Here is a 46,855-nt window from a genome sequence, read left to right on the forward strand (position 1 = left end):
GCGTATCCAGTGGCGGGGCCAGCGTCGCTTTCCTTGGCAGTGCTGTGGTCTCGAGCATGGGCAACCTTGATGTGGCCTGTTCGGGATTCGATGTCCGTCCGATGCTAGCAGCCTCTCGGGGGGAAACGACATAACTATGTATTGCACGGTACGTAGCCAGAGGTGATTGAATGACAAGATTACTGGCCGGGGCGGGATGTGAACGCCTAGACTTCGCCGATCTTCAGTTCAGGAATAGCCCGTGACCTCTATCTTCTGGTACGACTATGAAACCACTGGCATCAACCCCCGTTGCGACCGCCCGCTGCAGATGGCGGGGATTCGCACTGACTTCGATCTCAATGAAATAGACGAGCCAGTCAACCTTTACTGCCAGCCCAGTGAAGACATCCTGCCTCATCCGGCGGCCTGTGCGATCACCGGTATCACGCCCGGCCGACTGGCCGAGCAAGGCTTGAGCGAAGCCGATTTCATGACCCGGGTGCATGCCCAACTCGCGGCGCCCGGCACGTGCGGGGCGGGGTACAACACGTTGCGTTTCGATGACGAGATGACCCGTTACAGTCTTTACCGAAACTTTTTTGACCCTTATGCACGCGAGTGGCAGGGCGGTAATAGCCGCTGGGACCTGATCGATGTAGTGCGTGCAGCCTATGCCTTGCGCCCTGACGGCATCGTTTGGCCGACGGACGACGAGGGGCGGGTAACGCTCAAGCTCGAACGCCTGACCGCCGCCAATGGCATTGATCACGGAAATGCTCACGAAGCGCTGTCGGACGTTCGCGCCACCATCGCCCTGGCGCGTCTGATCCGGGAAAAGCAGCCGAAGTTGTATGACTGGTTGTTTCAGTTGCGCGGTAAACAAAAGGTGATGGATCAGATTCGTCTGTTGCAGCCGATGGTGCACATCTCCGGGCGCTTTTCAGCGGCGCGCAATTATATCGGTGTGGTGCTGCCCTTGGCCTGGCACCCGCGCAACAAGAACGCCTTGATTGTCTGTGATTTGCACCTGGACCCTCAGGGCTTGCTCGACCTTGATGCCGACACCTTGCGTCAACGGCTGTATACCCGCCGCGATGACTTGGCCGAGGGCGAGTTGCCGGTGCCGCTCAAACTTATCCACATCAATAAATGCCCGGTGGTGGCGCCGTTGTCGGTACTTCGCTCTGAAGATCAGCAACGTTTGGGGCTGGATATGTCGCTCTACCAAGAGCGCGCGCTGCGGCTAAGTGACGCACAAACAGTTTGGCTGGATAAAGTTCAGGCGATGTATGCCAGCGAAGCTTTCACCTCGAGCCAAGACCCTGAGCAACAGTTATACGATGGTTTTATCGGTGATCGGGATCGGCGTCTTTGTGAGCAAGTCAGGTCTGCCGACCCTGCTCAATTAGCGCAACAACAATGGCCCTTCGATGATGAACGATTGCCCGAATTATTGTTTCGATATCGCGCACGCAACTTCCCCGATACGTTGAATTTCGAAGAGCAAGAACGCTGGAGACTATTTTGTCAGCAACGTTTGTCAGCACCTGAGTGGGGGGCGCCAAATACGCTGGAAACTTTTGCAGAAGCCGCAGCCCAATGGAGTAATACGGCTACATCGTTTCAGCGAGAGGTGCTGAACGAATGGCAGAATTATGTCGAAGGATTACGCAAACGTTTGAATCTTTGAAATCGAAAATGTTCGGGGCTGAATACCGGGCATAAAAAAACGCCAGCAGATGCTGGCGTTCTTTTTTGTCGCGGATAAACCTGCGACAAGCGCTACGGCTTAGCCCAGCAGGGTAGCCCAGCCTTCAACCACGTCACCGCCCCACTTGGCTTTCCACTCTTTCAGCGTCTTGTGGTTGCCACCTTTGGTTTCGATGACTTCGCCGTTGTGCGGGTTTTTGTATTGTTTAACTTTGCGAGCACGCTTGGTGCCAGTAGTTTTTACTGCGCCGCCGCGTGGCGCTTTGGTTTTGGACTCTGGATCCAATAGCGCAATGATGTCACGCAGCGACTTGGAGTATTCGCCCATCAGGGTGCGCAGTTTGCCTTCGAATTCCAGCTCGGTTTGCAGTTTGTCGTCTTGGGACAGGTTCTTCAAACGGGCTTGCAGCTCTTTGATAGCTTCTTCGGTGGCGCGATATTCGTTGATCAAGGACATGAGGACTACCTTATGTTGGGACGCTGAATGGCAGGTGACAGTGCGGCAATAATAGTCAGGGTGTTTCATCAAGTAAACATATAACCGGAGTTTTATTTAAATTAGTTACGGTGAGTAGGCATAAATTACCGGTGTAGTTAAATAGTGTGATGCAGTCATCACGAATATTCACAATTGGGCACTTGAAGATGGGCAACAGGAACACCATCGCGCGGGTTGCAGGTGCTGCCAGAACCTGTGCCGCTTACCTTTGTGTCGGACCAACCGTCATCAATACTGCAGTTTTGCTGCGCAATCGCTAGAATGGCCGCCTTTGCGAAGTTCTGGAGTTTTACCCTCATGCGCACTTTTCGGCTGGTGATTGCTTGCCCGGACCGCGTCGGTATCGTTGCTAAAGTCAGTAACTTTCTGGCGTCACATAACGGCTGGATCACTGAAGCGAGCCATCACTCGGACAACCTCAGTGGCTGGTTCTTCATGCGTCACGAAATTCGTGCCGATTCGCTGCCCTTCGGTATCGATGCCTTTCGAGAAGCGTTTGCACCGATTGCCGAAGAGTTCTCGATGGACTGGCGCATCACCGATACCGAGCAGAAAAAGCGCGTGGTACTGATGGCCAGTCGCGAGTCTCACTGCCTCGCCGACTTGTTGCACCGCTGGCACAGTGATGAGCTGGATTGCGAAATTTCCTGCGTGATATCCAATCATGACGACTTGCGCAGCATGGTCGAGTGGCACGGGATTCCGTATTACCACGTACCGGTCAATCCGCAGGATAAAGAGCCGGCCTTCGCCGAAGTCTCGCGACTGGTCAAACAGCACGACGCCGAAGTGGTCGTACTGGCCCGCTACATGCAAATCCTGCCGCCTGAGTTGTGCCGCGAATACGCTCACAAGGTGATCAACATTCACCACAGCTTCCTGCCTTCGTTTGTCGGTGCCAAGCCGTATCACCAGGCATCGATGCGTGGCGTGAAGTTGATTGGTGCTACTTGCCACTACGTGACCGAAGAGCTGGATGCCGGTCCGATCATCGAACAGGACGTCGTTCGCGTCAGCCACAGTGACAGCATTGACGACATGGTGCGTTTCGGCCGGGACGTCGAGAAGATGGTATTGGCCCGTGGTCTGCGTTATCACCTGGAAGACCGGGTGCTGGTGCACGGCAACAAAACCGTCGTGTTCTGACAGCTTGCTGCTGATCGTTCCCACGCTCTGCGTGGGAATGCCTCTAGGGACGCCCCGCGTCCAGTGACGCGGAGCGTCACGGGCTGCATTCCCACGCAGAGCGTGGGAGCGATCTACAGAACGAGGACATGACCATGGCCGATCCACTGGACAAAGCCACATCCAAGGCTCCTGCCACGTTGGGCGAGGGGTGTTTGAGTCGTTACGACCCGGATGACATGAACCCCGAAGACGGCACGGAGTTTCCCGGTGCCGCCGAGTTGTGGGAACATTTGAATCCGGAGTCCGACGATTAAATCGCAGAGGCCTAAAAAGATCGTCCGAACGCGGCCCGAGCCTCCGGCAGCTCATGGATATTTTCGGTGAATGATCCACCGTCATCGCGAGCAGGCTCGCTCCCACATGGGTCCGATGCCACACCGAAGATCCCCTGTGGGAGCGAGCCTGCTCGCGATGAGGCCCGAATCGGCGCTGCAAATCTCCATGTAGGGGCTGCCGCGAGCTGCGATCTTTCAGGCTTGTTTGAATTTCATCAGTTTTTTGAGCAGCGGTCGCCCGAGCATCAGTAAAAACACCGGCCCGCCCACCAGCAAATAGAAGTAATAAGTCACCGCCCGCCAGATCAGAATCGCCGCCGCCGCGGTGGATTTTCCCACCATTGGCGCCAGCAGCGCCGCCGACGTCAACTCCGCCGCCCCGGCACCGCCCGGCAACAGGCTGAACTGCCCCGCGCTCAGCGAAAGCATCTGGATCAGAAAGCTCCAGGCCCACTGCAAATCCGCCCCAAGCCCACGCAATGCCAGATACAGCACGCTATAGCGCAAGATCCAATGCAGGCACGTCAGGGCAAACACTGTGATGAGCGTCTGAAAGGGCAGCTTCAGTGTGTCCGTGAACGCCGCCAGAAAGTGCAGGAGTTTTCGTGCCCAGCGCAGGCGTGTGGTGGTTTTGACATTCAGGCGAGCGAGCACCCGACCGCTCAAACGAATCAGCACGCGATGGTAGCGGGCGACCGCCACGCAACTGAACAACCCGCCGAACATCGAAATGGCGCTGACGGTCAGCAGCCATTCCATGCGTTGGCTGAGGTGCTGGAACAACGCATAAATCAGGATTGCGCTCAGCGCGCAGAGAAAGAACAGCAAATCGCTCAACTGATCCATGGCAAACACGGCGCTGCCCCTGGCCGGACGCACATCATGGCGCGCCAACAACGCCATGATCGTCAGCGGCCCGCCGCTGCCACCCGGTGTGGCGCAATAAGCGAACTCGGCGGCCATCACCACCCCAAGACTTCTGAACGGGCTCACCTTGTCGCGCTGATCCCCGAGCAACAGGCGCAAGCGCATCGTGTTCAGCACCCAGCACAGCAGGATCATGCCGAACATGATCAGTAACCATGTCAGCGGAAAGCTTTGCAGTCGAGACCAGGTTTCGGTACCGCCCAGCAGCGACGGAATCAGCACCGCAGCGAGCAGCGCGACGAGCAGCAGAATCCCGCGACTCATGCGGCGCGACCCATACGGTCGCTTTGCAGCGCCAGCCAGCGTGCCTTGGTCATCGGCACACGTCCCTCGTCGAGCAAGCGCTTGAGGGTTTGCAGCCAGTAAGTGCGCGAGAACTCGTGGCGCATATCCACCGGGTGCAGGCCAAGACGAATCACCGGTGCTTGCTGCCAGCGTTGTTCGCGTTGATCGCTGACGAGCTTCGACAGCCCTCGGCGCCAGGCACTGCGCGCACTCCAGACCAGTCCCGGCGCGTCGACCGCGGTGAAGTCCGGCAGGCGATACAGATGCTGCGAGTCGCTGGTGTAACTCAGGGGTAACTGGCGCAAGGCCTGGCGCGTCCCTTCGCTCATCAACCAGGCCGGGGCGACGAAGCCCTCCAGCGGCCAGTGATAACGGTGGAACATTTCGATGCCGGCGCGCAGGCGGGCGAGGGCGGCATCTTGAGACAGGCTGTAAAACTCGCCTTCGTGGGTGTAGATCCGGCGCATGAACCAGTCTCGTGGTGTAGTGGGAGTGGGCGCTTCATCGCAATGAAAGTAACCGTGCAATACCAGTTCGTCACCTCGGGCGATACGATGGGTGAGCAAACGTCGAAATCCCGGATGCTCCTCCAGATCGTTGTGTTTGTGGAAATTGGGCACCACCAACCAGGTCATCGGCACCTCGCCCAGGGCGTCGACGGCTTCGACAAAGGGTTGATAATCGGCCCAGGTTTGCGGTGCGACGTCGTGCAGCACGAGTAACAGGCTGGGCGGGTTCATGGGCTCAACCATTGGCCGTCAGCGGCCAGTGGCTGTCGAGCACGGCGTGATAATGCCCCAGCAGGCTGTCGACCACCGTGTCCCAAGAGTAATGCCGCTCGACATGGCAACGGGCCTGTTTGCCCAAAACCACGCTGCCCGAACTGAACAGCTCGCGGACCGCGTTGGCCATCGCCAATGGATTATTCGGCGGGCAGAGCAGGCCGCATTGATCGGTGATGATTTCCTGAAAGGCCCCGGCCGCCACGGCCACCACCGGAATGCCACTGGCCATGGCTTCAAGAACCACCAGGCCAAAGGTTTCCTGGTCGCCGGCGTGCAGCAGCGCATCGGCGCTGGCCATCAACCGCGCCACCTGTGCCGCCGGACAGAACTCATCGATCACGGTGACGTTGTCCGGTACCACGGCCGGCATCGACGAACCTACCAACAGCAGGTGATAGCGTCGACCCAGGCGTTTCATGCAGTCGAGCAGCACTGGCAGGTTTTTTTCCTTGGAGCCGCGCCCGGCGAAGATCAGTAAATGAGTGTTTTCATCAATGCCCAATTCGGCCCGCAGGCCCGAATCTCGTGCCGTGGGATTGAAAGTTTGCAAGTCGACGCCCAACGGTTGCACGAAAACGTTCTTGACCCCCAGCCCGATCAGTTTGTCGGCCATGACCTGGCTGGGGGCCAGAACCCGATCGAAGTTGCCATAGAGCTTGCTGACATAAGCTTCGACGTTGGTGGTGACCCAGTTGCCCATGCGATTGCTGACCAGCAGCGGCAAGTCCGAATGATAAAAGCCGATCACCGGGACATCGAGTTGCCGCCGGGCATCGAGGGCCGCCCATGCGGTGAGGTAGGGGTCGCCGACCTCGATCAGGTCGGGCTGCAAATCCTGCAGAACATTGCGCCATGGCGCGAGACGGAGAGGGAAGCGATAGCCTTTGCCAAAGGGCAGGGCGGGGGCCGGAACCGTGTAGACGCCATCTTGTTCACTGAAGTAAGCCCCAGGAATCAACAGACTGTGGCGAATGCCCGGCTTGATGCTCAGGCGACGGTGTTTTGCATCCAGATAAGTGCGCACGCCACCGCTGGCAGGGGCGTAGAACATGGTTATGTCAGCGATATGCACGATGAACATCCCTCCGGTCCGTTGTTCTCCCTTGGTTGACCTTTATGAAGGATAGATGTTCGGTTGGGGTTTTGTGGCGGGGCGTCGATCGTCCCCCTCACCCTAACCCTCTCCCCAGGGGGCGAGGGGACTGACCGAGCTGTTTGTTTGAGTTACATCGACCTGAGTTACCGAAGTGAACTCAGGTTTTGAAAAGCTTGAAGATCGGCTCCCTTTCCCCCTCTCCCCCGTGGGGAGAGGGCTGGGGTGAGGGGTGGATTTTGATGTTTAGATCCTGAAACTGCCCACCAATTGTTTAAGCCGCGCCGCCTGCTGCTCAAGATCCGCACACGCCCGCAACGTCGACTGCAGGTTTTCCACCCCTTCCTGATTCAGTGTGTTGATCTCGGTAATGTCCACATTGATCGACTCCACCACGGCAGTCTGCTCTTCGGTCGCCGTGGCCACCGACTGGTTCATCCCGTCAATCTCGCCTATACGTAACGTCACGCTGTTCAACCGCTCGCCGGCCAGGTTGGCGATTTCGACGCTGTCCTGGCTGTGGCGCTGGCTGTCGCTCATGGTGCTGACGGATTCGCGGGCGCCGATTTGCAGCTCCTCGATCATGGTCTGCACCTGTTGCGCCGATTCCTGAGTGCGGTGCGCCAGGTTGCGCACCTCATCGGCCACCACGGCAAAACCACGTCCGGCTTCACCGGCGCGCGCCGCTTCGATGGCCGCGTTCAGCGCCAGCAGGTTGGTTTGTTGGGAGATGCTGGTGATCACTTCGAGAATCTGCCCGATGTTCACGGTTTTGCTGTTCAGCGATTCGATGTTGGTGCTCGAGGCGCTGAGCATGCTCGACAGCTGATTCATCGCGACAATGCTGCGATCCACCACTTGCTGGCCATCTTCGGCCAGGCTGCGGGCATCGCTGGCCTGACTCGATGCTTGTGCGGCGTTACGGGCGATTTCCTGAGCCGCGGCGCCGAGCTGGTTGATTGCCGCGGCCACGCTGCTGGTGCGCGAAGCCTGTTGGTCGGAGTTGAACATCGACGAGTTCGAGGCGGCCACTACCCGCAGCGCCACTTCGTTGACTTGCCCTGTGGCCGACGACACTTCACGAATCGAACCGTGAATGCGTTCCACGAAGCGGTTGAACGCGGTACCGAGGACACCGAATTCGTCGTTGTTCACGATGGTCAGGCGTTTGGTCAGGTCGCCTTCGCCGTCGGCGATGTCTGCCATGGCGCGGGTCATCACGTGCAGCGGCTGAATCAGAATGCGGATCAGCATGCCCAGCAGCGCGATGATGATGGCCACGGCAATCACCGTCGCAACGAGCGCCGAGGCGCGGAATTCGCTGAGCTTGGAGAAGGCTTTGTCCTTGTCCACCGACAGACCGATGTACCAGTTGACTGAGGACAGCCCTTTGATCGGGGTAAAGGTCACGATGCGAGTCTTGCCGTCGACGTCGACTTCACTGAAGTCGCTGCTGATACGCGGGGTGTTTTTCGGGTACGCCTCGCTCAGGGACTTCATCACCAGCGCTTTGTCCGGGTGGACCAGGATTTTTCCGTCGGCGCCGACCAGAAAGGCATAACCCATGCCGTCGAAGTCCAGAGCGTTGAGACTGTCGGTGATCACCTGCAAGCTCAAATCACCGCCCACCACGCCGATGTTTTGACCGTCCTTGAGTACGCTGTTAACGATGGAAATCACCAACTGGCCAGAAGCCAGGTCGATGTAGGGCTCGGTCAGGGCAGAACCGCTGGTGCTTTGCGCGCTCTTGTACCAGGGGCGGGCACGAGGGTCATAACCGTCGGGCATCTTGCTGTCCGGACGAATGATGAAGGTGCCATCTTTGTTGCCCAGGTAGGCGCCCATAAAGGTCGACGACACGGCCTTCTGTTCCAGCAGGTTGGAAACATTGGCTGTATCTGCGTTCAAGGCAACGGTTTGCGACAGGTTTTCGATCAGCAGGCTGCGACCGGCCAGCCAGGTTTGAATGTTTTTTGCAGTGACGCTGCCCATTTCCTGCAAGTAGTTGTCCAGATCGCGGCGTATCGCATTGCGCTGCAAATAGTCGTTGTACAGCGTGAACGAGGCGAAGGCGGCAATGACGATGAGGGCGGCGGCCAGCAGGATTTTATGGCTGAAGCGCAGATTTTTGTTCATGGCTCGGGGTGTCCGCTAAGGTCTTATTGTTCGGGGCGCGTTGCTGCTGATGCGCGCAAAATGAGTGCGCAATGGAGCGAGTCGGTAATTCCTGCTCTCCATAGGGGAATGTCGGACCTTGCTTTCAATTGGGTCTCTCGCTTATTTCTATCGGCCGTGAAGGATCAAAGATTAACCATGGGTGACAAAATGCCTGACTCATTACAACTCGTTATCGGTGCTGACCTCGCCGGGCAGCCGATTGCCCAGGCCATGCGTCTGGCGAACCGTCATGGTTTGATCGCGGGCGCTACCGGGACGGGCAAAACGGTCACCTTGCAACGGATGGCCGAAGCCTTCAGCGATGCCGGCGTGGCGGTGTTCGCCGCCGATATCAAGGGTGACCTGTGCGGTCTGGGCGCCGCCGGCAACCCTCAAGGCAAAATCGCCGAGCGGATCGCCGGGATGCCCTGGCTGAACCACACGCCTCAAGCGTATCCGGTGACCCTGTGGGACATTCACGGTCAGTCCGGTCATCCGTTGCGCACAACCTTGAGTGAAATGGGGCCGTTATTGATTGGCAGCCTGCTGGAGCTGACCGACAGTCAACAGTCGGCGCTGTACGCCGCGTTCAAGGTGGCGGACCGTGAAGGGCTGTTGTTGCTGGACCTCAAGGACCTGAAGGCACTGCTCAATCACCTGCGTGACAACCCCGAATTGCTGGGTGACGACGCTGCGCTGATGACCACCGGTTCCAGTCAGGCACTGTTGCGGCGTCTGGCGACCCTTGAACAGCAGGGCGCCGAAGCGCTGTTCGGTGAGCCGGCGCTGCAACTCGAAGACATTCTGCAGCCGACCGCCGAGGGGCGTGGGCGCATTCACCTGCTTGATGCCAGCCGTCTGGTGCATGAAGCGCCGAAGGTCTACGCGACGTTCCTGTTGTGGTTGCTGGCGGAACTGTTCGAGCAATTGCCGGAGCGCGGGGATTCGGACAAACCGCTGCTGGCGTTGTTTTTCGACGAAGCGCATTTATTGTTCGCCGGTACGCCAAAGGCCTTGCAGGAACGTCTTGAGCAGGTGGTGCGGCTGATACGCTCGAAAGGCGTTGGTGTGTATTTCGTCACGCAATCTCCGGGCGACTTGCCGGATGACGTGCTGGCCCAGCTCGGTCTGCGCGTTCAGCATGGCCTGCGCGCGTTCACCGCCAAGGAACAGAAATCCTTGCGAGCGGTGGCCGAAGGCTTCCGGCCGAACCCGGCGTTCGATGCCTTGGCGGTACTGACCGAGCTTGGGATCGGTGAGGCGTTGGTCGGCACGTTGCAGGACAAGGGCACGCCGGAGATGGTCCAGCGGGTGTTGGTGGCACCGCCGCAATCGCGGATCGGGCCGCTGAGCGAGACTGAACGCACGGTGCTGATCGCCGGTTCGCCGTTTAAGGGGCGGTATGACAAACCCATCGATCGTGAATCGGCTTATGAAGTGTTGATGGGGCGCAAAGGGTTGGCGCCAGAACCTGACGCTGTTCCGGGGAAACCGACAGCCGAAGAGCCAAGCTTCACCGACAAGGCCGGGGAATTCCTCGGCACCGCGGCGGGGCAGGCACTGAAATCAGCGATGCGCCAGGCGGCCAATCAATTGGGCCGACAGTTGGTACGCGGTCTGATGGGCTCGTTGCTCGGCAGCAGCAAACGCCGCTGATTCATTGATCGTTCCCACGCTCTGCGTGGGAATGCAGCCAGGGACGCTCCGCGTCCCAAAGCGTGACGCAGAGCGTCACAAGAGGCATTCCCACGCAGAGCGTGGGAACGATCGGTAAGAAGGAGTCAGGTCTTGGGTTTGGCGTGCGCCGCCAGCCGTTCCAGCGCCGCCCGAAGATTCGGATCGCTGATCCCGTCGGCCGTGGCCTGAATGGTCGCGCCTGCATCGGTCGACAAGCTGATGGTATGGCCAGCCGCCCCTTGCTGAACCGTAGGAGGCTGAACCTTGAACAGAATCCGCGTCAAACTGGCGAATTCGTCGAACATCTGTAATTGCCGTTGCAGACGCTTTTGCTGATAACGCAGGCGGGTCGCCCAATGACCGTCGGTCACTATCAGCAACAAACTGCCTTCGCGCCACGACGCCACATGGCAATGCTCGCGGGCGGCGGGTTGCAATTGGCTTTCCAGCAGACGTTGTAAATGACCCAGGCGTTGAGCGTGGCCGAAGATGGCTTTCAGCGGTTTGGCTTCGCGAAGCAGGACGGCGGGTGCTCTGGCCGTAAGAGGGCGAAATGCCATGATCAGACACCTGAAGTAACAGAGCGGCCATGGTAGCAGAAAGCACCGGATGCACCCGAGCCATTGCTTTGCGAGCGCTTTACCCATTAAATCAACAAGTAACTTCTGCCGTGAATGGCTTGAAGTTCAGCAAAAAGCCCTTATTTTAAGTGAGCCCCGTCACAGCGCTGAGCCAGCATCGTGGAATAACGCCACTTTCCTCACCACCGTTTCCGGGTAGAATGCTCGTTCGCATGCGGCCATGAGGGCTGCTCGGGCGACTCACGGGGCCGCCCTCCATCCCTTTAGTGTGGAAGATCCTGCCGATATGTTTGCGCCTTTGTTAAAGAAACTTTTTGGAAGCAAGAACGAGCGTGAAGTCAAACGCATGCTCAAGACGGTGCAACTCGTCAATGCCTTCGAAGAGCAAATGGTGGCCCTTTCGGACGATCAATTGCGTGCCAAGACAGACGAGTTCAAGGCCCGCATCGCCAAAGGGGAAACCCTCGACAAGCTGCTGCCAGAAGCCTTTGCGGTCGCCCGCGAAGCCGGTAAGCGCGTCATGGGTATGCGCCACTTCGACGTCCAGTTGATCGGCGGCATGACCTTGCATGAAGGCCAGATCGCAGAAATGCGTACCGGTGAAGGCAAGACCCTGGTGGCAACACTGGGCGTTTACCTCAACGCACTGTCCGGCAAGGGCGTGCACGTTGTGACGGTGAACGACTACCTGGCCCGTCGTGACGCCAACTGGATGCGTCCGCTCTACGAATTCCTCGGCATGACGGTCGGCGTGGTCACACCATTCCAGCCGCCGGAAGAGAAGCGCGCTGCTTACGCCGCCGACATTACCTACGGCACCAACAACGAATTCGGTTTCGACTACCTGCGCGACAACATGGCGTTCAGCATGGAAGAAAAATTCCAGCGCGAACTCAATTTTGCCGTGATCGACGAAGTCGACTCCATCCTCATCGACGAAGCCCGTACCCCGCTGATCATTTCCGGTCAGGCCGAGGACAGCTCCAAGCTGTACATCGAGATCAACAAACTGATCCCGCAGCTTGAGTTGCACATCGAAGAAGTTGAAGGCGAAGTCACCAAGGCCGGCCACTACACCGTCGACGAGAAGACCCGTCAGGTCGAGCTCAACGAAGCCGGTCACCAGTTCATCGAAGACATGCTGACCCGCGTTGGCCTGCTGGCTGAAGGCGAGAGCCTGTACTCGGCGCACAACCTCGGTCTGCTGACTCACGTTTATGCCGGTCTGCGCGCTCATAAACTGTTCAATCGCAACATCGAATACATCGTGCAGGATGGTCAGGTTGTCCTGGTCGACGAACACACCGGTCGTACCATGCCGGGTCGCCGTCTGTCCGAAGGCCTGCACCAGGCCATCGAAGCCAAGGAAGGGCTGAACATTCAGGCCGAAAGCCAGACTCTGGCCTCGACCACGTTCCAGAACTACTTCCGTCTGTACAACAAGCTGTCCGGCATGACCGGTACCGCTGACACCGAAGCGTTCGAATTCCACCAGATCTACGGTCTGTCGGTGATGGTTATCCCACCGAACAAACCGCTGGCGCGTAAAGACTACAACGACCTGGTGTTCCTGACCGCCGAAGAGAAATACGCGGCGATCATCAACGACATCAAGGAATGCATGACCCAGGGCCGTCCGGTGCTGGTGGGTACTGCAACCATTGAAACGTCGGAACACATGTCCAGCCTGCTCGTGAAAGAAGGCATCGAACACAAGGTTCTGAACGCCAAGTTCCACGAAAAAGAAGCCGAGATCATTGCCCAGGCCGGTCGCCCAGGCGCACTGACCATCGCCACCAACATGGCCGGTCGTGGTACCGACATCCTGTTGGGCGGCAACTGGGAAGTGGAAGTGGCCTCGCTGGAAGAGCCAACCCCTGAGCAAATTGCCCAGATCAAGGCCGACTGGCAGAAACGCCACCAGCAAGTGCTCGAGTCGGGCGGTTTGCAGGTGATTGCTTCCGAGCGTCACGAATCGCGCCGTATCGACAACCAGCTGCGTGGTCGTGCCGGTCGTCAGGGTGACGCCGGTTCCAGCCGTTTCTACCTGTCGCTGGAAGACAGCCTGATGCGCATCTTCGCCTCTGATCGGGTGAAGAACTTCATGAAGGCCCTGGGCATGCAGCCTGGCGAGGCGATCGAGCACCGCATGGTGACCAACGCCATCGAGAAGGCTCAGCGCAAGGTTGAAGGCCGCAACTTCGACATTCGCAAGCAACTGCTCGAGTTCGACGACGTCAACAACGAACAACGTAAAGTGATCTATCACATGCGTAACAGTTTGTTGGCCGCCGACAACATCGGTGAAACCATCGCCGACTTCCGTCAGGACGTGCTCAACGCCACCGTCAGCGCACACATTCCACCGCAATCGCTGCCTGAGCAGTGGGACGTGGCCGGTCTGGAAGCGGCGTTGCAGAGCGACTTCGGTGTGGCGCTGCCGATCCAGAAATGGCTCGACGAAGACGATCACCTGTACGAAGAAACCCTGCGCGAGAAGCTCATGACCGAGCTACTGGCCGCGTACAACGAGAAAGAAGAGCAGGCGAGCGCCGAAGCGCTGCGCAGCTTCGAGAAGCAAATCGTTCTGCGTGTGCTCGACGACCTGTGGAAAGACCACCTGTCGACCATGGATCACCTGCGTCACGGCATTCACTTGCGTGGTTATGCACAGAAGAACCCGAAGCAAGAGTACAAGCGCGAGTCCTTCACGCTGTTCTCCGAGCTGCTGGATTCGATCAAGCGCGACTCGATCCGTGTGCTGTCCCACGTTCAGGTTCGCCGCGAAGATCCGATCGAAGAAGAGCAACGCCTGCGTCAGGAAGCCGAAGCGCTGGCTGCGCGCATGCAGTTCCAGCACGACGAAGCACCGGGGCTTGAGCAACCGGAACTGCTGGGTGAAGAGGTCGATGTCGCCCTTGCCGCCGCGCCGGTACGCAATGAACAGAAGCTGGGCCGCAACGAACTTTGCTACTGCGGTTCGGGCAAGAAGTTCAAGCATTGCCACGGGCAGATCCAGTAAAACCCGTTTCATACGCTGAAATACCCGCGCCGCGACCGGCTTATGCCGTCGCGGCGTTTTGCCATTCAAACCACCGTTCTTCCTGAAAGCGGTGCTGACATCATTTATTAAGGAGCGCATTCATGGCTGTTGGTCTTGGTCCGTTGCCAACGTTGCACCCGGTTGCCGGTTTTGAACTCGGTATCGCCTCGGCTGGCATCAAGCGCCCTGGGCGCAAGGATGTTGTGGTCATGCGCTGTGCCGAAGGCTCCACGGTCGCTGGCGTGTTCACCCTGAACGCCTTTTGCGCGGCTCCCGTGATCCTGGCCAAGCAGCGTGTGCAAGGTCCGGTGCGTTACCTGTTGACCAATACTGGCAATGCCAACGCCGGCACTGGCGAACCCGGCCTTGCCGCCGCCGAGCGCACGTGCGCCAAACTGGCTGAGCTGACCGGCGTCGACGCCAGCCTGGTGCTGCCGTACTCCACTGGTGTGATCGGCGAGCCGCTGCCGGTCGAGAAAATCGAAGGGGCCCTGCAAGCCGCCCTCGACGACCTGTCGGTCAACAACTGGGAAGCTGCCGCCACCGGCATCATGACCACCGACACCCTGCCCAAAGGTGCCAGCCGCCAGTTCCAGCATGACGGCGTGACTATCACTGTCACCGGTATCAGCAAAGGCGCGGGCATGATCCGCCCGAACATGGCGACCATGCTCGGCTACATCGCCACCGACGCCAAAGTCTCCCGCGACGTGCTGCAAAACCTGCTGCTGGACGGTGCCAACAAGTCGTTCAACCGCATCACCATCGACGGCGACACGTCGACCAACGACTGCTGCATGCTGATCGCCACTGGTCAGGCAGCACTGCCGGAAATCACTGAAGCCAGCGGTGATTTGTTCGCCAAGCTGAAACAGGCGGTGTTCGAAGTGTGCATGGACGTGGCCCAGGCCATCGTTCGTGACGGCGAAGGCGCGACCAAGTTTGTGACCGTTGAAGTCAACGGTGGCGGCAATCACCAGGAATGCCTGGACGTCGGTTACACCGTGGCTCACTCGCCGCTGATCAAGACCGCACTGTTCGCCTCCGACCCGAACTGGGGCCGCATTCTGGCCGCCGTGGGCCGTGCCGGCGTACCGAATCTGGACGTGAGCAAGATCGACGTGTTCCTCGGTGAAGTGTGTATCGCCAGCCATGGCGCTCGTGCATCGACATACACCGAAGCCCAGGGCGCGGCCGTGATGCAGCAGGAAGAAATCACCATCCGTATCGAGCTGGGTCGCGGTGATTGCAGCGAAACCATCTGGACCACCGACCTGTCCCACGAATACGTGAAAATCAACGCCGAATACCGCACGTAACCAACCGTTAGACCGAGTCGCTGCATTCGCGAGCAGGCTCGCTCCCACAGGGATCTTCAGTGGACACAGGTTTTGTGTACAGCAGGATCAAATGTGGGAGCGAGCCTGCTCGCGAAGCGGTCTGTCAGTCACTGCATAGACTGGCTTGTTCCCTCCATCAAAAGGTCCCGAACATGAGCCTTCACCTGATCATCGGCGACAAACTGCATTCCTCCTGGTCCCTGCGTGCCGCTTTGGCCCTCGATCTGGCCGGCGCCCCCTACACCGAAGAACTGATCAAGCTGAACCAGCCGGATACGCGTGAGCGCCTGCTCAAGCACTCGCCGGCCGGCAAAGTCCCGTTGCTGAAAACCGAACACGGCACCATCGCCGACTCCCTGGCGATTGCCGAGTATCTGGCAGAGCAGTTCCCCGGCGCCGGCCTCTGGCCCGAAGACACCGCTGCCCGCGCGCAGGCGCGTTCGGCGTGCGCGCAGATGCACAGCGGTTTCTTCGCCATGCGCGGCAACATGCCATTCGACTTGAGTCACGACGCTGCGCTGTCGCCGACACCGGCTGACGTCCAGGCCGACATCGAGCGTATGTTGGCGTTGTGGGCCGAGTGCCGCGCCGTCGCCACCGAAACCGGTCCGTACCTGTTTGGCAGCGCGACCCTGGCGGATGCCTTCTTCGCACCGATCGCCGTGCGCCTGCGCACCTATCAGGTGAGGCTGCCCGCAGCGGACGCGGCCTACGTCGACACCCTCTATCAATGGCCGGCCTTCAAGGCTTGGCAGAAGGCGGGACTGGAGGAAGTAGAACGGTGAAACGAGTCCACGTAGCTGCCGCTGTTATCCGTGATGGCAGTGGCAAGATCCTCATTGCCCGCCGTGCCGACACCCAGCACCAGGGTGGCCTGTGGGAATTCCCTGGTGGCAAGGTCGAGGTCGACGAATCCGTCGAAACCGCCCTGGCTCGCGAGCTCCTTGAAGAGCTGGGCATCGTGGTCAACGCGGCTCGCCCGCTGATCAAGGTCCGACACGATTACCCGGACAAGCAAGTGTTGCTGGACGTTTGGGAAGTGTCGGCCTTTACCGGCGAACCGCACGGTGCCGAAGGCCAGCCGTTGGAATGGGTCGCGCCCCGGGATCTGCTGAACTACGAATTCCCGGCGGCCAATCAGCCGATTGTCGCGGCTGCACGGTTACCCGCGCAGTATTTGATTACCCCGGAAGACCTGGAAACCCCGGCCTTGCTGCGCGGTATTCAAAAAGCCATTGCCGGCGGCATCAAGCTGATCCAGTTGCGAGCACCCAACGGCTACGATCCGAAGTACCGTGACCTGGCGGTGGACGCGGCGGGGCTGTGTGCGGGCAAGGCGCAGTTGATGATCAAGGGACCGTTCGAGTGGTTGGGAGATTTCCCGTCTGCCGGTTGGCACATCACCTCCGCGCAGTTGCGCAAATACGCGGCGGCTGGCCGCCCGTTACCGGCGTCGCGCTGGCTGGCGGCGTCCTGCCATAACGCTGAAGAGCTGGCGTTGGCCGAGCAGATGGGCGTTGATTTTGTGACCTTGTCACCGGTGCAACCGACCCTGACTCATCCGGGTGCTCAGCCGCTGGGTTGGGAGCAGGCTTGCGCATTGATCGAAGGTTTCAGCAAGCCGGTGTTCTTGCTCGGCGGTGTTGGCCCGGCGGATCTTCAGAAAGCCTGGGAAGCGGGCGCACAGGGTGCGGCGGGGATCCGGGCGTTTTGGCCTGATTCTTTGGTGTAGCGGCTGGCCTCTTCGCGAGCAGGCTCGCTCCCACATTGGATCGCATTTCTTCAGGAAGAACTCGGTCAACTGTGGGAGTGAGCCTGCTCGCGATGGCGTCCTGACAGGCGCTGGTTAACCCTGAGGTTTCACCGCCGGTTGCCACAAAATCTCGGCAATCCCTTGCCGCTTGGCAATCAACCGCGCCACCACAAACAACAGGTCCGACAACCGATTGATATACGCCAACCCAACCCCGGCCAACGGTTCGACTGCATTCAAATGCTGACACCGCCGCTCGGCACTGCGCGCCAGGCATCTGCACACATGCGCCTGGGCAATCAACGCCGAGCCACCTGGCAGAATGAAATTCTCCAGCGGCCCCAGTTCTTCATTCCACACATCGATCGCGGCTTCCAGTCGTTCGACTTCTGCCGTGTTCAGTGCCTGATACACCGGCATCGCCAGCTCGCCGCCCAGATCAAACAACCGATGCTGGCAAGGCGCCAAAACCTCGATCACTTCGTTCAAGCCCGGATACTCGCCACTTTCCGTTGCCAACCCGGCCAATAGCACACCCACCTGACTGTTCAGCGTATCGATTTCGCCAATGGCTTCGATCCGCGGATGGTCCTTAGGCACGCGGCGGCCGTCGCCCAGCCCGGTTTCGCCTTTGTCGCCGGTGCGGGTGTAAATCTTCGACAAGCGAAAGCCCATGGTTACCTCGATAGCTGATTGAGTTCTTGAGAGACGAGCGGCGTGCCCGCCAAGGGCAGGCGCAAGGTGAAACACGTGCCTTGGCCCAGGGTCGATTGCACTTCCATCTGGCCCTTGTGGTTGTTGGTAATGATGAAATACGAGACCGACAGGCCAAGGCCGGTGCCCTGACCGATTTCCTTGGTGGTGAAGAACGGCTCGAAGGTGCGTTTGCGCACGTTCTCGCTCATGCCGACGCCGTTGTCCTCCACCTGGATTTCCGCCCACGGCGGGTTCAGTTTGGTACGCAGAATGATCCGTCCTGGCTCGCGGTCGTCTTCACGTTGGTGAATCGCCTGAGCGGCGTTTTTCAACAGATTGAGCAGCACTTGCTCCAGTTCGTTCGCGGTCCCGGGCACGGGGCCCAACGCTGGATCGAACTGGCGAATGATCGCCTGGCCCTTGAAGTCGAAACCGATCGCCAGGTCGAAGTCGTTGCCGGCGATTTCCACTGCCTGATCGATCAGCGCCGGCAGGTCGCAGGGGGCCATTTGCCGGGTACTGCGGCGGCTGAAGCTGAGCATGTGGGTGACGATTTTCGCTGCCCGGGCACCCGCCTGTTGAATGCCGTCGAGCAACTGCGGCACTTCGCGCGCTTGCAGGTATTTGTTGACCGTTTCCAGCGCGATCCCGATTTGCTCGGCTTGTTCGAGGTTCTTCGGCAGATCAGGCGAAAGGCGTCGGCGAATGTTTTGCACGTTGTGCAGGATCGCGCCTAACGGGTTGTTGATCTCGTGAGCCATGCCCGCGGCAAGGCCACCGACCGAGAGCATTTTTTCCGACTGCACCATCATCTCTTCCAGCGACAGGCGCTGAGTGATGTCGTCGATCCGGATCACCACACCGCGCCCGGCACCGCCCATTAGCGGGTAGAACGTCAGGGCGTAGTGCTTGGGTTCGTCGTCCTTGAGCCACGTCACCCGTTCAATCTTGGCCACTGTGTGCTGCTCGACGGTTTGCTTGAGTTGCGGCAGAAACGGCTTGAGCGGTTCGAAGGCCAGGAAGATCGGCTGGTTCAAGGCTTCGTCGAGGCGCGTGCCGGAGAGGGCGCTGGCCTCCTGATTCCACTGCGTCACATAGAGCTGTTCATCAAGGGCGATCAGCGCCGAGGGCATGGAATCGATGATGCTGTTGAGGTAGTTCTGGAAACCGGTGAGCTTCTTCTCGATCTTGCTGCGCACCTGAACTTCGAGTTCCAGTTTGCGATTGGTATGGCGGGTTTCTTCGGCCAGGCCCTGAGCCTGGTCATACGCCGCCTGGGAATCGTCCCGGGCCCGCTTGAGTTGCTGCTCCCGGGCTTCGATCCGCGAGAGCATGGTGTTGAACGCCTCGGCGAGGCTGCCGATTTCGTCATGGTTACCGCGGGAGGCGCGCAGGGCGTAGTTCTCTTCCCGGGTCACTTGCCGGGACAGCTCTTCGAGCTGATGAATTGGCCGGGTGATCAGGCGTTTGATTTGTCGGGCAATCACCAGCCACAACAGCACACTGAAGATCAGAATCCCGAGACTGGCGGTCAGGGTCCCGGTGTAGAACGCCATTGGCAGTTCGCTGCTGGCGACCAGTAACAGGTGGCCAGGTGCGGTGCCGGGGCGGGGCAGGGTGATGATTTGATTGCTGCGAAACTCGGTAACTTGCCAGGATTCAATGTGCCGGTAATGCGTTGGCAGGCTCAGATGCTCTCCATGCTGCAACTGTGCCAGACGCTCGCCCTTGCCGTCATAAAGGGCCGCCGCGCGCAGTGGTGAATAGCTGTTGAGTTCATTGAGCAGGCGTTCGGCGCTTTGCGGTGACTGCAAGGCTTCGGACACCAGGCTGGGGTTGGACACCAGGCGGCCGATGGTCTGCAAGGCCTGAGGCGCCATGCTTTCCTGGGAGATGTAGTACGCGGCGCTGATAAAGGTCAGGTTGGCGACCAGCAGGACGGTGGTCAACAGCACCAGCAGGGCGGCCAGCAATTTCTGGCCGACCGGAAGGTTTTCAAGGCGCTGGCGCAATGGCATCAGGTTCATCGCTGAAAAGGAACAAGTGGCCAGCGTAGCCGCTGCTCAGTCGCTGGGCAATCCAAGGCTGTGCAGATGGGTGATCAACCTTTGTTCAAGTTGATTGAGGTGCGGCAGGTTGAGTTGATGCCTCGCGGCGACTTTGCAGGCGTGACCCAATAGATAGCTGATTTCGGTGCGGCGCTGGTTCGCGACGTCCTGGTACATCGAAGAGTAGTTGGCGGCGGTTGCGTGAATCACCCGTTCGACTTCCTGTTGAAGGTCCTCGGCCGCTGCTGGCTGACCGCACCGCTCAAGCAACTCGGTCAATTCGCCGCAAAGGGTGGCGACTTCGCAGCGGTGTTCCTGTAAACCGCCATTGCGGCAATCATGCAGCACGGTCAGCGGATTGATCGCACAGTTGAGCGCCAGTTTTCGCCACAGCCGGGTCAGAATATCGGTGCTCCACTCGTGGGGAATACCGGCGGCGCTCACGTCATCCAGCCAGATCGGCGCCACGGGATGCCCGGCATCCCCCAGCCAGGTGTAACCGTGGCCGGCGAATACCACGCGCCAGTCGCCATCGCGAAAGGCACCTTCGGTGCTCGACGCACAAATGCAGCGCGCCTGCGGCACCTGTGTGGCGACAGCGTCCTGGCTGCCAAGGCCGTTCTGCAACAGGATCAGCTCGGCGTCGGGGGCCAGGCGCGGTGCCAGTTGGGCCACGGCTTTCTCGGCATCGTAGGCTTTACAGGCCACCAGCAGGCGGTTGATCGGTTCATTGTTGTCGGGTGTCTCGGCGGGCACCGGGTAGCACTTCGCTTCACCGTGTTCGACCAGCGTCAACCCACCCGCCGCCTCATACGCCGCTAAGCGTGCAGCGTCCCGCACGATCAGCTTGACCGGCACACCGGCTCGCGCCAGCCGAGTGGCCCATAAGGTGCCAAGGCTACCGGCGCCCAGAACATGCCAGGTGGTGGACATCAGCTTTTTGCTCTGTTTATCGCGCGCATGGGAGGCTCGCAGTGAATGATGGGAAAGACCCGTTATAATCAGCGCGGATTTTAACCGCAAGCCAGGCGTGCTCCATCGTGATCGAGCATGCCCTTTTATTGGAGAGATTACATGCCGTCGTTCGACGTGGTATCCGAACTGGACAAACACGAAGTCACCAACGCGGTCGAGAACGCCGTCAAGGAACTCGATCGTCGTTATGACCTGAAAGGCAAAGGCACCTTCGAGTTCAAGGAAAAGGACCTGACCGTCAACCTGACCGCTGAAGCCGATTTCCAGCTCGAAGCGATGATTGAGATCCTCAAGCTGGCCCTGGTCAAGCGCAAAATCGACGTGCAGTGCCTTGAAGTCAAGGATGCGTATGCGTCGGGCAAGCTGATGAAGCAGGAAGCGGTCCTCAAGGAAGGCATCGACAAAGAGCTGGCGAAGAAAATCGTCGCTCATGTCAAAGACGCCAAGCTCAAGGTTCAGGCTGCCATTCAGGGTGAGCAAGTGCGCATTACCGGCAAGAAACGTGATGACTTGCAGGAAGCCATCGCGGCCCTGCGCGCCAAGACGTTCGACATGCCGCTGCAGTTCAACAACTTCCGCGACTGACTTTCAAGCGGGAACCCTGTGGGAGCGGGCTTGCTCGCGAAAGCGGTGTGTCATTCAACAGTAATGTCGACTGATACGCCCTCTTCGCGAGCAAGCCCGCTCCCACCCGGATTGTGCTTAACCCAGGAGAATGTAGATGGATTTGAATGCTGAAGTGGACAACCTGGTCAAGGCATCCCAAGCCTGGATTCCGATGATCATGGAATACGGCAGCCGTGTGCTGTTGGCGGTGATTACCCTGGCCGTCGGCTGGTGGCTGATCAACAAGGTCACGCAAAAGCTTGGCGGCCTGCTGGCGTTGCGTAACGCCGACCTGGCGCTGCAGGGTTTCATCAGCAGCCTGGCGAACATTATTCTCAAGGTTCTGCTGATCGTCAGCGTCGCCTCGATGATCGGCGTGGAAACCACATCCTTCGTCGCAGCCATCGGTGCCGCCGGCCTGGCGATCGGTCTGGCCTTGCAGGGCAGCCTGGCGAACTTCGCCGGTGGTGTGCTGATTCTGTTGTTCCGCCCGTTCCGCATTGGTGACTGGATCGAAGCCCAAGGTGTTGCCGGCACTGTCGACAGCATTCAGATCTTCCACACCGTGCTGCGCACCGGCGATAACAAAACCATCATCGTGCCTAACGGTAATCTGTCGAACGGCATCATCACCAACACTAACCGTCAACCGACGCGCAAAGTTGTGTTTGATGTGGGCGTTGATTACGAAGCGGACCTGCAGAAGGCTCGTCAAGTCTTGCTGGACCTGGCCAAAGACGAGCGTGTTTTGGCTGATCCGGCACCTCAGGCGGTGATTTCTACCTTGGGCGACAGTTCGATTACTGTTTCCCTGCGAGTGTGGGTGAAGACGGCGGATTACTGGGACGTGATGTTTATGTTCAACGAACAGTCCCGTGATCGTTTGAAAACGGCCGGTATCGATATTCCGTTTCCGCAGCGGGTGATTCGAGTGGTTCAGGAATCTGCGGTGCAGTAAGCAACAAAAAAGGCCCATCCGAAGATGGGCCTTTTTTTATTACCGCGAACTAGCTTTCGGCAATTAAAGAACCGAAATCGGGTAGTCGACGATCAGGCGGAACTCGTCGATGTTACCTTCAAACGCGTCGTCATGGTTGGCGCGATGCCATGCTTGACGAATACGGAAGGACAGATCCTTGGCCGGGCCGGTTTGAACGACGTACTTGGCTTCGACGTTGGTTTCGTGGTGTTTGCCATCTGCACCGTAGAAGCCGGTGTAGGCACTGCCCGCCGGTGTGTTGGTACCGTCGATGTCCCAACCTTTCACGTAACGGGTCATGAAGCTCAGACCAGGTACGCCGTATTCGGCCATTTTCAGGTCATAACGGACTTGTACCGATTTTTCGCCAGGGGCGTTGAAGTCAGAGTACTGGATGGAGTTGGCGAGGAAGATCGAGTCGCCACCGCGGTTGTTTTTACCCACACCAACATAGTCGAACGGAGTATCGCCATTCACTTTCTGGAAGCCCAGGGTGACGGTGTGCGCTTTTAGGAACGAGTAAGCAGCGGCCAGCGAGTAGGCGGTGTTGCTGATTTCGCCTGCTTTAGCGTCACCGGTGTCCTTGGTGTTGTAGATGTTACCGTCGAAGTTGATCGAGTTGTCGCCACCCAGTGCCAGGGTATAGTTCGCGTTGGCGTAGTACTGGTTCCAGATGTCTTCCAGTTTCGCGCCGTACAGCGAAACGCTCAGGTCTGGAGTAATGCCGTACTTGCCACCGACGTAGTCGATGGAGTTGGCTTCCACTCCAGCGTAGTTAGCCCACAGGCTACCGTCACGGGCGTTGCTGTCTTGGCTGGTCGCCGAAGTGAAGTGGCCGCCTTCGAGGTCAAGGTCTTTGACTTCGCTGCTCTGCAGCTGGATGCCGGTGGCAGTTTGGTGAAGGATACGGGAGCCGCCAACAGCGAACACTGGGGCAGTGCTTGGCTGCATGTCGCCGATTTTCAGCTCGGTCTTGGAGATGCGGAACTTGGCGGCAGCGCCGGCCTTGCCCTGGCTGTTGTTAACTTCGCCATCAGAGTCCACGGACATGTTGCCGGTACCGGCATATTTGTCGGAACCGTCCAGTTTAATGGCCAGTTGACCCCAAGCTTCAACGCCAACACCGATCAGACCTTGAGTGTAGCCAGAGCTGAACATGCCCTGGATGCCCTGGGTCCAGTCTTTGTCGTCGGTTGCGCCGTCTTTCTTGTTACGGTTGTAGTAGTAGTTGCGAACTAGCAAGTCGAGCTTGCTGTCTTCAACAAAACCTTTGGCTTCTGCCTGGTCGCTTACGAAAGGTGCGGCTACTGCCAACTGAGTACTGGCTGCTGCTGCAACTGCCAGTGCGATCATGCTCCACTTCATCACGCGCATCGTGATTTGCTCCTTTGGTTTTAGAAGAGTACTGCCGTCCCACCTGATTTATTATCTGGGCGGCTCTTTCTTTTTGTGTCGGCGCAAACTTATATCACGCCGACCATGTTGGCGATACTTGCGTATCTAACCTTTCAGCTTCTTTACGACCCTGTCGCAAACGGCTTGGTAGATGTCGCAAATTTACAGCCCCGACGCAAGCGGACTGACAACTTTTAGCGTTGTTTCCAGGGCCTGAGCATCGGTAAAAAGAGTCCCTGGTGAAACGCTTGAATCTCCATCGGGCAACCCTGCCACTGTTTTTATTTGCCTTAAGGCTTCCACTTCCAGCGGACGCTTTAGAGGCGATGTGGGTGTGAATGCAACAAGCGTGCACAAATCAGAATCCTGCTGGTTTTTTTTCTGAAAGCCTGCCTGTCGCTGTAAAAACCTCATAAAACCGGGGTGTTCAAGCACGTTTTGTTCGGGCTTGACGCCATGGTTTGCATCGTGTTGTACCCTTGTGGCCGACTGCGTGACAACCCAAAACGTTACCGGTTCACCCCACCAGTGAGTAAATGGCGGATGCCTGACCGACTCAGCGTAGACGCACTGTGCGGTTTTGGTGCAAAAAATTTTAATCGCTGTGCTGAATTCATACAATGCGGCCGTCTGCCAAATTCGAACGCGTCGTTGTTTATCAGTCAGTCCGGCGTTTTTTGTGTGGCTGCCGGTTCTGTAATGGTGCGGACTGAGCGAAAATGACTCATGTCGGGGCGCGTGACCGGTCGTTTGTAGTTTCTCGGGTTGGCTTTGACCATGGTTGATCGTGAAGCCAGCGGCGTTCGCAGGTATGCTGCCGTCCTGTCGCTTGGTGCGCCGTCTCTTGAGATGGACGCTAAGCTGAAATTGATGACCAGGCGGGAGTGCGCGCAGTGTTCGCTTTAGATCCACGACTTCAACAAGACACGTTACCGATTGGGGATTTCCCACTGTGCCGGTTGCTGCTGTCCAATGATTCGAACTACCCCTGGTTCATTCTGGTGCCACGTCGCGACGATATCAGTGAGATATTTCAGTTGGATGTCGCAGATCAACAGCAGCTGTGGCGGGAAACAACCGCACTGGCGGAGATGCTCAAGGATTCGTTCGACGCGGACAAATTGAATGTCGCGGCCCTGGGCAACGTCGTCAGTCAGTTGCACATGCATGTGATTGTGCGCAAGCGTGAGGACGCCGCCTGGCCAGCGCCGGTCTGGGGTAAACACCCAGCCAAGCTTTATAACTCAGAGCAGATCGCGTTGATTCGCGAGCGGTTGCGCCTGGTATTGACCGATGATTTTACGTTTCTGGAGGGTTGAATCATGAGCCTGGAAGCACGCGTTACCGATCTGGAGAGCCAGCTGGCGTTTCAGGATGACACCATCCAGGCATTGAGTGATGTGCTGGCGACGCAGCAGCGTGCGGTTGAGCGCCTGCAACTGCAAATGGCCGCCTTGCTCAAACGGCAAGAGGAAATGGCCGGTCAGTTCGAGACGTTTGAAGAAGAAGCGCCACCGCCGCATTACTGAGTGTGATCAACTGACGGGCAATAAAAAACCGCGAACAGCCAGGCTGTTCGCGGTTTTTTTTAGCCTTGAATCAGCGACGCGGCAGTGCGGCGATCACATCTTCGGCTTGCAGGCCCTTGTCACGGTTCATGACAGAGAACTCCACACGCTGGCCTTCGACCAGGACGCGGTGACCTTCGCCACGAATGGCCCGGAAATGCACGAAAATATCATCGCCGGAATCACGGGAAATAAAGCCGAAGCCTTTGGATGTGTTGAACCACTTTACGGTACCGGTATCGCGGTTGCTCATGTCATAGCTTGGCGAGGCGGCGGCCGGTGAAGATTTGTAGAAGCTGATGGCCAGGTGCAGAAGAACGGCAATCAGGGCCGCGACCAGGCTGAACAGAACAGCAGGTTGACCGGCAATGACAGGCATCGGCGCGATCAGCGTCAGGGTTTGCAGGACGACGGCCAGAACCAGCAGGGCGCTGACCAGGTTTTGCAATTGATGACGCGGGCCTTTGTTCCAGTAAGGGATAACAGGAGCGAGGGTGAGGTTGAGCAGGCCGAAAAAGGCCAGGTACAACGCATCAGGTTGTTGCAGGTAAGGTACGGCTTCGGATCGCAGGCTAGGGATGAAGGACAGCAGCAAGGCTGCTGCGCCCATTAGCAGGTGGACAATTTTCAACATTTTGAGTAACTCACGTTAAGACGGATCACAAGGAAGAGCTGAGTGAGCACGGTTCGCTTCAGAACAATAGGAGGCGTTGGACACGTACCCGGCATCAGCCTATGCGCAGCCCCCGGAAAATAGGCGGTAGCGACACACTGCCTATTTAACAGCAAAGCCTGCAGCTACTCAAATCAGGCAGTCCAGCGGTGCTCTGAGAGTCGATTTGTCGCAAATAACGTTCGTTGGCGTTATTTGCGTTCGACCTCTTGTCTCTTTAAACCCATTTCGCGCTAGTCAAATGGCGTCTGACTATGTAGGAAAACGTCCGGCCTAGGACGGTCTCCATGATCGCTCTTCAATTGTTGGCTTCTCCTACGTTGATGGTCATAAAGTCATCTGGATATACCTTTGCGCCTGCGCTTCTATAGGGCAACAGATATTGCTCTTAAAGAAGGCAAGGACGGCTAAGGAGTGTCAACGAAATGGATGACGAAGACAGGAGAAACGAGGGGAGGGTCGGTCCGGTCAAGGAGATAAGGATCGATCCATTCGTCAGCGAATTTGATATGGGCCTGGCCCAGCCTTTATCCCGATCAGTGCGCTTGAATGGTTTTGCCACCTGCTTGCGACTTGAACAGGTGTACTGGGATATTTTGAATGATATGGCCAAGATCAACTGCTGTACCGTCAGTGCGCTGTTGTCCCATGTGGACCGCGAGGTGCATTTGCGTCACGGCGGGGTCAAGAACTTCACCGGGTTGGTGCGGGTTGTGTGCGTCGTGCACAGCCTGAAGGAAGGCGGCTGCGTCGCCATGCCTTAACCACAGGGGTGGAACGGGTAGAGTGTCGGTCTGTGCAGTCTTACGGCTGCACAGGCTGCATTTAATGGATATAATCCCGCTCTTTGCCGCAAAACCCAGCGTGTGCGGTAGCAATCTGATCGCCGAGACAACCCCCATGCCGATGTACGACTATCAATGTGCTTCCTGTGGTCATCAGTTGGAAGCCATTCAAAAGATCAGCGCAGCACCGCTGGTCGACTGCCCTGCCTGCCAGGCGCCAGAGCTTAAGAAGATGCTGTCCATGCCGGGCTTCCGCCTTAGCGGCACCGGCTGGTACGAAACCGATTTCAAGACCGGTTCCAAGAAGAATCTGGCCGGCGGCGACAAAGCTGACTAGGGTCTTGAACCTGAGTTGAACGACACGTGCGAGCTCTTGCATCATCTGGCGCCTTTCTTAAAGGCGGGGCTGTTGCAGGATCTCCAACCGAATTTCGAATTACGAGAAGCGAAACTACGACCATGATGCGCAGCCATTATTGCGGCCAACTGAACGAAAGCCTGGAAGGCCAGGAAATTACCCTTTGCGGATGGGTTCACCGTCGCCGTGACCACGGTGGGGTGATTTTCCTCGATATCCGTGATCGTGACGGTCTGGCCCAGGTGGTGTTCGACCCGGATCGCGCTGAAACTTTCGCCGCCGCCGATCGCGTGCGCAGCGAGTATGTGGTCAAGGTCACCGGCAAGGTACGCCTGCGTCCGGCCGGTGCCGGCAACGCCAACATGGCGTCGGGCATGATCGAAGTGCTGGGCTACGAGCTGGAAGTATTGAACGAAGCGGAAACCCCGCCGTTCCCGCTCAACGAGTTCTCCGACGTCGGCGAAGAAACCCGCCTGCGTTATCGCTTCATCGACCTGCGTCGTCCGGAAATGCTCGAGAAGCTGCGCCTGCGTTCGCGCATGACCACCAGCATCCGTCGTTACCTGGACGAGAACGGCTTCCTCGACGTCGAGACGCCGATCCTGACTCGCGCTACCCCGGAAGGTGCTCGCGATTACCTGGTGCCGAGCCGTACTCACGCCGGTTCCTTCTTCGCCTTGCCGCAATCGCCGCAGCTGTTCAAGCAGCTGCTGATGGTGGCCGGCTTCGATCGCTACTACCAGATCGCCAAATGCTTCCGCGACGAAGACCTGCGTGCCGACCGTCAGCCTGAGTTCACTCAGATCGACATCGAAACCAGCTTCCTCGATGAAAAAGACATCATTGGCATCACCGAAGGCATGATCCGCAACCTGTTCAAGGAAGTGCTGGATGTGGAATTCGGCGAATTCCCGCACATGACCTGGGAAGAGGCCATGCGTCGTTACGGTTCCGACAAGCCGGACCTGCGTAACCCGCTGGAACTGGTTGACGTTGCCGATCAGCTGAAAGAAGTCGACTTCAAAGTCTTCAGCGGCCCGGCCAACGACCCGAAATGCCGCGTTGCCGCCTTGCGCGTTCCTGGCGCAGCGAGCATGCCGCGCAAGCAGATCGACGACTACACCAAGTTCGTCGGCATCTACGGTGCCAAGGGCCTGGCGTACATCAAGGTCAACGAGCGCGCCAAAGGCGTTGAAGGCCTGCAATCGCCGATCGTCAAGAACATCCCTGAAGCCAACCTCAATGTGATCCTTGATCGCGTAGGTGCGGTCGATGGCGACATCGTGTTCTTCGGTGCCGACAAAGCCAAGATCGTCAGCGAAGCCCTGGGCGCACTGCGGATCAAGGTCGGTAACGATCTGAACCTGCTGACTTGCCAGTGGGCGCCGATGTGGGTGGTCGACTTCCCGATGTTCGAAGAGAACGACGACGGCAGCTTCGCGGCCTTGCATCACCCGTTCACCGCGCCGAAGTGCACCCCGGAAGAATTGGAAGCCAACCCGGCGACCGCTCTGTCCCGTGCCTACGACATGGTACTGAACGGCACGGAGCTGGGTGGCGGTTCGATCCGTATCCACCGCAAGGAAATGCAACAGTCGGTGTTCCGTCTGCTGGGTATCAGTGAAGCGGAACAGGAAGAGAAATTCGGCTTCCTGCTCGACGCCCTGAAATACGGCGCGCCGCCGCACGGTGGCCTGGCCTTCGGTCTGGACCGTCTGGTGATGCTGATGACCGGCGCCCAGTCGATCCGTGAAGTGATCGCCTTCCCGAAAACCCAGAGCGCCGCTTGCGTCATGACTCAGGCCCCGGGTGTGGTAGATGCCAAGGCACTGCGCGAACTGCACATTCGTCTGCGCGAAGCGCCTAAGGCTGAGTAAGGCTGACCAGAAGGGCGCATCTTCGGATGCGCCCTTTCTTTATAGAATGGTCGAGATTTTTATTTGCTGGCTGGCGCATCATGGCGCGGCGGGCAATGTTTCAAAGAGAATTCGGAGCGAGATATGGCGGGTCATTCCAAGTGGGCGAACATCAAGCACCGCAAAGAACGTCAGGATGCCAAGAAGGGCAAGATTTTCACCAAGTGGATTCGTGAGCTGACCGTTGCGGCCCGTCAGGGCGGTGGCGATCCGGGTTCCAACCCGCGTTTGCGTCTGGCGCTGGACAAGGCTCTCGGCGCGAACATGAGCCGGGACATTATCGACCGTGCGGTCGCCCGCGGCGCCGGTGCTGCCGACACCGACGACATGGTCGAGCTGACCTACGAAGGCTACGGCCCGGGCGGCGTGGCGGTGATGGTCGAGTGCATGACCGACAACCGCAACCGCACCGCCGCGGCTGTTCGCCATGCGTTCAGCAAATGCGGCGGCAACCTCGGTACGGACGGTTCGGTGGCCTATCTGTTCGAGCGCAAGGGGCAGATTTCCTTCGCTCCTGGCGTTGATGAAGATGCACTGATGGAAGCGGCGATGGAGGCCGATGCCGATGACGTGGTGACCCACGAAGACGGCTCCATCGACGTGTTCACCTCGTTCGCCGGTTTCTACTCCGTGCGTAACGCGCTGGAAGCGGCCGGTTTCAAAGGTGATGACGCGGAAATCGTGATGTTGCCGACCACCAGTGCCGAACTCGACCTGGAAGGCGCCGAGAAGGTGCTCAAGCTGATCGACATGCTTGAAGACCTGGATGACGTGCAGAACGTTTACTCCAATGCGGACATCCCTGAATCGGTAGCCGCGCAGCTGGGTTAAGGGCGACTAAGATCCAATGTGGGAGCGAACCGTGGCGAGGGGATTTATCCCCGTTCGGCTGCGAAGCAGTCGCAGACCCAGTGATTACGGTTTTTCTGAAATCTTCGTATTCACAGGTTCAGGGCCGCTTCGCGACCCAACGGGGCGGTGCGACGTTTCGCTAAATCCCCTCGCCACGGTTCGCTCCCACAATTGTTATTCGCTGTATTGAATATCGTGCTCTTACCTAACCCGCAGGCGTTATGACTTTAATTCTTGGTATCGACCCCGGTTCGCGCATCACCGGTTATGGCGTAGTGCGCGATACCGGGCGTGGATGCGTCTACGTGGCGTCGGGCTGCATTCGCACAGGTTCCGGCGAGCTGCATGAACGCCTGCAAATCGTCTATCGCGGCGTGCGCGAAGTCATCCAGACCTACGGCCCGGTGACCATGGGCATCGAAAAGGTCTTCATGGCACGCAACGCCGACTCTGCGCTGAAACTTGGCCAGGCCCGCGGCGCAGCCATCGTTGCCGGCGCGGAAGAAAGCCTGGAAATCGCTGAGTACACGGCGACCCAGGTCAAGCAAGCAGTCACTGGTACCGGCGCGGCGAATAAAGAGCAGGTGCAAATGATGGTCATGCACATGCTGAAACTGACCAGCAAACCGCAAATCGATGCCTCGGACGCCCTGGCCATTGCCATTTGCCATGCTCACACCCGCTCCAGCCTGTTGCCCCATGGTCTGGGTACGGCACGCAGTCGTGGCGGGCGCCTGCGTCTCTGATAGCATCAGCAATCATTTTTTACGGAATGAGGGTTTTGCGCCTGTGTCGTCGGCGCAAAACCCTTGTTCTGTCAGTCGCCAGCACTGATCTGGCCAACGCTCAAGGATCTGAAACGTGATTGGACGCTTGCGCGGCACACTGGCTGAGAAACAGCCGCCGCACCTGATTCTGGATGTAAACGGTCTGGGGTATGAGCTGGAAGTGCCCATGACCACGCTTTATCGCTTGCCGTCGGTCGGTGAACCGCTGACCTTGCACACCCATTTGGTCGTACGCGAAGACGCGCAGTTACTCTATGGCTTCTTCGGCAAGCGTGAGCGAGACTTTTTTCGCGAGTTGATCCGTCTCAATGGTGTAGGGCCGAAATTGGCCCTGGCCCTGATGTCGAGCCTGGAAGTCGATGAGCTGGTCCGCTGCGTACAATCCCAGGACACCTCGGCGTTGACCAAGGTGCCGGGCGTGGGCAAGAAGACTGCCGAGCGTTTGCTGGTGGAACTCAAGGATCGCTTCAAGGCCTGGGAAACCGTGCCGGCGATGTTTGCCCTGGTGCCAAACCAGCCAGGTGGGCCAGATACGACGCCGGTTGCCACCGCCGAAAATGACGCGGTCAGCGCGCTGATCTCCCTGGGCTACAAACCGCAGGAAGCCAGCAAGGCGATTTCTGCGATCAAGGAGAAAGGCTTGAGCAGTGAAGACATGATTCGTCGTGCCCTGAAGGGAATGATCTAAGTGATTGAAGCTGATCGTCTGATTGCCGCCACGCCTGGCCCTCGTGACCGCGAGGAAGTCCAGGACCGGGCGATTCGCCCTGTCAGCCTGGCCGAGTACATTGGCCAGCCGACCGTTCGCGAGCAAATGGAGTTGTTCATCCAGGCGGCTCGTGGGCGCAATGAATCCCTGGACCACACGCTGATTTTCGGCCCGCCGGGTCTGGGTAAAACCACCTTGGCCAACATCATCGCCCAGGAAATGGGCGTGTCGATCAAGAGCACCTCGGGCCCCGTGCTTGAACGCCCGGGTGATCTGGCGGCGCTGCTGACCAATCTTGAGCCACACGACGTGCTGTTCATCGACGAAATCCATCGGCTCTCACCGATTGTCGAAGAAGTGCTGTACCCGGCCATGGAAGATTTCCAGCTCGACATCATGATCGGCGAAGGGCCGGCCGCGCGCTCGATCAAGCTTGATCTGCCGCCGTTCACCCTGGTCGGTGCGACGACGCGGGCGGGGATGCTGACCAATCCGCTGCGCGACCGTTTCGGCATCGTCCAGCGCCTGGAGTTCTACAACACCGCTGACCTGGCAACGATTGTCAGTCGTTCGGCGAATATCCTCGGTTTGCCGCTGGACCCGGAAGGCGCCTTCGAAATCGCCCGTCGTGCCCGCGGTACGCCACGGATCGCCAACCGCTTGCTGCGCCGGGTTCGGGATTTCGCCGAAGTACGCGCCAAGGGCCACATCACCAAACCGATCGCCGACCTGGCCTTGAACCTGCTGGATGTCGACGAGCGTGGCTTCGATCATCAGGATCGACGGCTGCTGTTAACGATGATCGAGAAGTTCGACGGTGGGCCGGTCGGGGTCGATAGCCTCGCCGCCGCCATCAGTGAAGAACGACACACTATTGAAGACGTACTCGAGCCGTACCTGATCCAGCAGGGCTACATCATGCGTACGCCGAGGGGTCGAGTGGTGACCCGGCATGCGTATCTGCACTTCGGTTTAAACATCCCGTCACGATTGGGCGAGATGCCCGTGGTAGACGAGTTCCTCGATGCCGTGGACGATTAATAACCTTTGCGCGCTGATATATTCGGGGTTTGTGTGGTCCCAGGACCGTACTTTCGCCAGAAAGCCGTGAATCAATGAAAAACAGTTGCCTGGCCGGATTGGCAACCTGAGGAGTAAGCACTAGAGTATGCGCGCGCAAAACGGGCTTGAGCCTTTCGCACTTCGTTGTCGCGTTTATTACGAGGACACCGATGCGGGCGGCATCGTGTATTACGTTAATTACCTCAAGTTTATGGAACGGGCTCGAACCGAGCGGCTCCGGGAGCTGGGCTTTGCCCAATCCCAGCTTGCAGGTGAGGACCTGTTGTTCGTCGTGCATTCCAGCGAAGCGCGTTACCACGCGCCGGCGCGACTGGACGACGAGCTGCTGGTAAGCGCTGAAGTAATCGAATTGAACCGTGTCAGCCTGCGCTTCAAACAGCAGGTCAGGCGGGCTACGGATAATGCGCTGCTCTGCGAAGGGCAGTTTTTGGTGGCCTGTGTGCGCACTAACAGTTTGAAACCCCGGGCCATTCCCGAAGCTCTACGTGCGGCCTTTGCCGACGTGAGCGGCGCGGGTACACACTCAAAGCAGGAGATAAAGCGTGGAAGCTAACGTCGTCGACCATTCCTCCATGTGGAGCCTGGTCAGCAATGCCAGTATCGTGGTGCAACTGGTAATGCTGATCCTGGTAGCCGCATCGGTGACCTCATGGATCATGATCTTTCAGCGCAGCAATCTGCTGCGCGCCGGTCGACGTGCCCTGGAGAGCTTTGAAGAGCGCTTCTGGTCGGGTATCGACCTGTCCAAACTCTACCGTCAGGCCGGCAGCAACCCTGATCCGGATTCGGGCGTAGAGCAGATCTTCCGTGCCGGTTTCAAGGAATTCTCCCGTCTGCGCCAGCAGCCAGGCGTTGACCCGGAAGCGGTCATGGAAGGCGTGGCCCGCGCCATGCGCGTTGCCATTTCCCGCGAAGAAGAAAAGCTCGAGCAGAGCCTGCCGTTTCTCGCGACCGTAGGTTCCGTCAGCCCGTACATCGGTCTGTTCGGTACCGTCTGGGGGATCATGAACTCCTTCCGTGGCCTGGCCACTGCCCAGCAAGCGACCCTGGCCACCGTGGCTCCGGGTATCGCCGAAGCACTGATTGCTACCGCGATCGGCTTGTTCGCCGCCATCCCGGCCGTTATCGCTTACAACCGTTTTGCTGCTCGCAGCGAAACCCTGCTGAGCCGTTACTACACCTTCGCCGATGAATTCCAGGCGATCCTGCACCGCAAAGTGCACACCAGCGAAGAATAAGCAGGTAATTTCCAATGGCTTTAATCGCTCGAGCTCGCAAAAAGCGCAAGCCGGTTGCCGAGATGAACGTGGTGCCCTACATCGACGTGATGTTGGTGCTGCTGGTCATCTTCATGGTGACCGCTCCGATGCTCAATCAGGGCGTGAAAGTTGATCTGCCCAAGGTTTCCAGCGAAGCCTTGCCGCAGGACAACAACACCCAGGTCCTGACCATTTCGATCAAGGCTGACAAGACCTACTACTGGAACCTTGGCAGCGAAGTCGACACTGAAAAGCAACAGGACAAGGCCATGACCTTGCCGCAGATGACTGACGCCGTGACCAAAATCATTCGCGCCGGCACTGAAGGTGGCAAGCGTACCCAGGTGTTCATCCGCGGCGACAAGACCGTCGACTACGGTTCCGTCATGGGCGCCATGGGCGGGTTGCAGAAAGCCGGGGTCGGTAATGTTGGCTTGATCACCGAGGCACCCTGATGCAGCAAATGCGAGAGCCGTCCGCCTCGGAAAGCTATTTCTGGCCTAGTGTCTGGGCGCTTGTCTTGCACGTGCTGGTTTTCGGCATGCTGTTCGTCAGTTTCGCCTTCACGCCCGAACTGCCGCCGGCCAAGCCGATTGTCCAGGCGACCCTGTACCAACTGAAATCGAAAAGTCAGGCGACCACCCAGACCAATCAGAAGATTGCGGGTGAGGCGAAGAAATCCGCCGCGCGCCAGACCGAAGTCGAACAGATGGAACAGAAAAAGATCGAGCAGGAAGCGATCAAGGCCGCGGAACAAAAGAAGGAAGACGCGGCTCAAAAAGCCGAAGAATCCAAAAAGGCCGACGAGACAAAGAAAGCGGAAGAGGCCAAAAAGGCTGATGAAGCCAAGAAAGCCGATGAAGCGAAGAAGACCGCCGAAGCTAAAAAGGCCGAAGAGAAACAATTGGCTGATATAGCCAAGAAGAAGTCTGAAGAAGAAGCCAAGAAAGCAGCTGAAGAAGAGGCCAAGAAAGCGGCCGCTGAAGAAGCGAAGAAAAAGATCGTCGAAGACGCGAAGAAGAAAGCCGCGGAAGACGCCAAGAAGAAATCTGAAGCTGAAGAGGCGAAGAAGAAAGTCGCCGAAGACGCGAAGAAGAAAGCTGCTGCCGATGCTGCGAAGAAAAAATCGCAGGAAGCGGCACGTAAATCCGCCGAAGACAAAAAGGCTCAGGCCCTGGCAGATTTGCTTTCCGATACGCCGCAGCGTCAGCAGGCCTTGGCGGATGAGCAGGGTGACGAAGTCGCCGGTAGTTTCGATGATCTGATTCGTGCTCGTGCAGCGGAAGGCTGGGCTCGTCCACCTTCGGCCCGCAAAGGCATGACGGTCGTGTTGCAAATCGGCATGTTGCCCGATGGTACGGTGACTTCGGTTGGCGTGGCCAAGTCCAGCGGCGATGGTCCGTTTGACGCTTCCGCTGTTGCGGCGGTCAAGAACATTGGACGTTTGACAGAAATGCAGGGAATGAAGCCGAGCGATTTCGCTCCGTATCGTTCATTCAAGATGACATTCACACCTGAGGATCTAGCCTTGTGAGAAACCTTCTTCGAGGAATGCTCGTCGTTATCTGCTGCCTGGCAGGGATAGCGGCAGCTGATGAAAAAAACATTCTGGTCACCAGCGGCAGTGATCGGGCCACCCCGATCGCAGTCGTTCCGTTTGGCAACCAGGGCGGCAGCGTTCTGCCGGACGACATGGCCGAAATCATCGGTAACGACCTGCGCAACTCGGGTTACTACTCGCCGATTCCAAAACAGAACATGATCAGCCAGCCAAGCCAGGCCAGCGAAATCATCTTCCGTGACTTCAAGGCGCTGGGCGCCCAGTACGTCATGGTCGGCAGCATTGCTCCTGCGGGCGGTCGCCTGCAGGTCCAATACGCACTGTTCAACGTCGCCACCGAGCAGCAAGTGCTGACCGGCAGCGTGTCGGGCAGCGTCGATCAACTGCGCGACATGTCGCACTACATCGCGGACCAGTCGTTCGAAAAACTCACCGGTATCAAAGGTGCGTTCTCGACTCGTCTGTTGTACGTGACAGCCGAGCGTTTCTCCGAGAAGAACACTCGCTACACGCTGCAACGTTCAGACTATGACGGTGCCCGTGCCGTGACCCTGCTGCAATCGCGCGAGCCGATCCTGTCGCCACGTTTCGCACCGGACGGCAAGCGCATCGCTTATGTGTCGTTCGAGCAAAAGCGTCCGCGTATCTTCATGCAGAACATCGACACCGGTCGCCGTGAGCAGATTACCAACTTCGAAGGCCTGAATGGCGCGCCAGCATGGTCGCCTGATGGCAATCGCCTGGCATTCGTACTGTCGAAAGATGGCAACCCGGACATCTACGTGATGAACCTGGGTTCGCGTCAGATCACGCGTGTCACTAACGGTCCTGGCATCAACACCGAACCGTTCTGGGGTAAAGATGGTTCGACCATCTACTTCACCTCGGACCGTGGCGGCAAGCCGCAAATCTACAAAACCAGCGCAGGCGGTGGTGGTGCGGAACGTGTGACCTTTATCGGTAACTACAACGCCAACCCTAAGCTTTCGGCTGATGAAAAGACCCTGGTGATGATCCATCGTCAGGAAGGTTTCACTAATTTCAAGGTGGCAGCCCAGGATTTGCAGCGCGGAAGCGTAAAAATCCTCACTGATAGCACTCTGGACGAGTCGCCTACTGTTGCGCCCAACGGCACCATGGTAATCTACGCCACCCGCCAGCAGGGCCGGGGAGTCTTGATGCTCGTGTCCATTAATGGACGCGTAAGGCTCCCGCTTCCTACCGCACAAGGCGAAGTCAGAGAACCTTCCTGGTCCCCTTACCTGAACTGACGCGGCGCTATACGTTGTACTTAACACATTGGGGTTCATTAGGAGTTTCACGATGGAAATGCTGAAGTTTGGTAAATTTGCTGCGCTGGCTCTGGCCATGGCTGTAGCTGTAGGTTGCTCGTCCAAAGGCGGCGACAATGCCGGTGAAGGCGCTGTAGATCCAAACGCTGGTTACGGCGCAAACACTGGTGCAGTTGACGGCTCCCTGAGCGAAGAAGCTGCTCTGCGCGCAATCACCACTTTCTACTTCGAATACGACAGTTCGGACCTGAAGCCAGAAGCCATGCGCGCTCTGGACGTTCACGCCAAGGACCTGAAAGCAAACGGCGCTCGCGTTGTTCTGGAAGGCAACACCGACGAACGTGGTACTCGTGAGTACAACATGGCACTGGGCGAGCGTCGTGCGAAAGCCGTTCAGCGTTACCTGGTACTGCAAGGTGTTTCCCCAGCTCAGCTGGAACTGGTTTCCTACGGCGAAGAGCGTCCAGTTGCTACCGGCAACGACGAGCAGTCCTGGGCTCAAAACCGTCGCGTCGAACTGCGTAAGTAATTCGTCATGCGAACGTGCCGTCGTGCTGTAACTGTTTTGGCTCTCAGCCTCGCACCGCTTGCGGTGTGGGCTGCGGTTCCTGTGGTCGATAATGACTCCGGCTATACCAATAGCGGGACTAATAATCCGCCTGCAGGTTACGGTACGAACGGCGCCTATGCCGGGGGAGGGGTTTCGGCCCCTGTCTCGGCACAGGGCGAGCTGTTCAACCAACTGCAATCGATGCAGGAGCAGATCTCGCGCCAACAAGGCATCATCGAAGTTCTGCAAAATGATGTAGCGCGCATGAAGCAAGAGAACCTGGAGCGATATCAGGATCTTGATCGGCGCATAGGAACCGGCGTTGCACCAGCCGCGACTCCTGATAATTCTTCCACCGGTGGCAGTTTGAATGCCCCCGGTGCAGCAGCGGGCGCAGCCGCAGGAGCGACAGCCGCTCAGGCACCTGCCGCGGGTAGCGAGCCGGCTGATCCGGCGAAGGAAAAACTGTATTACGATGCAGCCTTCGACCTGATCAAAGCCAAGGATTTCGACAAGGCCAGCCAGGCTTTTGCCGCATTCCTGCGCAAGTACCCGAACAGTCAGTACGCGGGCAATGCTCAGTACTGGTTGGGCGAAGTGAACCTGGCCAAAGGCGATCTGCAAGGTGCAGGTCAGGCTTTTGCCAAGGTTTCACAGCTGTACCCCAAGCATCCCAAAGTGCCTGATTCGCTGTACAAGCTCGCTGATGTAGAACGCCGCCTCGGTCATCCCGACAAGGTCAAAGGCATTCTGCAGCAGGTTGTGTCCCAATATCCGGGCACTTCCGCCGCTCAGCTGGCCCAGCGTGATCTGCAAAAAATGTAAGGGCGGCTTGACCCGTTTTGAAGAAACCCGCGCTTGTCGCGGGTTTTTTCGTTAGAATTCACGCCCTTTTTATGAAACACGCTTTTTGGGATCTGCGCGGTGGCGGGGTTCCTTGAAGTGCCTGACGGAGGCGGACAGCCTGTTTAGCTGTTATGCCCGTGGCGACTATGCAAGACACATTGAGAATCACCGAAGTTTTCTACTCGTTGCAGGGTGAAACGCGGACTGCCGGGCTGCCCACTGTTTTTGTGCGCCTGACCGGTTGCCCATTACGTTGCCAATACTGCGACAGCGCTTATGCATTCACTGGCGGCACCCTCCGCACGCTCGACGACATCCTCGAGCAAGTGGCCGGTTTTCGTCCGCGTTACGTCTGTGTCACCGGCGGCGAGCCGCTGGCACAACCCAATGCCATCCCATTGCTCAAGCAGTTGTGTGACGCCGGTTACGAGGTCTCGCTGGAAACCAGCGGTGCCCTGGATATCTCGGCGGTCGATCCACGGGTCAGTCGCGTCGTCGACCTGAAAACCCCGGGTTCGAAAGAAGCCCACCGCAACCGCTACGAGAACATCGAACTGCTCACGCGCAACGATCAGGTGAAGTTTGTCATCTGCTCGCGGGAAGACTATGACTGGGCCGTGTCCAAGCTGATCCAGTACGGTCTGGATCAGCGTTCCGGCGAAGTCCTGTTCTCGCCAAGTCACCATGACCTTAATGCTCGGGACCTGGCTGACTGGGTGGTGGCGGACAACCTGCCAGTGCGTCTGCAATTGCAGTTGCATAAATATCTTTGGAATGACGAGCCGGGGCGCTGAAATGACTGAACAACTGAACACCACTGAAAAACGCGCGGTCATCTTGCTGTCCGGCGGCCTCGACTCCGCGACCGTTGTGGCCATGGCTCGCGCTGAAGGCTATAGCTGCTACACCATGAGCTTCGACTACGGTCAGCGCTCCCATGCCGAACTGCACGCCGCCGAACGTGTCGCTCGCGACCTGGGTGTGATTGAACACAAGGTGATCGGCCTGAACCTGAACGGTATCGGCGGTTCAGCATTGACCGACACCAGTATCGATGTGCCGGAAGAAGCGGGCGAAGGTATTCCGGTGACTTACGTGCCTGCGCGCAACACCGTTTTCTTGTCCCTGGCGTTGGGCTGGGCTGAAGTGCTCGGCGCTCGCGACATCTTTATCGGTGTGAACGCAGTGGATTACTCCGGTTACCCGGACTGCCGTCCCGAGTTCATCGAGTCTTTCGAGCGCATGGCCAATCTGGCGACCAAGGCCGGTGTAGAGGGGAATGGTTTCCGTATCCAGGCACCGCTGCAGAACCTGAGCAAGGCGCAGATCGTCCAGGCGGGCGTGAAGCTCGGCGTTGATTACGGCCTGACTGTTTCCTGCTATCAGGCGGACGATAACGGCCGTGCATGCGGCAAATGCGACAGCTGCCGCCTGCGTGCAGAAGGCTTTGCGGCAGCCGGAATCAGTGACCCAACACCTTATTTTTGATTTATTTCAAATCAGGTGTTGAATAGTCCTTAAAAATCAGTATTATACGCGCACCACACAGCGGGTCGTTAGCTCAGTTGGTAGAGCAGTTGGCTTTTAACCAATTGGTCGTAGGTTCGAATCCCACACGACCCACCATTTTTGTAGCAGTTTTAAAAGTCTGGAAGGCCCACGCAAGTGAGGATTTCCGGATTTTTTTTTGCCCGCGATTTAAGGTCGCCCAGGTTCTGGGCTGCACCGCGTGACGCAGGTCAGAATCATCTTTTGCATCCACGGGATATTCTGTAGCCTTGCGCAGCTTCAACGTTGTCCGTGCCTGATGATACTCACTCTCCCGGCGGTACCCTGAAGGGTCCGGAGCCGGGTGTATACTCGACTTTCGCGCGAAAGCGCCTGCAGGTCTTGCGAACATGACGCAGATTTCCGAACGCCTTCTGGTTCAAGCCCACCTCGACGCCAAGCAGCCCAAGCCGCTGACTGCCGAGGAGGAGGCCTATTACCGTGCCGCCATCGCTGCCGAGCTCAAGGCTCAGGATGCGGTGCTGGTTGCTCACTTCTATTGCGATCCGGTCATTCAGGCCCTGGCCGAAGAAACCGGAGGCTGTGTCTCCGACTCGCTGGAGATGGCCCGCTTTGGCAATGCTCACCCGGCCAAGACCGTGGTGGTCGCCGGTGTGAAGTTCATGGGCGAGACCGCCAAAATCCTCAACCCTGAAAAACGCATCCTCATGCCCACCCTGGAGGCGACCTGCTCGCTGGACCTGGGTTGCCCGGTGGACGAGTTCTCGGCGTTCTGCGATCAGCACCCGGAGCGTACCGTGGTGGTGTATGCCAATACGTCGGCGGCGGTCAAAGCCCGGGCGGATTGGGTGGTGACTTCAAGCTGCGCGCTGGAGATCGTCGAAAGCCTGATGGATAACGGCGAAACCATCATCTGGGGCCCGGATAAGCATTTGGGCACCTACATCCAGCGTCAGACCGGCGCGGACATGCTGCTGTGGGACGGCGCCTGCATCGTTCACGAAGAATTCAAGTCCAAACAGCTCGAAGACATGAAGGCGCTGTACCCGGACGCAGCAATTCTGGTGCACCCGGAGTCGCCGACGTCGGTGATCGAGTTGGCAGATGCCGTCGGCTCCACCAGTCAATTGATTGCGGCAGCGCAGAGCCTGCCAAACAAGACCCTTATCGTCGCCACTGATCGCGGCATCTTCTACAAGATGCAGCAGCTGTGCCCGGACAAGGTCTTCATCGAAGCGCCAACGGCCGGTAACGGCGCAGCATGCCGTAGTTGCGCACATTGCCCGTGGATGGCGATGAATACCCTTGAGCGCACGCTCAAGAGCTTGAAGGAAGGGACTAACGAGATCTTTGTCGATCCTGCGTTGATTCCACAAGCGATTCGGCCGCTCAAGCGCATGCTCGACTTTACCCAGGCTGCACGGATGAAGTTGGCCGGCAACGCCTGAGATCTTTCAGATAGTCCACAAAATCTGTGGGAGCGGGCTTGCTCGCGAAGAGGGTGTATCAGTCGACATTAATGTTGTCTGACACACCCTCTTCGCGAGCAAGTCGAATCGTCGCACCGCCGCTCCCACAGTGGTTTTTGTATGGCTGAGCTACTTGGTTTTCTTTGGAATCCGCACGAGCTGGGTGTTGGAGTAGATGTCATGCCAGCTGCGTTTCTGTTTGTCGAACAGCGACCAGAAGAAACCCACCCCGACGCACAGCAAGGACGCGATCGACACCACAAAGCGCAGCAATGCCTGCCACAGGCTGATGGATGAGCCGTCGGCATTTTGTACGCGGATGCACCAGACCTGCATGCCCAGGGTCTGACCGGACCAGGTCCAGAACTTGGCGAAGAAGCCGAACAGCACAAACAGCAGCACCGTTGACAGCAATGGATCGCCGTCCAGCGCGCCGGCTTCGGTCAGGGTTCGCATTTTGTCTTCGCCGATGATCGCCATCTGGATCATCTTGTAAATGCCACTGGTGACGATCAGCAGGGCGGTACACAACAAGAAGTCGTAGAACATCGCTGCCAGGCGACGTCCGAGGGTGACGGCAGGAAAGTCGCCCTGGGGTTTGAGAAGATGTTTCGACATGGCAGCCTCTGGACGGAAAAAAGAAGCCATTTTACGGATTTACGCGCACAAAAAAGCCCCTGATGTCAGCATCAGGGGCTTTTTCGTTACAGAAGATCAGGCTTCTGCTTGTACTTCGTCAGCCTGCATGCCTTTCTGGCCTTGCACAGCAACGAAAGTCACTTTCTGGCCTTCTTTCAGGCTCTTGAAGCCGTTGCCCTGAATAGCGCGGAAATGCACGAACAGATCCGGACCGCTTTCTGGAGTGATAAAACCAAAACCTTTCTCGTCGTTAAACCACTTGACGGTACCGCTCTGACGTGTGGACATTTCTTATTCCTTTGACGCAAAAAATTAATGACAGCCTCCTTCTTGTGAAAGAGTACTGGGGCTGGTTGCAGGAGAGTAAGAAGACGTCGAACGGGATGTAGCTAACTTGTAGGCTACTGCCCAGGTCACGATTCCAAGCGACCCATGCAAACACAGTGAACAAACTCTACGCCAACTACGGGAGAAAAAACAAGCCCTGTGGAGGGCCCGGATTTGCTCGCGTTGATGCCGTTCGGCGGCAACTAGCGCTGGCTTATGCGATAGAGGTGTTCAATTGTTTTCGATCGTTATAAGCCAAGTTCGTAATCGAAGGTGTGCACTGTTTTATGGCGGTTGCGTTACACATTAGTGCGCTGTTAACGCAACCGCGTTACTTATAGGAACAGTCAATCAGCCACGGTAGTAGCGTTGTGGAACAAATGGCATTTTGCTTACAAGCAAAGGTACCTTTTTCCCACGAACAATCGCCCATACCGGCGTATCGAGAGCGATATAAGCACTGTCGACGTAACCCATCGCCAAAGGGCCGCCCAGGGTCGGACCGAAGCCACCGCTGCAAACCGCGCCAATGATGTCGCCTGCTTCATTGACGATCTCTGCGCCTTCGCGCACCGGCGTGCGTTCCTGAGGCAGCAGGCCAACGCGCTTGCGGCTGACACCGGCTTGTTGCTGTGCGAACACGGTTTCAGCGCCAGGGAAGCCGCCGGCACGTGCGCCATCAGCGCGACGAGGCTTGGAGATCGCCCACAGCAGGCTCGCTTCGATCGGGGTGGTCTCGGTGTTCATGTCGTGGCCATAGAGGCACAGGCCAGCTTCCAGGCGCAGGGAGTCGCGAGCGCCAAGGCCGATGGCCGCCACTTCAGGTTCGGCCAGCAGGGCACGAGCCAGGGCTTCGGCGTTGGCGGCCGGCACGGAGATTTCGTAACCGTCTTCACCGGTGTAGCCCGAACGGCTGACAAAGCAGTCCACACCCAGCAGTTTCACGCGGGCGAACTGCATGAAGGTCATCTTCGCCACTTCAGGCGCCAGACGCGCGAGCACGGTAACGGCGGCCGGACCTTGCAGCGCCAGCAGGGCGCGTTCTTCAAACAGCGGCTCGATGGTGCACTGGTCGCCGATGTGCTTGCGCAGATGCGCCAGGTCCTGGTCCTTGCAGGCGGCGTTGACCACCAGGAACAGTTCGTCGTTACCCAGGTTGGCGACCATCAGGTCGTCGAGGATGCCGCCGGTCTCGTTGGTGAACATCGCGTAACGCTGCATGCCCACCGGCAGGTCGATGATGTCGACCGGCACCAGGCTTTCCAGCGCCTTGGCGGCATTGGCGCCGGTCAGGCGGATCTGGCCCATGTGCGAGACATCGAACAGCCCGGCCTGATCACGGGTGTGCTGGTGTTCTTTCATCACGCCGAGCGGGTATTGCACCGGCATGTCATAGCCGGCAAACGGCACCATGCGGGCGCCGAGTTCGATGTGCAGTGCGTGCAGCGGGGTTTTCGACAGTTGTTCGGTGGACATATTCAGCTCCTGAAAAAGTGTGCAAATGCGCGTGAGCATCAGCACTCGATAATGTTGACCGCCAAACCGCCACGGGCGGTTTCCTTGTATTTGCTTTTCATGTCGGCGCCGGTCTGGCGCATGGTGCGGATGACCTTGTCGAGGGAGACGAAGTGCTGACCGTCGCCGCGCAGGGCCATGCGCACCGCATTGATGGCCTTGACCGAGCCCATGGCGTTGCGCTCGATGCAAGGCACTTGCACCAGCCCGCCAATCGGGTCGCAGGTCAGGCCGAGGTTGTGTTCCATGCCGATTTCGGCGGCGTTTTCCACTTGCTGCACGGTGCCACCGAGGACTTCGCACAGGGCGCCGGCGGCCATGGAACAAGCGACGCCAACTTCACCCTGACAGCCGACTTCGGCGCCGGAGATCGAGGCGTTTTCTTTATAGAGGATGCCGATCGCGGCCGCGGTCAGCAGAAAACGCACGACGCCGTCTTCGTTGGCGCCGGGGATGAAGCGCATGTAGTAATGCAAAACAGCGGGGACGATCCCGGCCGCACCGTTGGTAGGCGCCGTCACCACGCGCCCGCCGTTGGCGTTTTCTTCGTTGACTGCCAGTGCATAGAGGTTGACCCAGTCCAGCACCGACAGCGGATCGCGCAGGGACGATTCGGGGTTCTTGCACAGTTGCCGATGCAGCGCGGCCGCCCGACGTTTGACCTTCAAGCCACCGGGCAGGATGCCTTCGTTACGACAACCGGCGTCGACGCAATCCTGCATCACTTGCCAGATTTTCAGCAGGCCGGCGCGGGTTTCCGCTTCCGAGCGCCAGGCACTTTCGTTGGTCAGCATCACCTGGCTGATCGATAGACCATAGGTGGTGCAGTGACCGAGCAGGTCCTTGGCGCTTTTGAACGGGAAGGTCAGTGGCGTGGCGTCTTCGACGATACGGTCGGCGCCGGCGGCGTCTTCATCGACCACAAAACCGCCGCCAACCGAGTAGTACTCGCGGCTGCGGATTTGTATGCCCGCCGCATCGAAGGCGCGAAAGATCATGCCGTTGGGGTGATAGGCCAACGGTTTGCGGATCATCGCCAAGTGTTCTTTCTCATTGAACGCAATGCTGTGTTCGCCGAGCAGGTTCAAGCGACCATTGCCGCGAATCTCTTGCAGACGGGCGGCGACGGTTTCAGTGTTCACAGTGTCCGGGTGTTCGCCTTCCAGGCCCAGCAGCACAGCCTTGTCGCTGCCGTGGCCTTTACCGGTGGCGCCGAGTGATCCGTAGAGCTCGACTTTGACGCAAGTGGTCGCGGCCAGCAGCCCTTCACGGCGCAAACCTTCGGCGAAGCGCGCAGCAGCACGCATCGGGCCGACGGTGTGAGAGCTGGAGGGGCCGATGCCAATCTTGAACAGGTCGAACACGCTTAAAGACATGGTTGTTCTCCGGTTTCTTGTTATAGATGCAACGCGACTCCGTAGGAGCAAAGCTTGCTCGCGATGAACGATGACGCGGTTCATCAGATAGACCGTGTAACGGCTATCGCGAGCAAGCTTTGCTCCTACAGGGATTTGCAGTGTTCTTGAGTGGGGCGGATTAACCGCCCCACACTGTTTTAAGCGTAGCTTTCGATCGACGGGCAAGCGCAAACCAGGTTGCGATCACCAAACACGTTGTCGACGCGACCGACCGGTGGCCAGTACTTGCCTTCGATCAGCGACGCAACCGGATACACCGCCTGCTCACGGCTATACGGATGCGTCCACTCGCCGACGATTTCCGCCGCGGTGTGCGGGGCGTTTTTCAGCGGGTTGTCGTCCTTGTCCAGGGTGCCGTTTTCCACCGCGCGGATTTCTTCGCGGATGCGGATCATGGCGTCGCAGAAGCGGTCCAGTTCTTCTTTGGATTCGCTTTCGGTCGGCTCGATCATCAGCGTGCCGGCCACCGGGAACGACATGGTCGGGGCGTGGAAGCCGAAGTCGATCAGACGCTTGGCGACGTCATCGACGCTGATGCCGCTGCTGTCTTTCAGCGGACGCAGGTCGAGGATGCATTCGTGCGCCACCAGGCCGTTGCTGCCGGTGTAGAGCACCGGGTAGTGCTCTTCGAGGCGACGGGAAATGTAGTTGGCATTCAGGATCGCCAGTTGCGAGGCGCGCTTGAGACCGGCGCCACCCATCATCCGAATGTACATCCAGGTGATCGGCAAAATGCTCGCGCTGCCGAACGGTGCGGCGCAGACCGCGCCCTCTTTACGCTCCATGGTGCCGTGACCCGGCAGGAACGGCGTCAGGTGCGACTTGACGCCAATCGGACCAACGCCCGGGCCGCCACCGCCGTGCGGGATGCAGAAGGTTTTGTGCAGGTTCAGGTGCGACACGTCGCCGCCGAACTTGCCCGGCGCGCAGAGGCCGACCATTGCATTCATGTTGGCGCCGTCGATGTACACCTGGCCGCCGTGGTCGTGAATGATGCCGCAGATTTCGCGGATGCCTTCTTCGAACACGCCGTGGGTCGACGGGTAGGTGATCATCAGCGCGGCGAGGTGTTCGCGGTGCTCGATGGCCTTGGCCCGCAGGTCTTCGATGTCGACGTTGCCGCGGGCATCGCAGGCGGTGACCACCACACGCATGCCAGCCATGTTGGCGGTGGCCGGGTTGGTGCCGTGGGCCGAGGACGGGATCAGGCAGATGTCACGACGGTCTTCGCCGCGGCTCTGGTGATAGGCACGAATCGCCAGCAGGCCGGCGTATTCACCTTGCGAACCGGCGTTCGGTTGCAGCGAGATCGCGTCGTACCCGGTGGCGGCGCAGAGCATCGCTTCCAGTTCGTCGGTCAGTTGCTGGTAACCGGCGCTTTGCGCGGCCGGGGCGAACGGGTGCAGGGCACCGAATTCAGCCCAGGTCACCGGGATCATTTCGCTGGCGGCGTTGAGTTTCATGGTGCACGAGCCCAGCGGGATCATGGTGCGGTCCAGCGCCAGATCCTTGTCGGCCAGTTTGCGCAGGTAGCGCATCAGCTCGGTTTCCGAGTGGTAGCGGTTGAACACCGGGTGGCTGAGGATTGGCGACTGGCGCAGCAGCGCGGCCGGGATGGCGCTAACCACCGAGGCGGCGAGGGCGGCGAAGTCCGGCAGGGTTTGGCCGTCGGCCAGCAAGGCCCACAGGGTTTCCACGTCAGCTGGCGACGTGGTTTCGTCGAGGGACAGGCCCAGACGCTCGC

General features: G+C 58.5%; 47 protein-coding genes and 1 tRNA gene (1 of these 48 only partly in view). 30 read left to right on the forward strand and 18 right to left on the reverse strand.

Features of this window, described 5'->3' with window-relative positions; all coding sequences use genetic code 11:
- Window positions 1-58, reverse strand: the start of a protein-coding gene (locus IB252_RS22910) for an RDD family protein (RefSeq protein ID WP_192410346.1). Its footprint begins 668 nt before the window's first position; 58 of the gene's 726 nt are visible here — the first part of the coding sequence; its start codon is at window positions 56-58; its stop codon lies off the left edge, out of view.
- A gap of 183 nt (window positions 59-241) precedes the next feature.
- Here IB252_RS22910 and sbcB point away from each other — a divergent pair, with 183 nt between their 5' ends.
- Entirely contained in the window at window positions 242-1,672 is a 1,431-nt protein-coding gene (gene sbcB / locus IB252_RS22915; protein ID WP_192410347.1) for an exodeoxyribonuclease I, read from the forward strand.
- 99 nt (window positions 1,673-1,771) lie between these two features.
- On the opposite strand, the gene mvaT is transcribed toward sbcB, so the two are convergent.
- Complete coding sequence (gene mvaT / locus IB252_RS22920) at window positions 1,772-2,149, reverse strand: histone-like nucleoid-structuring protein MvaT (RefSeq protein ID WP_007933316.1); 378 nt, start codon at window positions 2,147-2,149, stop codon at window positions 1,772-1,774.
- Between the two features lie 339 nt (window positions 2,150-2,488).
- On the opposite strand from mvaT, the gene purU reads away from it, so the two are divergent.
- Both purU and IB252_RS22930 read left to right on the forward strand, forming a co-directional pair.
- Window positions 2,489-3,337, forward strand: coding sequence for a formyltetrahydrofolate deformylase (gene purU / locus IB252_RS22925; RefSeq protein ID WP_111451428.1), 849 nt, complete (start codon window positions 2,489-2,491; stop codon window positions 3,335-3,337).
- A 134-nt stretch (window positions 3,338-3,471) separates the two neighbouring features.
- Window positions 3,472-3,633, forward strand: a complete 162-nt coding sequence (locus tag IB252_RS22930) for a hypothetical protein (RefSeq protein WP_192410348.1) — start codon at window positions 3,472-3,474, stop codon at window positions 3,631-3,633.
- Between the two features lie 216 nt (window positions 3,634-3,849).
- On the opposite strand, the gene IB252_RS22935 is transcribed toward IB252_RS22930, so the two are convergent.
- The 4 genes from IB252_RS22935 to IB252_RS22950 form a co-directional block, all read right to left on the reverse strand.
- The gene (locus IB252_RS22935; protein ID WP_111451429.1) at window positions 3,850-4,845 is read right to left on the reverse strand and encodes a lysylphosphatidylglycerol synthase transmembrane domain-containing protein; all 996 of its coding nucleotides are present in this window, start codon (window positions 4,843-4,845) and stop codon (window positions 3,850-3,852) included.
- Complete coding sequence (locus IB252_RS22940) at window positions 4,842-5,618, reverse strand: DUF2334 domain-containing protein (protein ID WP_192410349.1); 777 nt, start codon at window positions 5,616-5,618, stop codon at window positions 4,842-4,844. The genes IB252_RS22935 and IB252_RS22940 overlap by 4 nt, the downstream gene beginning before the upstream one ends.
- Window positions 5,611-6,732, reverse strand: a complete 1,122-nt coding sequence (locus IB252_RS22945) for a glycosyltransferase family 4 protein (RefSeq protein WP_192410350.1) — start codon at window positions 6,730-6,732, stop codon at window positions 5,611-5,613. Before IB252_RS22945 ends, IB252_RS22940 begins: the two co-directional genes overlap by 8 nt.
- Window positions 6,733-6,990: 258 nt before the next feature.
- Window positions 6,991-8,880 carry a methyl-accepting chemotaxis protein gene (locus tag IB252_RS22950; RefSeq protein ID WP_111451432.1) on the reverse strand — a complete coding sequence of 630 codons (1,890 nt, stop codon included), beginning with the start codon at window positions 8,878-8,880 and terminating at the stop codon, window positions 6,991-6,993.
- A 189-nt stretch (window positions 8,881-9,069) separates the two neighbouring features.
- On the opposite strand from IB252_RS22950, the gene IB252_RS22955 reads away from it, so the two are divergent.
- Window positions 9,070-10,557, forward strand: a complete 1,488-nt coding sequence (locus IB252_RS22955) for a helicase HerA-like domain-containing protein (protein ID WP_192410351.1) — start codon at window positions 9,070-9,072, stop codon at window positions 10,555-10,557.
- A 125-nt stretch (window positions 10,558-10,682) separates the two neighbouring features.
- Here IB252_RS22955 and IB252_RS22960 read toward each other — a convergent pair whose 3' ends face one another.
- Window positions 10,683-11,138, reverse strand: a complete 456-nt coding sequence (locus tag IB252_RS22960; protein ID WP_008147416.1) for a DUF721 domain-containing protein — start codon at window positions 11,136-11,138, stop codon at window positions 10,683-10,685.
- Window positions 11,139-11,445: 307 nt separating this feature from the next.
- On the opposite strand from IB252_RS22960, the gene secA reads away from it, so the two are divergent.
- From secA to IB252_RS22980, 4 genes are all read left to right on the forward strand, one after another.
- Entirely contained in the window at window positions 11,446-14,181 is a 2,736-nt protein-coding gene (secA, locus tag IB252_RS22965; protein ID WP_192410352.1) for a preprotein translocase subunit SecA, read from the forward strand.
- Window positions 14,182-14,303: 122 nt separating this feature from the next.
- Complete coding sequence (argJ, locus tag IB252_RS22970; protein ID WP_192410353.1) at window positions 14,304-15,521, forward strand: bifunctional glutamate N-acetyltransferase/amino-acid acetyltransferase ArgJ; 1,218 nt, start codon at window positions 14,304-14,306, stop codon at window positions 15,519-15,521.
- 173 nt (window positions 15,522-15,694) lie between these two features.
- Window positions 15,695-16,327, forward strand: coding sequence for a glutathione S-transferase (locus IB252_RS22975; protein ID WP_192410354.1), 633 nt, complete (start codon window positions 15,695-15,697; stop codon window positions 16,325-16,327).
- Window positions 16,324-17,274: a Nudix family hydrolase gene (locus tag IB252_RS22980; RefSeq protein ID WP_192410355.1), complete on the forward strand. Its 951-nt coding sequence runs from the start codon at window positions 16,324-16,326 to the stop codon at window positions 17,272-17,274. The genes IB252_RS22975 and IB252_RS22980 overlap by 4 nt, the downstream gene beginning before the upstream one ends.
- A 114-nt stretch (window positions 17,275-17,388) precedes the next feature.
- Here IB252_RS22980 and IB252_RS22985 read toward each other — a convergent pair whose 3' ends face one another.
- From IB252_RS22985 to IB252_RS22995, 3 genes are read right to left on the reverse strand one after another with little or no spacing between them, the layout of a single operon-like run.
- Complete coding sequence (locus tag IB252_RS22985; RefSeq protein ID WP_192410356.1) at window positions 17,389-17,970, reverse strand: cob(I)yrinic acid a,c-diamide adenosyltransferase; 582 nt, start codon at window positions 17,968-17,970, stop codon at window positions 17,389-17,391.
- A 2-nt stretch (window positions 17,971-17,972) separates the two neighbouring features.
- Window positions 17,973-20,009: a HAMP domain-containing sensor histidine kinase gene (locus IB252_RS22990; protein ID WP_192410357.1), complete on the reverse strand. Its 2,037-nt coding sequence runs from the start codon at window positions 20,007-20,009 to the stop codon at window positions 17,973-17,975.
- Window positions 20,010-20,054: 45 nt separating this feature from the next.
- Window positions 20,055-20,972, reverse strand: a complete 918-nt coding sequence (locus IB252_RS22995; RefSeq protein ID WP_192410358.1) for a putative 2-dehydropantoate 2-reductase — start codon at window positions 20,970-20,972, stop codon at window positions 20,055-20,057.
- A 141-nt stretch (window positions 20,973-21,113) separates the two neighbouring features.
- Between IB252_RS22995 and IB252_RS23000 the strand changes: the two genes are divergently transcribed.
- Both IB252_RS23000 and IB252_RS23005 read left to right on the forward strand, forming a co-directional pair.
- Window positions 21,114-21,599 carry a YajQ family cyclic di-GMP-binding protein gene (locus IB252_RS23000; RefSeq protein ID WP_007906601.1) on the forward strand — a complete coding sequence of 162 codons (486 nt, stop codon included), beginning with the start codon at window positions 21,114-21,116 and terminating at the stop codon, window positions 21,597-21,599.
- A gap of 136 nt (window positions 21,600-21,735) precedes the next feature.
- The gene (locus tag IB252_RS23005) at window positions 21,736-22,578 is read left to right on the forward strand and encodes a mechanosensitive ion channel family protein (protein WP_192410359.1); all 843 of its coding nucleotides are present in this window, start codon (window positions 21,736-21,738) and stop codon (window positions 22,576-22,578) included.
- A gap of 63 nt (window positions 22,579-22,641) precedes the next feature.
- Here the strand turns inward: IB252_RS23005 and IB252_RS23010 are convergent, their stop codons facing one another.
- Both IB252_RS23010 and IB252_RS23015 read right to left on the reverse strand, forming a co-directional pair.
- On the reverse strand, window positions 22,642-23,973 hold the full coding sequence (locus IB252_RS23010) for an OprD family porin (RefSeq protein WP_192410360.1): 1,332 nt from the start codon (window positions 23,971-23,973) through the stop codon (window positions 22,642-22,644).
- Window positions 23,974-24,156: 183 nt separating this feature from the next.
- Window positions 24,157-24,615 (reverse strand): hypothetical protein, encoded by a 459-nt coding sequence (locus IB252_RS23015; protein ID WP_192410380.1) that lies wholly within the window; start codon window positions 24,613-24,615, stop codon window positions 24,157-24,159.
- A gap of 272 nt (window positions 24,616-24,887) precedes the next feature.
- Between IB252_RS23015 and IB252_RS23020 the strand changes: the two genes are divergently transcribed.
- Together IB252_RS23020 and IB252_RS23025 are read left to right on the forward strand one after the other, a co-directional pair.
- A complete protein-coding gene (locus IB252_RS23020; protein WP_192410361.1) occupies window positions 24,888-25,313 on the forward strand; it encodes an HIT domain-containing protein in 426 nt (141 codons plus the stop codon).
- Between the two features lie 3 nt (window positions 25,314-25,316).
- A complete protein-coding gene (locus tag IB252_RS23025) occupies window positions 25,317-25,523 on the forward strand; it encodes a SlyX family protein (protein WP_008147392.1) in 207 nt (68 codons plus the stop codon).
- A 70-nt stretch (window positions 25,524-25,593) separates the two neighbouring features.
- On the opposite strand, the gene IB252_RS30465 is transcribed toward IB252_RS23025, so the two are convergent.
- The gene (locus tag IB252_RS30465) at window positions 25,594-26,196 is read right to left on the reverse strand and encodes a cold-shock protein (protein ID WP_111451443.1); all 603 of its coding nucleotides are present in this window, start codon (window positions 26,194-26,196) and stop codon (window positions 25,594-25,596) included.
- A gap of 464 nt (window positions 26,197-26,660) precedes the next feature.
- On the opposite strand from IB252_RS30465, the gene IB252_RS23035 reads away from it, so the two are divergent.
- The 18 genes from IB252_RS23035 (at window position 26,661) to nadA (ending at window position 41,191) form a co-directional block, all read left to right on the forward strand.
- The gene (locus IB252_RS23035) at window positions 26,661-26,999 is read left to right on the forward strand and encodes a ribbon-helix-helix domain-containing protein (protein WP_192410362.1); all 339 of its coding nucleotides are present in this window, start codon (window positions 26,661-26,663) and stop codon (window positions 26,997-26,999) included.
- A 136-nt stretch (window positions 27,000-27,135) separates the two neighbouring features.
- Window positions 27,136-27,357, forward strand: coding sequence for an FmdB family zinc ribbon protein (locus IB252_RS23040; protein ID WP_010457489.1), 222 nt, complete (start codon window positions 27,136-27,138; stop codon window positions 27,355-27,357).
- A 122-nt stretch (window positions 27,358-27,479) separates the two neighbouring features.
- Window positions 27,480-29,255, forward strand: coding sequence for an aspartate--tRNA ligase (gene aspS / locus IB252_RS23045; RefSeq protein WP_192410363.1), 1,776 nt, complete (start codon window positions 27,480-27,482; stop codon window positions 29,253-29,255).
- A 123-nt stretch (window positions 29,256-29,378) separates the two neighbouring features.
- Window positions 29,379-30,125, forward strand: coding sequence for a YebC/PmpR family DNA-binding transcriptional regulator (locus IB252_RS23050; RefSeq protein ID WP_008072427.1), 747 nt, complete (start codon window positions 29,379-29,381; stop codon window positions 30,123-30,125).
- 242 nt (window positions 30,126-30,367) lie between these two features.
- A complete protein-coding gene (gene ruvC, locus IB252_RS23055; RefSeq protein ID WP_008147379.1) occupies window positions 30,368-30,892 on the forward strand; it encodes a crossover junction endodeoxyribonuclease RuvC in 525 nt (174 codons plus the stop codon).
- A 115-nt stretch (window positions 30,893-31,007) separates the two neighbouring features.
- Window positions 31,008-31,622, forward strand: coding sequence for a Holliday junction branch migration protein RuvA (gene ruvA, locus IB252_RS23060; RefSeq protein ID WP_046049661.1), 615 nt, complete (start codon window positions 31,008-31,010; stop codon window positions 31,620-31,622).
- Window positions 31,623-32,684, forward strand: a complete 1,062-nt coding sequence (gene ruvB, locus IB252_RS23065) for a Holliday junction branch migration DNA helicase RuvB (protein ID WP_008147374.1) — start codon at window positions 31,623-31,625, stop codon at window positions 32,682-32,684.
- A gap of 127 nt (window positions 32,685-32,811) precedes the next feature.
- Entirely contained in the window at window positions 32,812-33,279 is a 468-nt protein-coding gene (gene ybgC, locus IB252_RS23070; protein ID WP_008147372.1) for a tol-pal system-associated acyl-CoA thioesterase, read from the forward strand.
- Window positions 33,269-33,964 (forward strand): protein TolQ, encoded by a 696-nt coding sequence (tolQ, locus tag IB252_RS23075; protein WP_046049659.1) that lies wholly within the window; start codon window positions 33,269-33,271, stop codon window positions 33,962-33,964. The genes ybgC and tolQ overlap by 11 nt, the downstream gene beginning before the upstream one ends.
- Before the next feature lie 23 nt (window positions 33,965-33,987).
- Window positions 33,988-34,440 (forward strand): protein TolR, encoded by a 453-nt coding sequence (gene tolR / locus IB252_RS23080; RefSeq protein WP_161807482.1) that lies wholly within the window; start codon window positions 33,988-33,990, stop codon window positions 34,438-34,440.
- Window positions 34,440-35,519: a cell envelope integrity protein TolA gene (gene tolA, locus IB252_RS23085; protein ID WP_111451445.1), complete on the forward strand. Its 1,080-nt coding sequence runs from the start codon at window positions 34,440-34,442 to the stop codon at window positions 35,517-35,519. The genes tolR and tolA overlap by 1 nt, the downstream gene beginning before the upstream one ends.
- Entirely contained in the window at window positions 35,516-36,817 is a 1,302-nt protein-coding gene (gene tolB / locus IB252_RS23090; protein ID WP_074879460.1) for a Tol-Pal system beta propeller repeat protein TolB, read from the forward strand. The genes tolA and tolB overlap by 4 nt, the downstream gene beginning before the upstream one ends.
- Before the next feature lie 52 nt (window positions 36,818-36,869).
- The gene (pal, locus tag IB252_RS23095) at window positions 36,870-37,367 is read left to right on the forward strand and encodes a peptidoglycan-associated lipoprotein Pal (RefSeq protein ID WP_003178634.1); all 498 of its coding nucleotides are present in this window, start codon (window positions 36,870-36,872) and stop codon (window positions 37,365-37,367) included.
- A gap of 6 nt (window positions 37,368-37,373) precedes the next feature.
- The gene (gene ybgF / locus IB252_RS23100; RefSeq protein ID WP_192410364.1) at window positions 37,374-38,213 is read left to right on the forward strand and encodes a tol-pal system protein YbgF; all 840 of its coding nucleotides are present in this window, start codon (window positions 37,374-37,376) and stop codon (window positions 38,211-38,213) included.
- 167 nt (window positions 38,214-38,380) lie between these two features.
- Complete coding sequence (gene queE, locus IB252_RS23105) at window positions 38,381-39,028, forward strand: 7-carboxy-7-deazaguanine synthase QueE (protein ID WP_192410365.1); 648 nt, start codon at window positions 38,381-38,383, stop codon at window positions 39,026-39,028.
- A gap of 1 nt (window position 39,029) precedes the next feature.
- Entirely contained in the window at window positions 39,030-39,722 is a 693-nt protein-coding gene (queC, locus tag IB252_RS23110) for a 7-cyano-7-deazaguanine synthase QueC (RefSeq protein ID WP_111451446.1), read from the forward strand.
- Window positions 39,723-39,784: 62 nt separating this feature from the next.
- A tRNA-Lys gene (locus IB252_RS23115) sits at window positions 39,785-39,860 on the forward strand.
- 272 nt (window positions 39,861-40,132) lie between these two features.
- Window positions 40,133-41,191 (forward strand): quinolinate synthase NadA, encoded by a 1,059-nt coding sequence (nadA, locus tag IB252_RS23120; protein WP_192410366.1) that lies wholly within the window; start codon window positions 40,133-40,135, stop codon window positions 41,189-41,191.
- Window positions 41,192-41,341: 150 nt separating this feature from the next.
- On the opposite strand, the gene IB252_RS23125 is transcribed toward nadA, so the two are convergent.
- The 5 genes from IB252_RS23125 to gcvP form a co-directional block, all read right to left on the reverse strand.
- On the reverse strand, window positions 41,342-41,830 hold the full coding sequence (locus tag IB252_RS23125; protein ID WP_192410367.1) for an RDD family protein: 489 nt from the start codon (window positions 41,828-41,830) through the stop codon (window positions 41,342-41,344).
- 96 nt (window positions 41,831-41,926) lie between these two features.
- Window positions 41,927-42,139, reverse strand: coding sequence for a cold-shock protein (locus tag IB252_RS23130; RefSeq protein ID WP_003227496.1), 213 nt, complete (start codon window positions 42,137-42,139; stop codon window positions 41,927-41,929).
- 390 nt (window positions 42,140-42,529) lie between these two features.
- Complete coding sequence (gcvT, locus tag IB252_RS23135; protein ID WP_192410368.1) at window positions 42,530-43,654, reverse strand: glycine cleavage system aminomethyltransferase GcvT; 1,125 nt, start codon at window positions 43,652-43,654, stop codon at window positions 42,530-42,532.
- Between the two features lie 38 nt (window positions 43,655-43,692).
- Complete coding sequence (locus IB252_RS23140) at window positions 43,693-45,069, reverse strand: L-serine ammonia-lyase (protein ID WP_192410369.1); 1,377 nt, start codon at window positions 45,067-45,069, stop codon at window positions 43,693-43,695.
- Window positions 45,070-45,248: 179 nt separating this feature from the next.
- Window positions 45,249-46,855 (reverse strand): aminomethyl-transferring glycine dehydrogenase (gene gcvP, locus IB252_RS23145; protein WP_192410370.1); only part of this gene is annotated, 1,607 nt, incomplete at its 5' end.

The sequence above is a fragment of the Pseudomonas sp. PDM10 genome, assembly GCF_014852295.1.
Lineage (GTDB): Bacteria > Pseudomonadota > Gammaproteobacteria > Pseudomonadales > Pseudomonadaceae > Aquipseudomonas.

What these genes read in the sequence shown, in the direction of transcription:
- IB252_RS23125 (WP_192410367.1), bottom strand. Translation starts at nt 41,830, where the DNA reads ATGTCGAAACATCTTCTCAAACCCCAGGGCGACTTTCCTGCCGTCACC.
- tolA (WP_111451445.1), top strand. Translation starts at nt 34,440, where the DNA reads ATGCAGCAAATGCGAGAGCCGTCCGCCTCGGAAAGCTATTTCTGGCCT.
- IB252_RS22945 (WP_192410350.1), bottom strand. Translation starts at nt 6,732, where the DNA reads ATGTTCATCGTGCATATCGCTGACATAACCATGTTCTACGCCCCTGCC.
- IB252_RS22935 (WP_111451429.1), bottom strand. Translation starts at nt 4,845, where the DNA reads ATGAGTCGCGGGATTCTGCTGCTCGTCGCGCTGCTCGCTGCGGTGCTG.
- IB252_RS22930 (WP_192410348.1), top strand. Translation starts at nt 3,472, where the DNA reads ATGGCCGATCCACTGGACAAAGCCACATCCAAGGCTCCTGCCACGTTG.
- queE (WP_192410365.1), top strand. Translation starts at nt 38,381, where the DNA reads ATGCAAGACACATTGAGAATCACCGAAGTTTTCTACTCGTTGCAGGGT.
- IB252_RS22955 (WP_192410351.1), top strand. Translation starts at nt 9,070, where the DNA reads ATGCCTGACTCATTACAACTCGTTATCGGTGCTGACCTCGCCGGGCAG.
- nadA (WP_192410366.1), top strand. Translation starts at nt 40,133, where the DNA reads ATGACGCAGATTTCCGAACGCCTTCTGGTTCAAGCCCACCTCGACGCC.
- ruvC (WP_008147379.1), top strand. Translation starts at nt 30,368, where the DNA reads ATGACTTTAATTCTTGGTATCGACCCCGGTTCGCGCATCACCGGTTAT.
- IB252_RS23130 (WP_003227496.1), bottom strand. Translation starts at nt 42,139, where the DNA reads ATGTCCACACGTCAGAGCGGTACCGTCAAGTGGTTTAACGACGAGAAA.
- IB252_RS22975 (WP_192410354.1), top strand. Translation starts at nt 15,695, where the DNA reads ATGAGCCTTCACCTGATCATCGGCGACAAACTGCATTCCTCCTGGTCC.
- IB252_RS23010 (WP_192410360.1), bottom strand. Translation starts at nt 23,973, where the DNA reads ATGCGCGTGATGAAGTGGAGCATGATCGCACTGGCAGTTGCAGCAGCA.
- IB252_RS23040 (WP_010457489.1), top strand. Translation starts at nt 27,136, where the DNA reads ATGCCGATGTACGACTATCAATGTGCTTCCTGTGGTCATCAGTTGGAA.
- queC (WP_111451446.1), top strand. Translation starts at nt 39,030, where the DNA reads ATGACTGAACAACTGAACACCACTGAAAAACGCGCGGTCATCTTGCTG.
- mvaT (WP_007933316.1), bottom strand. Translation starts at nt 2,149, where the DNA reads ATGTCCTTGATCAACGAATATCGCGCCACCGAAGAAGCTATCAAAGAG.
- IB252_RS23035 (WP_192410362.1), top strand. Translation starts at nt 26,661, where the DNA reads ATGGATGACGAAGACAGGAGAAACGAGGGGAGGGTCGGTCCGGTCAAG.
- IB252_RS22940 (WP_192410349.1), bottom strand. Translation starts at nt 5,618, where the DNA reads ATGGTTGAGCCCATGAACCCGCCCAGCCTGTTACTCGTGCTGCACGAC.
- IB252_RS22985 (WP_192410356.1), bottom strand. Translation starts at nt 17,970, where the DNA reads ATGGGCTTTCGCTTGTCGAAGATTTACACCCGCACCGGCGACAAAGGC.
- IB252_RS22990 (WP_192410357.1), bottom strand. Translation starts at nt 20,009, where the DNA reads ATGCCATTGCGCCAGCGCCTTGAAAACCTTCCGGTCGGCCAGAAATTG.
- IB252_RS22960 (WP_008147416.1), bottom strand. Translation starts at nt 11,138, where the DNA reads ATGGCATTTCGCCCTCTTACGGCCAGAGCACCCGCCGTCCTGCTTCGC.
- IB252_RS22995 (WP_192410358.1), bottom strand. Translation starts at nt 20,972, where the DNA reads ATGTCCACCACCTGGCATGTTCTGGGCGCCGGTAGCCTTGGCACCTTA.
- IB252_RS30465 (WP_111451443.1), bottom strand. Translation starts at nt 26,196, where the DNA reads ATGTTGAAAATTGTCCACCTGCTAATGGGCGCAGCAGCCTTGCTGCTG.
- pal (WP_003178634.1), top strand. Translation starts at nt 36,870, where the DNA reads ATGGAAATGCTGAAGTTTGGTAAATTTGCTGCGCTGGCTCTGGCCATG.
- IB252_RS23005 (WP_192410359.1), top strand. Translation starts at nt 21,736, where the DNA reads ATGGATTTGAATGCTGAAGTGGACAACCTGGTCAAGGCATCCCAAGCC.
- IB252_RS23000 (WP_007906601.1), top strand. Translation starts at nt 21,114, where the DNA reads ATGCCGTCGTTCGACGTGGTATCCGAACTGGACAAACACGAAGTCACC.
- gcvT (WP_192410368.1), bottom strand. Translation starts at nt 43,654, where the DNA reads ATGTCCACCGAACAACTGTCGAAAACCCCGCTGCACGCACTGCACATC.
- IB252_RS23050 (WP_008072427.1), top strand. Translation starts at nt 29,379, where the DNA reads ATGGCGGGTCATTCCAAGTGGGCGAACATCAAGCACCGCAAAGAACGT.
- ybgF (WP_192410364.1), top strand. Translation starts at nt 37,374, where the DNA reads ATGCGAACGTGCCGTCGTGCTGTAACTGTTTTGGCTCTCAGCCTCGCA.
- aspS (WP_192410363.1), top strand. Translation starts at nt 27,480, where the DNA reads ATGATGCGCAGCCATTATTGCGGCCAACTGAACGAAAGCCTGGAAGGC.
- IB252_RS23140 (WP_192410369.1), bottom strand. Translation starts at nt 45,069, where the DNA reads ATGTCTTTAAGCGTGTTCGACCTGTTCAAGATTGGCATCGGCCCCTCC.
- IB252_RS23025 (WP_008147392.1), top strand. Translation starts at nt 25,317, where the DNA reads ATGAGCCTGGAAGCACGCGTTACCGATCTGGAGAGCCAGCTGGCGTTT.
- purU (WP_111451428.1), top strand. Translation starts at nt 2,489, where the DNA reads ATGCGCACTTTTCGGCTGGTGATTGCTTGCCCGGACCGCGTCGGTATC.
- argJ (WP_192410353.1), top strand. Translation starts at nt 14,304, where the DNA reads ATGGCTGTTGGTCTTGGTCCGTTGCCAACGTTGCACCCGGTTGCCGGT.
- ybgC (WP_008147372.1), top strand. Translation starts at nt 32,812, where the DNA reads ATGCGCGCGCAAAACGGGCTTGAGCCTTTCGCACTTCGTTGTCGCGTT.
- IB252_RS22950 (WP_111451432.1), bottom strand. Translation starts at nt 8,880, where the DNA reads ATGAACAAAAATCTGCGCTTCAGCCATAAAATCCTGCTGGCCGCCGCC.
- secA (WP_192410352.1), top strand. Translation starts at nt 11,446, where the DNA reads ATGTTTGCGCCTTTGTTAAAGAAACTTTTTGGAAGCAAGAACGAGCGT.